44 protein-coding genes and 1 pseudogene (1 of these 45 running past the window's edge) are annotated in these 57,671 nt (G+C 63.2%); 21 read left to right on the forward strand and 24 right to left on the reverse strand.

All coding sequences use genetic code 11. The features are described 5' to 3' along the window. Positions 1-23: 23 nt before the first annotated feature. The 4 genes from NKH41_RS17375 to NKH41_RS17390 form a co-directional block, all read right to left on the reverse strand. A complete protein-coding gene (locus NKH41_RS17375) occupies positions 24-482 on the reverse strand; it encodes a carboxymuconolactone decarboxylase family protein (protein ID WP_352933165.1) in 459 nt (152 codons plus the stop codon). A 13-nt stretch (positions 483-495) separates the two neighbouring features. Then, positions 496-1,014: an RrF2 family transcriptional regulator gene (locus NKH41_RS17380; protein ID WP_352684717.1), complete on the reverse strand. Its 519-nt coding sequence runs from the start codon at positions 1,012-1,014 to the stop codon at positions 496-498. Positions 1,015-1,114: 100 nt separating this feature from the next. Next, a complete protein-coding gene (gene preA, locus NKH41_RS17385; RefSeq protein WP_352771309.1) occupies positions 1,115-2,428 on the reverse strand; it encodes an NAD-dependent dihydropyrimidine dehydrogenase subunit PreA in 1,314 nt (437 codons plus the stop codon). A gap of 2 nt (positions 2,429-2,430) precedes the next feature. Next, on the reverse strand, positions 2,431-3,795 hold the full coding sequence (locus NKH41_RS17390) for an NAD(P)-dependent oxidoreductase (protein ID WP_352771311.1): 1,365 nt from the start codon (positions 3,793-3,795) through the stop codon (positions 2,431-2,433). A 220-nt stretch (positions 3,796-4,015) separates the two neighbouring features. On the opposite strand from NKH41_RS17390, the gene NKH41_RS17395 reads away from it, so the two are divergent. The 3 genes from NKH41_RS17395 to NKH41_RS17405 all read left to right on the forward strand — a co-directional run bounded on the left by NKH41_RS17395 (position 4,016) and on the right by NKH41_RS17405 (position 6,070). Continuing rightward, on the forward strand, positions 4,016-4,465 hold the full coding sequence (locus NKH41_RS17395) for a cupredoxin domain-containing protein (RefSeq protein ID WP_352771312.1): 450 nt from the start codon (positions 4,016-4,018) through the stop codon (positions 4,463-4,465). Between the two features lie 278 nt (positions 4,466-4,743). After that, positions 4,744-5,520, forward strand: coding sequence for a VOC family protein (locus NKH41_RS17400; RefSeq protein WP_352473534.1), 777 nt, complete (start codon positions 4,744-4,746; stop codon positions 5,518-5,520). 157 nt (positions 5,521-5,677) lie between these two features. Continuing rightward, positions 5,678-6,070 (forward strand): DoxX family protein, encoded by a 393-nt coding sequence (locus tag NKH41_RS17405; protein WP_352771314.1) that lies wholly within the window; start codon positions 5,678-5,680, stop codon positions 6,068-6,070. A gap of 20 nt (positions 6,071-6,090) precedes the next feature. Here the strand turns inward: NKH41_RS17405 and NKH41_RS17410 are convergent, their stop codons facing one another. From NKH41_RS17410 to NKH41_RS17420, 3 genes are all read right to left on the reverse strand, one after another. Continuing rightward, positions 6,091-6,897, reverse strand: a complete 807-nt coding sequence (locus NKH41_RS17410; RefSeq protein WP_352542432.1) for a class I SAM-dependent methyltransferase — start codon at positions 6,895-6,897, stop codon at positions 6,091-6,093. Positions 6,898-7,048: 151 nt separating this feature from the next. After that, positions 7,049-9,490 carry a GcvT family protein gene (locus NKH41_RS17415; RefSeq protein ID WP_352771316.1) on the reverse strand — a complete coding sequence of 814 codons (2,442 nt, stop codon included), beginning with the start codon at positions 9,488-9,490 and terminating at the stop codon, positions 7,049-7,051. Positions 9,491-9,573: 83 nt separating this feature from the next. Next, positions 9,574-11,112, reverse strand: coding sequence for a trimethylamine methyltransferase family protein (locus NKH41_RS17420; RefSeq protein WP_352771318.1), 1,539 nt, complete (start codon positions 11,110-11,112; stop codon positions 9,574-9,576). Positions 11,113-11,330: 218 nt separating this feature from the next. On the opposite strand from NKH41_RS17420, the gene NKH41_RS17425 reads away from it, so the two are divergent. Next, positions 11,331-11,921 (forward strand): transglycosylase SLT domain-containing protein, encoded by a 591-nt coding sequence (locus NKH41_RS17425; RefSeq protein ID WP_352779134.1) that lies wholly within the window; start codon positions 11,331-11,333, stop codon positions 11,919-11,921. 14 nt (positions 11,922-11,935) lie between these two features. Here the strand turns inward: NKH41_RS17425 and NKH41_RS17430 are convergent, their stop codons facing one another. From NKH41_RS17430 to NKH41_RS17455, 6 genes are all read right to left on the reverse strand, one after another. Continuing rightward, on the reverse strand, positions 11,936-14,344 hold the full coding sequence (locus tag NKH41_RS17430; protein WP_352771321.1) for a dipeptide ABC transporter ATP-binding protein: 2,409 nt from the start codon (positions 14,342-14,344) through the stop codon (positions 11,936-11,938). 63 nt (positions 14,345-14,407) lie between these two features. Beyond that, positions 14,408-15,565 (reverse strand): ABC transporter permease, encoded by a 1,158-nt coding sequence (locus NKH41_RS17435; protein ID WP_352503177.1) that lies wholly within the window; start codon positions 15,563-15,565, stop codon positions 14,408-14,410. A 12-nt stretch (positions 15,566-15,577) separates the two neighbouring features. Continuing rightward, positions 15,578-16,612 carry an ABC transporter permease gene (locus tag NKH41_RS17440; RefSeq protein ID WP_352453204.1) on the reverse strand — a complete coding sequence of 345 codons (1,035 nt, stop codon included), beginning with the start codon at positions 16,610-16,612 and terminating at the stop codon, positions 15,578-15,580. A 221-nt stretch (positions 16,613-16,833) separates the two neighbouring features. Then, the gene (locus NKH41_RS17445) at positions 16,834-18,486 is read right to left on the reverse strand and encodes an ABC transporter substrate-binding protein (protein ID WP_352771322.1); all 1,653 of its coding nucleotides are present in this window, start codon (positions 18,484-18,486) and stop codon (positions 16,834-16,836) included. A 260-nt stretch (positions 18,487-18,746) separates the two neighbouring features. Then, on the reverse strand, positions 18,747-24,797 hold the full coding sequence (locus tag NKH41_RS17450) for a translocation/assembly module TamB domain-containing protein (protein WP_352771324.1): 6,051 nt from the start codon (positions 24,795-24,797) through the stop codon (positions 18,747-18,749). Further along, on the reverse strand, positions 24,797-26,722 hold the full coding sequence (locus tag NKH41_RS17455; RefSeq protein ID WP_352771326.1) for an autotransporter assembly complex protein TamA: 1,926 nt from the start codon (positions 26,720-26,722) through the stop codon (positions 24,797-24,799). The genes NKH41_RS17450 and NKH41_RS17455 overlap by 1 nt, the downstream gene beginning before the upstream one ends. Before the next feature lie 273 nt (positions 26,723-26,995). Between NKH41_RS17455 and NKH41_RS17460 the strand changes: the two genes are divergently transcribed. The 8 genes from NKH41_RS17460 to NKH41_RS17495 all read left to right on the forward strand — a co-directional run bounded on the left by NKH41_RS17460 (position 26,996) and on the right by NKH41_RS17495 (position 39,669). Next, a complete protein-coding gene (locus tag NKH41_RS17460) occupies positions 26,996-32,470 on the forward strand; it encodes an alpha-2-macroglobulin family protein (protein ID WP_352933173.1) in 5,475 nt (1,824 codons plus the stop codon). A gap of 10 nt (positions 32,471-32,480) precedes the next feature. Then, on the forward strand, positions 32,481-32,660 hold the full coding sequence (locus tag NKH41_RS17465; protein ID WP_352769180.1) for a hypothetical protein: 180 nt from the start codon (positions 32,481-32,483) through the stop codon (positions 32,658-32,660). Between the two features lie 11 nt (positions 32,661-32,671). Beyond that, positions 32,672-34,762: a penicillin-binding protein 1C gene (pbpC, locus tag NKH41_RS17470; protein WP_352771328.1), complete on the forward strand. Its 2,091-nt coding sequence runs from the start codon at positions 32,672-32,674 to the stop codon at positions 34,760-34,762. 9 nt (positions 34,763-34,771) lie between these two features. Beyond that, positions 34,772-35,503 carry a M15 family metallopeptidase gene (locus tag NKH41_RS17475; RefSeq protein WP_352771330.1) on the forward strand — a complete coding sequence of 244 codons (732 nt, stop codon included), beginning with the start codon at positions 34,772-34,774 and terminating at the stop codon, positions 35,501-35,503. A 218-nt stretch (positions 35,504-35,721) separates the two neighbouring features. Beyond that, positions 35,722-36,750 carry a sulfate ABC transporter substrate-binding protein gene (locus NKH41_RS17480; protein ID WP_352473515.1) on the forward strand — a complete coding sequence of 343 codons (1,029 nt, stop codon included), beginning with the start codon at positions 35,722-35,724 and terminating at the stop codon, positions 36,748-36,750. An 18-nt stretch (positions 36,751-36,768) separates the two neighbouring features. After that, the gene (gene cysT, locus NKH41_RS17485) at positions 36,769-37,620 is read left to right on the forward strand and encodes a sulfate ABC transporter permease subunit CysT (RefSeq protein ID WP_352771332.1); all 852 of its coding nucleotides are present in this window, start codon (positions 36,769-36,771) and stop codon (positions 37,618-37,620) included. Then, on the forward strand, positions 37,613-38,497 hold the full coding sequence (gene cysW, locus NKH41_RS17490; RefSeq protein WP_352473513.1) for a sulfate ABC transporter permease subunit CysW: 885 nt from the start codon (positions 37,613-37,615) through the stop codon (positions 38,495-38,497). Before cysT ends, cysW begins: the two co-directional genes overlap by 8 nt. A 131-nt stretch (positions 38,498-38,628) precedes the next feature. Continuing rightward, entirely contained in the window at positions 38,629-39,669 is a 1,041-nt protein-coding gene (locus NKH41_RS17495) for a sulfate/molybdate ABC transporter ATP-binding protein (protein WP_352465240.1), read from the forward strand. Between the two features lie 14 nt (positions 39,670-39,683). Here the strand turns inward: NKH41_RS17495 and NKH41_RS17500 are convergent, their stop codons facing one another. Together NKH41_RS17500 and NKH41_RS17505 are read right to left on the reverse strand one after the other, a co-directional pair. Continuing rightward, on the reverse strand, positions 39,684-40,082 hold the full coding sequence (locus NKH41_RS17500) for a type II toxin-antitoxin system VapC family toxin (RefSeq protein ID WP_352771334.1): 399 nt from the start codon (positions 40,080-40,082) through the stop codon (positions 39,684-39,686). Then, positions 40,082-40,354, reverse strand: coding sequence for an antitoxin (locus NKH41_RS17505; protein WP_352473543.1), 273 nt, complete (start codon positions 40,352-40,354; stop codon positions 40,082-40,084). The genes NKH41_RS17500 and NKH41_RS17505 overlap by 1 nt, the downstream gene beginning before the upstream one ends. 284 nt (positions 40,355-40,638) lie before the next feature. On the opposite strand from NKH41_RS17505, the gene NKH41_RS17510 reads away from it, so the two are divergent. After that, positions 40,639-41,625: a sulfate ABC transporter substrate-binding protein gene (locus NKH41_RS17510; protein ID WP_352473511.1), complete on the forward strand. Its 987-nt coding sequence runs from the start codon at positions 40,639-40,641 to the stop codon at positions 41,623-41,625. Positions 41,626-41,872: 247 nt separating this feature from the next. After that, positions 41,873-42,322, forward strand: a complete 450-nt coding sequence (locus tag NKH41_RS17515) for an RrF2 family transcriptional regulator (protein WP_006202816.1) — start codon at positions 41,873-41,875, stop codon at positions 42,320-42,322. Here NKH41_RS17515 and NKH41_RS17520 read toward each other — a convergent pair. The 7 genes from NKH41_RS17520 to NKH41_RS17550 all read right to left on the reverse strand — a co-directional run bounded on the left by NKH41_RS17520 (position 42,319) and on the right by NKH41_RS17550 (position 50,307). Then, positions 42,319-42,864 (reverse strand): gluconokinase, encoded by a 546-nt coding sequence (locus tag NKH41_RS17520; protein WP_352771335.1) that lies wholly within the window; start codon positions 42,862-42,864, stop codon positions 42,319-42,321. The two genes, NKH41_RS17515 and NKH41_RS17520, sit on opposite strands and share 4 nt — an antisense overlap. Before the next feature lie 5 nt (positions 42,865-42,869). Further along, the gene (locus NKH41_RS17525) at positions 42,870-43,856 is read right to left on the reverse strand and encodes an ABC transporter permease (RefSeq protein WP_352465244.1); all 987 of its coding nucleotides are present in this window, start codon (positions 43,854-43,856) and stop codon (positions 42,870-42,872) included. Continuing rightward, positions 43,853-44,833, reverse strand: a complete 981-nt coding sequence (locus NKH41_RS17530; protein ID WP_352465245.1) for an ABC transporter permease — start codon at positions 44,831-44,833, stop codon at positions 43,853-43,855. Before NKH41_RS17530 ends, NKH41_RS17525 begins: the two co-directional genes overlap by 4 nt. Further along, positions 44,830-46,371, reverse strand: coding sequence for a sugar ABC transporter ATP-binding protein (locus NKH41_RS17535; protein WP_352456244.1), 1,542 nt, complete (start codon positions 46,369-46,371; stop codon positions 44,830-44,832). The genes NKH41_RS17530 and NKH41_RS17535 overlap by 4 nt, the downstream gene beginning before the upstream one ends. A gap of 80 nt (positions 46,372-46,451) precedes the next feature. Next, positions 46,452-47,576: a sugar ABC transporter substrate-binding protein gene (locus tag NKH41_RS17540; protein WP_352453282.1), complete on the reverse strand. Its 1,125-nt coding sequence runs from the start codon at positions 47,574-47,576 to the stop codon at positions 46,452-46,454. Between the two features lie 296 nt (positions 47,577-47,872). Next, the gene (gene gntR / locus NKH41_RS17545) at positions 47,873-48,901 is read right to left on the reverse strand and encodes an HTH-type transcriptional regulator GntR (RefSeq protein WP_352771337.1); all 1,029 of its coding nucleotides are present in this window, start codon (positions 48,899-48,901) and stop codon (positions 47,873-47,875) included. Positions 48,902-49,074: 173 nt separating this feature from the next. Then, complete coding sequence (locus NKH41_RS17550; protein ID WP_352771339.1) at positions 49,075-50,307, reverse strand: MFS transporter; 1,233 nt, start codon at positions 50,305-50,307, stop codon at positions 49,075-49,077. Between the two features lie 174 nt (positions 50,308-50,481). Between NKH41_RS17550 and NKH41_RS17555 the strand changes: the two genes are divergently transcribed. The 5 genes and pseudogenes from NKH41_RS17555 to NKH41_RS17575 all read left to right on the forward strand — a co-directional run bounded on the left by NKH41_RS17555 (position 50,482) and on the right by NKH41_RS17575 (position 54,236). After that, positions 50,482-50,769, forward strand: coding sequence for a DUF3175 domain-containing protein (locus tag NKH41_RS17555; RefSeq protein WP_352473504.1), 288 nt, complete (start codon positions 50,482-50,484; stop codon positions 50,767-50,769). 119 nt (positions 50,770-50,888) lie between these two features. Next, a complete protein-coding gene (iolE, locus tag NKH41_RS17560) occupies positions 50,889-51,800 on the forward strand; it encodes a myo-inosose-2 dehydratase (RefSeq protein ID WP_352771341.1) in 912 nt (303 codons plus the stop codon). Positions 51,801-52,000: 200 nt separating this feature from the next. Next, entirely contained in the window at positions 52,001-52,207 is a 207-nt protein-coding gene (locus NKH41_RS17565; RefSeq protein WP_352453276.1) for a LacI family DNA-binding transcriptional regulator, read from the forward strand. Positions 52,208-52,211: 4 nt separating this feature from the next. After that, positions 52,212-53,678: a rhizopine catabolism transcriptional regulator MocR gene (mocR, locus tag NKH41_RS17570; RefSeq protein WP_352771343.1), complete on the forward strand. Its 1,467-nt coding sequence runs from the start codon at positions 52,212-52,214 to the stop codon at positions 53,676-53,678. Between the two features lie 192 nt (positions 53,679-53,870). After that, positions 53,871-54,236, forward strand: a pseudogene (locus NKH41_RS17575) (GFA family protein). 31 nt (positions 54,237-54,267) lie between these two features. Here NKH41_RS17575 and NKH41_RS17580 read toward each other — a convergent pair. Together NKH41_RS17580 and NKH41_RS17585 are read right to left on the reverse strand one after the other, a co-directional pair. Beyond that, a complete protein-coding gene (locus NKH41_RS17580; protein ID WP_352542451.1) occupies positions 54,268-54,711 on the reverse strand; it encodes an SRPBCC family protein in 444 nt (147 codons plus the stop codon). Between the two features lie 169 nt (positions 54,712-54,880). Continuing rightward, positions 54,881-56,125, reverse strand: a complete 1,245-nt coding sequence (locus NKH41_RS17585) for a DegT/DnrJ/EryC1/StrS family aminotransferase (protein ID WP_352771344.1) — start codon at positions 56,123-56,125, stop codon at positions 54,881-54,883. Positions 56,126-56,487: 362 nt separating this feature from the next. Between NKH41_RS17585 and NKH41_RS17590 the strand changes: the two genes are divergently transcribed. Next, positions 56,488-57,462 carry a polysaccharide deacetylase family protein gene (locus tag NKH41_RS17590; protein WP_352771346.1) on the forward strand — a complete coding sequence of 325 codons (975 nt, stop codon included), beginning with the start codon at positions 56,488-56,490 and terminating at the stop codon, positions 57,460-57,462. Between the two features lie 67 nt (positions 57,463-57,529). Continuing rightward, positions 57,530-57,671, forward strand: partial view of a rhizopine catabolism ABC transporter substrate-binding protein gene (locus tag NKH41_RS17595; RefSeq protein ID WP_352771348.1) — the 5' end (the start) only. It continues 827 nt past the right edge of the window; only the first 142 of its 969 coding nucleotides appear in the window; the start codon lies at positions 57,530-57,532; the stop codon falls past the right edge of the window.

Here is a 57,671-nt window from a genome sequence, read left to right on the forward strand (position 1 = left end):
GCCCAAGGCCGCGCGCCTGGTCCTCAAGCGGCCATGACCGCTGGCATCGGATGGATTGCATGGAACGGAACGCAAAGCCGGTTCCAGATGTTGATCATGCCGAGCGCAACCGACAGCTTGACCAGTTCCTCTTCCGAGAAATGCTCGAGCGTCTGCACATAGAGTTCGTCCGAAACACCGCTTTCGGCGATCTTCGTCACCGCATCCGTCCAGGCAAAGGCGGCGCGTTCGCGTGCCGAAAATAGCGGCGATTCCTTCCAGGCCGAGACGAGATAAAGCCTCTGCTCAGTCTCGCCATCGCGCCTAGCCTCACGGCTGTGCATCTCGACGCAATACGAGCAACCATTGATCTGCGATGCCCTGAGCTTGATCAGATGCAACAGGCTTTTTTCGAGCCCGCATTCGTCGACTGCCTTGTTGAGCGCTGACACCGCCTTCATGATCTCCGGCGCCGCGCCGAAAAATTGCAGCCTCTGTTTCATCGTCTGTAGCCTTTCATGCTTGCTTGGTTGAACTTGATTTCTGCGGCCGCCGATGGCGCTCGACGAAGGCGCAGTTCGCGGCGACCGAACGGGGATCGGCATCGGCCGTGTATTCTGCAACGATGTCGGACAGCCAGGCGTCGGCGAGCGCGGCGCGATAGGCGCGCTCGGCCTTCAGCATGGCTACGTTGATGCCGCAGGGTTTGACATAGACCGAGGCATCGAGCTTCGCTGGGCCGCGCTGGCGGATTTCGGCGCAGCGGAACGCCGGTTCACGCCCCTCGACGGCCAGCACGATGTCGAGCAGCGTTATGCGTTCCGCCGGCCGCGCCAGCCGGTAGCCGCCGGACGGCCCCGGCACTGATTCCAGAATGCCGGACGCAGTCAGCGCGTTGAGATGCTTAAGCAGATAGCTCGGCGACAGCCCGAACGCTTCGGCCATGGCAGCACCTGGCAAGGTCGCGGCGCCATCAACGCCGGCGAGCATCGCGGCGCAGTGGATGGCTGCTTCGACGCCTTCGCCCAGCTTCATTTCGCTCTCCTGTTCATGGATATAGATTATCTTGGATATCTTTTATCCGCAATAGGAAAGTCAAAAAGCGGCGCCCATGGACGCCGCTTTTTTCGAAATGCTATTCCGCCGCCACCTTGGCCATCGGATTGTTGGGATGCGTCGTCCAGTTGGCATAGATCGGCGACACTGGCCTACCAGTGCGCTCATCGATCGCGCCAACCGCCAGTGGCTCCATGGTGATGCAGTTCTCGACCGGGCAGACATTGACGCACAGATTGCAGCCGACGCATTCGGCCTCGATCACCTCGAAATGCCTGACGCCGTCGACCATGCTGGTGATGGCCTGGTGCGAGGTGTCCTCGCAGGCGATGTGGCAGCGGCCGCATTTGATGCAGGCCTCCTGGTCGATATGCGCCTTTGCGACGTAGTTGAGGTTGAGATACTGCCAGTCGGTGACGTTGGGAGTGGCGCGGCCGACGATGTCGTCGAGCGTGGCATGGCCCTTTTCGTCCATCCAGTTTTCCAGGCCGGCGATCATCTCCTGCACGATCTTGAAGCCATAGGTCATCGCCGCCGTGCACACCTGCACATTGCCGGCGCCGAGCGCCATGAATTCGGCGGCGTCGCGCCAGGTGGTGATGCCGCCGATACCGGAGATCGGCAGGCCCTTCGTTTCCGGATCGCGCGCGATCTCGGCCACCATGTTCATGGCGATCGGCTTCACCGCCGGACCGCAATAGCCGCCATGCGAACCTTTGCCGTCGATCGTCGGCTCCGGTGCGAAATTGTCGAGATTGACGCCGGTGATCGAATTGATGGTGTTGATCAGCGACACCGCGTCGGTGCCGCCGGCAAGGGCAGCGCGTGCCGGCTTGCGTATGTCGGTGATGTTGGGCGTCAGCTTGGTGATGACAGGCATGCGGGTGTTGGCCTTGCACCAGCGCACCACCATTTCGATGTATTCCGGCACCTGGCCGACCGCCGCACCCATGCCGCGTTCCGACATGCCATGCGGGCAGCCGAAATTGAGTTCGATGCCGTCAGCGCCGGTCTCCTCGACTACCGGCAGGATCGCCTTCCAGGCATGCTCCTCGCAAGGCACCATCAGCGAGACGACGATCGCCCGGTCGGGCCAGTCCATCTTGACCTGCTTGATCTCGCGCAGATTGACCTGCAGGTCGCGGTCGGTGATCAGCTCGATGTTGTTGAGGCCGAGCAGACGACGGTCGGCGCCCCAGATCGCGCCATAGCGCGGACCGTTGACGTTGACCACCGGCGGGCCCTCTTCGCCGAGCGTCTTCCATACCACGCCGCCCCAGCCCGCCTTGAAGGCGCGAATGACATTATAGGCCTTGTCGGTCGGCGGCGCCGAAGCCAGCCAGAACGGGTTCGGCGACTTGATGCCGACGAAATTGTTGCGGATGTCTGCCATGCTCATGCCCTCCCGTTCGAGGTCAGTGCCCGATGAATGCTCTCCGCCGCATCGCGGCCTTGCGCGACGGCCGAGACTGTCAGGTCGTCGCCGCCGAAAATGCAGTCGCCGCCAGCCCAGACATTGGCCAGCGAGGTGCGCCCTTCCGCGTCGACCTTGATGCGGCCGGCTTCCAGCGCGACCTCCGCACCGCTGCCGTTGAGCGCAGCCGGGACAAAGCTCTGGCCGATCGCCTTGAACACCTGATCGGCGACGAGCGTCAGCCGCTCGCCGGTGCCGACGAGCCTGTCGCCGTCCATCGCGGTGTATTCGAGCTCGATCGCCGACACCTTGCCGGCGTCGGCAATGACCCGCTTCGGCTGCAACCAGTGCCGGATGATGACGCCGTTGGCGGCAGCCAGATCCTGCTCGAATTCGGAGGCATTCATGTGCTCCGGGCCGCGCCGATAGCAGATCGTCACCTCTTCGGCTCCGAGCAGCTTCGATTGCACCGCCGCGTCGATCGCCGTCATGCCGCCGCCGATGACGACAACACGCCGGCCGACCGGCAGGCTGGCCAGATCACTGGCCTGACGAAGCTCGGCAATGAACTCGACGGCATTGGTGACGCCTTGCGCCTCCTCGCCATCCGCTCGCAAGGCATTGACGCCGGCAAGCCCCATGCCGAGGAACACCGCATCGTAATTCCTGGTCAGGTCCGACAGCTGGTAATCTCGGCCGAGCGCCTTGCCGTTCTGGATGTCGATGCCGCCGATCGACGTGACATAGTCGACTTCGGCCTGGGCAAAATTGTCGACGCTTTTATAGGCGGCGATACCGTACTCATTGAGGCCGCCGGGCTTCGGCCGGGCTTCCAGGATGGTCACGTCGTGGCCGTGGCGGGCAAGCCGATGCGCGGCCGCAAGCCCGGCCGGTCCGGCGCCGACCACGGCGACCGTCTTGCCGGTCGGTTCGGAGCGCTTGTAGAACTGCTTGTTTTCGGCCATAGCGACATCGGTGGCGTAGCGCTGGAGGCGACCAATCTGCACTGGCTTGCCTTCGGCCACCTCCCGCACGCAGACTTCTTCGCATAGCGTCTCGGTCGGGCAGACGCGGGCGCACATGCCGCCCAAAATGTTCTGGTCAAAAATAGTCTTGGCTGAGCCGATCGGATTGCCCGTCGAAATCTGGCGGATGAACAGCGGGATGTCGATCGAGGTCGGACACGCATTCATGCAAGGCGCGTCATAGCAGAAATAGCAGCGGTCGGACTCGACCAGCGCCTCGTGATGATCGAGTGGCGGGTGCAGGTCGGCGAAATTGTCGGCATATTGGTCCGGCGAGAGCCGCCCGCCGGCAATGCCTTGCTTGAACTGGCCTTCTGGCATCGTCAGTTCCCCATGTTCTTGTTTTGGGGAAGGCTAGCACGTTTTGTTTTTTTATCAATTGGTCAATTTTCGGCGCAAACCGCTGAAACCTCTCGATAAAAATATGATAAATGCACTCATGTTTTTGAGCACCGTCCGTTGCGCCTCAATGGATGCGGCGCCCAGAATTGGTTACCAGTGGCGACAAGCTGTTCGAAAGCGCTTACGGGGCGGTAGGCGCTTGAGCATCGTGCGCGATTTTCAAACATTGGAGAAGGTGATGGACATTGTTCAGGAGGCGGTTCAGCGGTGGGAGCCTGTGGAAGAATTACCGCTGGCTGCCTGTCAGGTGTGGCGTCTGAAATCCGACAACTACTTTGAATTGGCCGTCGAAGGCGACTTCTTCATCGGGGCATCCGAACGAACCCTGAAGATCAACTTCCACGGAGTGCTAGCACTTTCGGCTCATGACGACATGTTGGGAGTGACCCATGTCAGCGCTAGCAGCTCAATCCCGTTGATTGGCTCTGGCGGGCAAGCCTCCTACAGATGGCCCCTCCTCCGAGTCGAGAACTCGCACTGGTTGCGATCAATACCCGGGCCGACAGACGACTGTTCGCATTTCCTATTGCTCAGTCTCGAATGCACGGTAGAGGTGATTGCTCGTGAAGCCATAGCTGCTTGGATCTGACCCCTCGCTTCGCACCACGCCTTCCGCAACCATTCCGGGCAGCGGGATAGGCTTTAGACTGGGATGGTCCGCTCTGGTCAGGGAAGTGAGCGACATCCGGCGCATGGATCAACAACCCCTCGTTGACTGCGAGCAAAGTCGAAAACCGCAGGGCGCGCAACCCGGTAACATTTCCAATTTGCCGTCATCTTTTTTGGTTGGCTGTCGGATTTTCGTCGTGAAGATCGTCCTAGAATGGATCGCGCATGATCGATGTACAAACCGCAAGGAGTACGACAATGCCACAGTCCCCCATGCCCTTCTTCTGGTACGAGCTGATGACCACCGATCTCGATGCCGCCGAGGCGTTTTACACCTCCGTGGTGGGCTGGAGGGGGCAGCCTTTCGAAGGGGCCCAGGGCATGCCGCGCTATATCGTCATGAATGTCGGCGAGCGCGGCGTCGGCGGGTTGATGACGCTGCCCGATGACGCGCGCAAGATGGGCATGCCGCCGGCCTGGGTCGGTTATATCCTCACCAGGGACATCGATGCCGCAACGGCCTCCCTCAAGAAGGCTGGTGGCGCGGTTCACCGCGAGCCCGACGACATTCCTGGCGTCGGCCGCTTCGCCGTCGTTGCAGACCCGCAAGGCGCGATGTTCAACTTCCTGCAGCCCAGCGGCCCCGACCAGCCGCCGCTACCGTTGGCGACCCCCGGCAACATCGGCTGGCATGAGCTCTACACGTCAGACTGGAAGGCGGCGTTCGATTTCTATTCCAGCCAGTTCGGCTGGGAGAAGGGCGACGCCATGGATATGGGTCCGATGGGCGTCTACCAGCTTTTCGCCTTCGGCGGCGAGCTCGTTGGCGGCATGATGAACAAGCCCGAGCAGATCCCGGCGCCGGTCTGGCAGTTCTATTTCAACGTGCCCGGCATCGACGCGGCAGCCAAGCGCGTCACCGACAATGGCGGCAAGATCCTGATGGGTCCGATGGAGGTCCCCGGCGGCAGCTGGATCGTACAGTGCACGGATCCGCAAGGCGCCCATTTCGCGCTAATGGCACCGACGCGGTAACAGGCCGCGCCAATTGCGGGGCCGCCATCGTGCGGCCCCAAGGCTGCAGCACGCCTCACGACTCACTCACCGACAGTTGAATGCAGGCCGGACTATGTGAATGGTCCGGCCTTTGGCGATGACCTATGGCCGGGCTAGGTGAAAAATGGAGTCGTAGATGAAGCTTTTCGAAGGCCTCGCCGAATATCAACCGTTCGCCCTTGCCGCCTTGCGCATCATGACGGCGCTGCAGTTCATTGAGCACGGCACCCAGAAACTGTTCAATTTCCCCGTCGGCGACCATGCCGGCACCATGAGCGGGCTATCGCTGACCGCGGCCATCCTGGAATTCGGAGGCGGCATCCTGCTGGTATTGGGGCTTTTCACCAGGCCGGTGGCATTCCTTCTCAGCGGCGAGATGGCGATCGCCTATTTCATGGCGCACATGCCGCAGAGCTTCTTCCCGGTCAACAATGGCGGCGATGCCGCGATCTCCTTCTGCTTCATCTTCTTCTATCTGGTATTCGCCGGCCCCGGCGCCCTGGCACTGGACAACCGCAAAACATCGTAGCCGGGCGGATCAGCGCGCGCTCAGCCCGACTTGCGCGCAATCAGGCCCGCGAAGGCGATGAACCCGAAGAACTCTCCGGCTTCGACACGCCGGCGCGCCTCGTGCTTCAGCCCGTCGCCAAGCGCCTTGTCGAGTCGCTTCCAGCCGGCCAGAATATCGGCGCCGCGATCGACCAGAGTCAGCATGTAGTCGGGCGCGGCAATTTGGGCGTAGCCGTAGCTGTCGAATTTTTCGACGACAAAGCCCGCCGATTTCGCCAGCAGCGGCAGCCGGCGCGTCAGCCAGCGGTCATTCACCAGCGCCGCCATTGCGGCATCCACGCAATCCTGCAGCGGATCATGATCGCCGATGGCGACCGTCGTCGTCGCGTAATCGCCGTCGAAGATCGCCAGGCAGCCGCCTGGGCGAAGCACGCGCAACGATTCCGTCAGGGCCTTTTCGGGACCGGGCACATGGGTCAGGCAGGTATGGAAGATGACCACATCGAACGAGTTGTCCTCGTGCGGCAGCGACCTGGCATCCCCTTCGACGAAGTTCAGGTTGGGGATATCCGCGGCAAGCTCGCGCGCCTTCGCCAGAAATATCGGCGACGGATCGAGCCCAACAACCTCGTTCACCCCCGGCCAGCGCGCAAGCTCGCGACTGATCGGTCCCGAGCCGCAGCCGCCTTCGAGGACGCGTGCCCTTTCCGGAAAATCGATCGACGAGAAAAACGAGTGGCGAATTGCCTTCTGGCGCGGGTCTGCGGCCCGCAACTCCATCGCGTTGATAAGAACCGCGACAACAGCCGGATCAGCGGTTGTGATCTGCGCATACACGTCGGGCATGGTGGACCTCCGAAGCAATTGCCCAGCCTTCCGCCGCAGCTCGACAATAAAACCAAAGGTCACCGCGCGAAAGAATTTTCACTATCGCGAAATCGTCCTCCCCCTTTCATCGTGCCACCGGCACGGCGACTTCGCTATGCCACTCGGTTCCTCAACCGCGCATCCGCTCGAAATTGGCGTCGAACAGCGGTGTCTGCTGCATGCGTGCGGCGTAACGCTTGCCCAATAGCTCGATCTCGAAACCGTTGGCCTCATCGGCGATCTCTTTCGGCACATAACCCATGGCGACGGATTTTTTTGAATGATGTGCGTAGCCGCCTGACGTGACCCAGCCGCGCACGGCACCGCCATACCAGATTGGCTCGTCGCCGATGACGTCGGCATCGGCAGCATCGACGACAAAGGCCCGCAACCGCAGTCTGCCGCCTTGCTTGCGCTCCGCCAGCGCTGCCTGCTTGCCGATGAAATCGGCCTCTTTGCCATAGGCGACGAAGCGGTCGAGGCCGGCCTCCAGCGGCCCATAGATCGGCCGGTATTCGCGCGCCCATGAGCCGTAATTCTTCTCGAGCCGCAGCGCATTGAGCGCGCGCGAGCCGAACAGGCCGATGCCGAATTCCTCGCCCGCCGCCATCAGCGCCTGATAGGCGGCACGCTGATATTCCGGCGCCACCCAGATTTCGTAGCCGAGGTCGCCGGTGTAGCTGACGCGCCCGACCAGGCACGGCGCCATGCCGATATCCATCCTGCTGATGGCCATGAACGGAAAGGCCGTATTCGACACATCAGATCGTGTGACCTTTTCAAGAAGGTTCCGCGCGCTCGGCCCGGCGATCGACAGGCCGGTGAGTTTTGCTCCCAGCGCCTCGATGCTAACAGAGCCGTCCTTCGGCAGATGCGCTTCGAACCAGCGCATGTGGTACTGCTCGGCGACACCGCTGCCGGCCAGGAACCAATCCTTGCTTGCAGAATTTGGACCGCCGAGATTGGCCAGCGTGAAATCGCCGATCAACCTGCCGTCTTCCTTCAGCATCGGCGCCAGCGTCATGCGGCCGGGCCTTGGCAATTTGCACGCGAGCATACTGTCGAGCCAGGTTGCTGCGCCCTCACCGGTGACTCTGTATTTGGCGAATGACGAGATTTCCGACAGACCAACGCGTTGCCGAACCGTCTCCACTTCTTTCGCGACATGCTCGAAGTCGCTCGAGCGGCGCCAGGAGAATTCGTCCTTGACCCCTTCGGGCGCATACCACAGCGGCACTTCCAGCCCATAGGCGACGCCCCATTGCGCGCCCTCGGCCGACAACAGATCATAGACCGGCGTCGTCTTGAGCGGTCGCCCAGCCGGCAGTTCCTCGTTCGGGAAGCGGATCGAAAACCGCCGCGAATAATTCTCGCGCACCTTGGCGTTGGTATAGGCCATCGTGGCCCAGTCACCGTAGCGCGACACATCCATCGCCCAGATGTCGGCGCCGGGATCGCCCTCGATCATCCAGTTCGACAGCGCCAGGCCGACGCCGCCGCCCTGCGAGAACCCGGCCATGACACCACAGGCCACCCAGAACCCCGGCAGGCCGCGCACCGGCCCGACCAGCGGATTGCCGTCCGGCGCGAAGGTGAAGGGTCCGTTGATGATCTGCTTGATGCCGGTGTTCTGGAACGCCGGGAAATGCCGGAAGCCAACCTCCAGCGACGGTGCGATGCGGTCGATATCGGGCTCCAGCAGTTCGTGGCCGAAATTCCATGGCGTCTGGAATTCGGACCATGGCTTGTTGGCCTTTTCATAAGTGCCCATCAGCATGCCGCCGCGTTCCTGGCGCAGATAGAGCTCGCCGTCGAAGTCGACCGCATGAATGATCTCCGTGCCGGTCTTCTGGTTCCAGGCGGCGACCTCCGGCATGTCCTCGGTGATCAGGTACATGTGCTCCATCGCCAGCACCGGCAGCTCCAGCCCGACCATGCGGCCGACCTCACGCGCCCACAGGCCGCCGGCATTGACGACATGTTCGGCCACAACCTCGCCCTTGTTGGTGATGACGCGCCACAACCCGTCGGCGCGCCGCACAATGTCCTCGACCTTGGTGAAACGCTCGACCTCGGCACCAAGCTTCCTCGCCGCCTTGGCGTAGGCGTGGGTAACGCCGGACGGGTCGAGATGACCGTCCTCCTTGTTGCGCACGGCACCGACGAACTGCTTGGGATCGAGCAACGGCATCAGCTCGGCCGCCTCATCAGGCGATATCTCCTCGAGCTCGATGCCGAGATAGCGGCCCTTGGCGACGACGCCGCGCAGCCAGTCGAGCCGCGCCTCCGTCGCTGCCAGCAAGACGCCGCCAGTCAAATGCACGCCGGTCGCCTGGCCGGACAGTTCCTCGATCTCCTTGTAGAGCGAGATTGTGTATTTCTGCAGCTTGGCGACATTGGGATCGCCATTGATCGTGTGCATGCCGCCGGCGGCATGCCAGGTCGAGCCGGAGGTCAATTCATCGCGCTCCAGAAGCACGATGTCTGTCCAGCCGTGCCGGGCCAGATGGAACAGCACGGAGCACCCGACAACGCCACCGCCGATAACAACGACCTTTGCATGCGATTTCATGGGATTCTCGTCGTTTCAAAGAGTTGGATGGGTTTCATGATTCTGGAGGAGAAGAGAATGAAGCCGAACAAGACGAGCGGCGCTTAAGGCTCGCCCGCCCCGATCGCTTCCTTGCGCTTGGCCACGTACGCCTCAAGCGCCTCGCGTCTGGAGATTTCCATCACCGGCTCGACATAGTCCTCCAGCGCCTTCTTCCACAGCCTCGTCGCTCGCGCCGTGGCGTCTAGCCCACCAGCTTCCTGCCAAGCCTCGAAATTCTGCCAGTTGGACAGCATCGGCTGGTAGAAGGCCGTGGCGTAGCGCTCCAGCGTGTGCGGCTCGCCGAAGAAGTGGCCGCCGGTCGGAACCGCACCCAGAGCCTCGACGGCAAGCTCGGCCTCGTTGACCTCGATCGGACGCAAAAACTCCATCATGTGCTGGATCATCTCGACGTCGATGATGAACTTTTCGAACGACGCTGTCAGTCCGCCCTCTTGCCAGCCGGCGGCATGGTAGACGAGGTTGCCATGGCCGAGCACCGCGCCCCACAGCGCCATCAGCGTCTCATAGGCGCCTTGCGCGTCGGCGGCATTGGAAGCCGAGCCCGGCGTTGTGCGATAAGGCAGGTTGTAACGCCGCGCCAACTGTCCGGACGCGATATTCGCCTTGGTATTTTCAGGCGTGCCGAACGCCGGCGCTCCCGATTTCATATCGACATTGGAGGTGAAGGCGCCATACATCACCGGCGCGCCGGGGCGGACGAGCTGCGTCAGCACCACGCCGAACAGCGCCTCGGCATTCTGCTGGGCGAGCGCGCCGGCAAGCGTCACCGGGCTCATCGCTCCCATCAGCGTGAATGGCGTTACCGCCACCGACTGGCCGAACTCGGCCATCGTCATCAGCCCCTCGGCCATCATCTCGTCGAAGCGGCGCGGCGAATTGACCGAAATGATCGTGGTGACGCCGGGATCGTGGCGCATCTCATCAAGCGTCAGTCCGCGCGCGATTGCCATCATTTCGATGCCGTCGAGCGCCCTGCCGCGGCCGATGGCCGAGACGTGAAAGCTTTTGTCGGTCAGTGTCAGATTGGCGAAATAGGTGTCGAGATGACGGGAATTCGCCGGCAATTCTACCGGCGCGCAGACCTGGTTGCCTAGCATGTGGATGCAGTTGAAATGCTGCGCCAGCCGGACGAGCTCGGAATAATCGCGCAAATTGCCGGCACGGCGGCCGCGCTCCATGTCGTGCACATTCGGCGGCCCGGCGACGAGCGTGAAGTTGATGGTATTGCCGCCGAGGTGGACGGCATGGGTGGGATTGCGCGGCGTCAGCGTATAACTGGACTGCGTCGTCTTCAGCGCTTCCTCGATCATGCCGCGATCGATGCGGACGTTCATCGTGGCATGATCGACCTTGGCCCCGGCCTTCTCGAACAGCGACAGCGCCCGCGGGCTCATCACCTCGATGCCGAAATTCTCCAGGATATGCATCGACGCCTGGTGGATCGCCTCGATCTGGTCGGCCGAGAGCATCGCCATTGGCGGATAGGGATTGGTGACGCGGCGCAACGGCAGTTGCGGGATGGCGGTCGGTCCCCTGTTGCTGGTTCGCTCGGCGCCGCGCTTGCGTCTTGGTTCGCTCATGCCGCGCATCAAAGCGCCGGCACGAGGATCGAGCTGTCAAGAATCCGCCACCTGCGGGCGTGATTTTAGCCAAGGCGGCATTCCGGGAATTTCACATCGGTAAAAGCGACAACAAACGTCGGAATGTTTATACCTGCTCAGTGTCGGCCAAAGCGGCCGATGAGCCGTTAAGGAAGACAGCAAGATTCCTTTTATGTTTTCGGCCTAATGCTCTTCCGATGCGTAGGTCGAGTTTTAGTAAAATTATAGCGATTGCCGCGCCGCTGGCGCTTTCGGCCTGCGCGACGCCACCGAACCATATCAACGATGTGTGCGCCGTTTTCGACCAGAATGACGGCTGGTTCGACAATTGGCAGGCGGCGGCACAACGAACCGAGCAGAAATACGGTGTGCCGGTTCCCGTGCTGATGGCGACGGTGCGCAAGGAATCCGGCTTCAAGAGCAACGCAAGGCCGCCGCGCACCAAGCTGCTGGGCTTCATTCCCTGGAAACATATCTCCAGCGCCACCGGCTTCTCGCAGGCGCTCGATGGCACCTGGGCGCAATACCAGAACGAGACCGGAAGCTGGGCGGCGCGCCGCACCAGGTTTGCCGATGCCGTCGATTTCGTCGGCTGGTATCATTCCAAGACCGCCGAGACCCTCGGCGTCGCCCGCAACGACACCTACAATCTGTATCTCGCCTACTATCTCGGCTGGAATGCCTATAAGCGCGGCAATCGCGGCGACGCCGACGTGCAGCGCTATGCGCATGCCACCGAACAGATGGCGCAGGACTACGCCGCGCAGCTACGGCAATGCGCGCCCTAGCCTATTAACGGCTCTCAGCCGCCCTTGGGTTTGCGCGGCTTGCGCGTGGCGTCCTCGGCCTGTCGGCCGTCGCCGACAGTCGGCGGCATGATTGGTGCCACCTGGCTGCCGGCAGAGCTTGAGGTGCCGGTCTCTGAAACCTCGTCGCGAACCTCGTGACGGCGGGCTTTGGCGACCGCTTCGGCATTCTCCACTGCCTGGCCCTCGGCATCGGCTTCAACGCTGCCAGTCTTTCCATGCGGGCGCTTGGGCGGATCTCCGGCAAAGCCCGGGCCAACACCGTGGTTTGCATCATCCGGCACGCCCTCATTTGCGGCGTGCTCCTTGTCGAATTTGATCACCGGCTCCATTTTCGCCAGCACGTCGTCGGACAGCCAGCACAGGCTCATATGGCCGTCGCCGAGATTTTTGACTGGCGGCACCTTGGTTTCGCAAAGGTTGTCCGGCACCAGTTTCTTGTAGCCGCAGCGCGTCTGGAACGGACAGCCGGACGGCGGGTTCATCGCCGAAGGGATGTCGCCCTCCAGCACGATGTGCTTCTTGACCACGCTTGTGTCGGCGATCGGGATCGCCGACAGCAATGCCTCGGTATAGGGGTGATAGGGCGGCGCGAATATCTGGTCGGTCGTGCCTTGCTCAACGATATAGCCGAGATACATGACGACGACGCGGTCGGCGATGTAGCGCACCACCGACAGATCGTGGCTGATGAACAGCATCGTCGTCTTGTTCTTGCGCTGGATGTCCATCAAGAGCTCGGTTACCGCGGCCTGGACCGACACATCCAGTGCCGAGACCGGCTCGTCGGCCACCACCACCTTGGCGTCGCCGGCAAAGGCACGCGCAACGCCGATGCGCTGTTTCTGGCCGCCTGAAAGCTGGCGCGGCTTGCGCGACTCGAACGCCCTCGGCAGCTTCACCAGGTCGAGCAATTCCAGCATTCGCTTGCGGCGGTCGGCCACTGTGTCGCCGACGTTGAACTTTTCCAGCGTACGGATGATCTGCGAACCGACCGAATGGCTGGGATTGAGCGTGTCGAACGGATTTTGGAACACCATCTGGATCGATGACACCGTGTCGACGCTGCGCTTCTCGATCCCGGTCGACTGAATCTCCTTGTTGCCGAGCTTGACGCGGCCGGAGCTTGCCGTTTCGAGGCCGAGCAGCACCTTGGCCAGGGTCGATTTTCCGCAGCCGGATTCGCCGACGATCGCGACGGTTTCGGATTCGCGCGCCATGAACGAGATCGTCTCGTTGGCCTTGACGACACGGCCCTCGCTCGAGCCGAACACTTCGCTGCCGCCGACCTTGTAGTACTTCCGGAGGTCTTCGATCTGGAGCACCGGCGCACCGGGCACCACCCGCTCGTTGACCTTCTTGGCGCCGGGTGGCAGCGCCGCCCAGTCGATCTCGTTGAAGCGCACACAGCGCGAGAAATGCCCGTCATGGCCTTCGACCGCGATCATCGGAATTTCGGCGGCGTTGCAGACGCCCTCGACGAAATGGTGGCAGCGCGGGCCGAAATTGCAGCCCTTTGGCCGCTCGTGCGGTAGCGGCAACTGCCCCGGGATGGATATCAGCGGCCGCGAATTCTTGTCGGCGCCCGGCAACGGGATCGAGCGGAACAGGCCTTGCGTGTAAGGATGGCGCATCCGGTCGAAGACGTCCTTGATCTTGCCGGTCTCCACCGCTTCGCCCGAATACATCACCGTGATGCGGTCGCAGGTCTCCAGGATCAGGCCGAGGTTGTGCGACACGAAGATCATCGAGGTGCCGAACTTCTCGCCCAGCCCCTTGACCAGGTCGACGATGCCGGCCTCCACCGTCACGTCGAGCGCTGTCGTCGGCTCGTCGAGCAGAAGCAGCGCCGGCTTCGACAGCAGCGCCATGGCAATGACGATGCGCTGCTGCTGACCGCCGGAAAGCTGGTGCGGGTAGGAACGCATCATGCGCTCGGGATCCGGCAGCTTCACCGCGCGCACCATTTCCAAGGCGCGTTTGTAAGCTTCGTCCTTCGACACCTTGTCGTGGATCAGTGGCACTTCCATCAGCTGCTGGCCGACCTTCATCGCCGGGTTAAGACTGGCCATCGGCTCCTGGTAGATCATCGCGATCTTGTTGCCGCGGATAGCTCGCAGTTCCTCGTCGGACAGTTCTCCCATGTCCTTGCCCTGGAATTTGATCTTTCCGCCGACGATCTTTCCGATGTTGGAGAGGTCGCGCATGATGCCCAGCGACACGGTCGACTTGCCGCAGCCGGATTCGCCGACAATACCCATCGCCTCGCCAGGCATGACCGTGCAGGAAAAATCCATGACCGCCGGGATTTCGCCCTTGCGGGTGAAGAAGGAGATCGACAGGTTCTCGATCTCGATGATCGGCCCATTGGTCGGCTTGGCGGGATTTCGAACTGCCTCGTTCATGGGTCGCTCCAATCCTTGTTCTTCAGGCATGTCGGGCCGAACCCGGCATCGATCTTCCCGGCATCAATCTTTCATAGACTGTTCGCGCAACGAATCCGCCAGGAGGTTGAGGCCGAGCACGAACGACATCAATGCGATCGTCGGCGGCAGCGCCGGGTGGATGAAGGAGCGCAGCAGCCGGCTGGCATCCTTGATCGCCGTGCCCCAGTCCGGGCTTTCCGGCGCCAGTCCCAGCCCGAAATAGCCGAGCGTACCGAGCAGGATCGTGGTGTAGCCGATGCGCAGGCAGGCGTCGACGATAAGCGGCCCGCGCGCATTGGGCAATATCTCCCACAGCATGATGTACCAGGGCGATTCACCGCGCGTTTGTGCCGCCGCAACATAGTCGCGCGTTTTGATGTCCATGACCAGGCCGCGCACGATGCGGAACACGCCGGGGCTGGAGGCGAACACCACCGCCACGAAGATGTTGAGCTGGTTGGGATCGATGTGGATGATCTTGAACGGATCGGCATCGAAGACAAGGCCCGCATAGATCCAGCCGCCAAGTACCAACGTCAGGCCAAGCAGGATATAGAGGCGGTCGGGGCGGTTCTTGTAGCGCGTCCAGAACAGCACACTGAAGAAGATGATCGGAAACAGGAAGAACAGCCCTGCCATCGCGTAGGGGATCGGCGTGTCCATGATGCCCGGCGTCACCAGCAGGTAGAACAGGAGGATCACCGGGAAGGCCAGCACAAGGTTGGCGAGGAAGGACAGCACCGTATCGATCTTGCCGCCATAATAGCCGGCCGGCAGGCCGAGCGTAATGCCGACCATCAGCGCAAAACCGGTCGCCGCCGGCGCGATGATCAGCACGATCTGGCTGCCATAGACCATGCGGGAGAACACGTCGCGGGCGAGCTTGTCGCCGCCGAAATAGTATACAAGTTTCGACCCCGGCTCGATTGCGCCCGGCAGCGCGTCCTTCATGATCGGCACTTGGGCGAGCGGATCGAAGGGCGAGATGGTCGACGCGAAGATCGCCGTAAACAGCCAGAACAGGCAGATGCCGACGCCGACGATGCCGACGCCGCTGTCGAAAAGCTGGCCGTAAAGGCCTAGCTTCTTCTTGTAGCCGAAGCTCGCCCCCATCACAAGGGCGAGAGCGATCCAGACCGGCCAGAAGCGGGCAAGCACGCCGAGTACGACGTTGAAGGCGCTGAGATATTCGACCTGCATCCGCCCGGTCTCCTATTGAACTCTGATGCGCGGATTGAGGAACGCGTAGCCGACATCGGAGATGAGCTGTGTGATCAGGACGATAAACACCGAGACCAGCGAGCAGCCGAGCAGAAGATCGATGTCGTTGTTGCCGGCGGCCTCGACCAGGGTGTAGCCGAACCCCTGGTAGCGGAACATCACCTCGACGATGACGACGCCGGTGAGCAGCCAGGGGAACTGCAGCATGATGACCGTGAATGGCGCGATCAGGGCGTTGCGCAGAGCGTGCTTTATCACCACGCTGCCGAAGGAGAGGCCCTTCAGCCGGGCGGTTCGGATATATTGCTGGGTCATCACCTCGACCATCGAGGCGCGGGTCATGCGAGCGATGTAGCCGATGCCGTAGATCGCCAGCGTCATCACCGGCAAGGTGAAATTATAGAAGGTGATGCCCTGGCTGGCCGAGGCCGCCGAACCGTTCAGCACGCCGAGCCAGGAGGCAAAGATCACGGTGAAGATGACGCCCGAAACATATTCGGGCGTCGCCGTCGAGGCGATCGAAGCCACCGACAATGTGCGGTCGGTGCGTGAACCCTCGCGCATACCGGCGAGAATACCGATCAAAAGCGAGATCGGCACCATTACGGCCAGCACGCAGAGCATCAGGATGCCGGTGGCGCTGAGCGCCGGAAAGAGTTTCGAAGCGACCGTCGTCTTGAACTTGGTCGAGCAACCGAAATCGCCTTGCAGGATGCCGGAGAATGTCGGCACGACCGGATCGTTGCAGAAGGAGAAACGCTGTGCGGGCTTGCCGGTCGCCGGGTCGGTCACCGGCTGCTTGGGCATGATGCCCAGCCATTGACCGTAGCGGATAAAGAAATTCTGCCGATAGCCATGGTTGACCAGCCAAGCCTCAAGCTGCTCGGCGGATGTGTGCATTTCGGTCTGGCTGATCGCGAGCTTCTTCAGATTAGGCCCGAGATTGACCAGGAAGAAGACGATCATCGTCAGGCACAGCATCGTCACTGCCATGGTGCCGAGACGCCTGATAACGAAAGAAAGCATGGCGGTCCCCTGCCGGTCGGGTTGGGGGGTGGAACCGGTTTGCAAGCCGTGCGCTGCCGCCAGCGGCAGAACAAGCCTTCAGACCAGTCCCAGATGCAATACCCTTTTTATTGCAGACCCAGGCCGAAGAGTCCGCAACTTTTTGCTGCGCCGACTTCCGGTCCAAGGACCATGCAAAGAGCGAGGGAAAGGGGCGAGACGCCCCTTTCCGGATCGTCCGGTCAGGCCTGGTCGAGCCAGACCTTGCCGTAGTCGCGCTCGAAGGTCGGGTGCATCTTGTAGTTCTGCACCGCCTTGACCGAATGGCTGTAGAGCTTGCGCCAATAAGGCTGGATGATAATGCCGGAATCCTGCAGGATCTGCTCGATATCCTTCATCATTTCCTTGCGCTTGGCGGCGTCGGCAACTGCCAGCGCAGCGTTGAGCTTGGCATCCCACTCCGGATTCGACCAGGCCGTCTCGTTCCAGGCCTCACCTGTGCGATAGCCGATCGCCAGAACCTGGACGCCGAGCGGCCGCATGTTCCAGTTGGTCATCGACAGCGGATACTTCGTCCAGTCGTTCCAGAAGGTCGAACCCGGCAGCACCGTACGCTTGACCTTGATGCCGGCGTCGCGCATCTGCGCGGCGATCGCATCGCCTGTGTTCTTGTGCCAGTCTTCGTCGACCGTGATCAGTTCGTGCTCGAAATCGGCCTGGCCGGCTTCGGCCATCAGCGCCTTTGCCTTGGCCGGGTCGCGAGCAATCTTCGGCAATTCATAGTATTCCGGATGGATCGGGGCGACATGGTGGTTTTCGGCAACCGTGCCGGCATTGCCGTAGCCGAGCTGGAGGACGACATTGTTGTCGACCGCGAGCTGCAGGGCGTTGCGAACCTTCTGGTCGCCGTAAGGCTTGTTGGTCACATTGGTACGGCAGACGATCGTCGAGGCGGTGACGATCTCCGACTTCACCAAATCCATGCCGTCGAGGATCGACACATAGTCGGCCGACGTCTCGAAGTTGGTGTGCACCTCGCCTGCCTCGAAAGCGCTGACCATCGCCGCCGGATCGGTGCCGTAGTCGATGAACTCGATGCCGTCGAGGAAGACGTCACCATCCCACCATTTGTTGTCTTCGCGGCGCTTGTAGACCACTTTCTGGCCGACATCGTAGGAGACCAACTCGAACGGGCCGGTTCCGATCGGGCAGGACTTGAAGTCGCCGCCCTTCTCGTCGAAGGTCTTGTGGACGATAAGGCCGGGATAGTCGCACACGTTGGGAATGAGGGCGATATCCGGCTTGCTGAGCGTCAGCTTGACCGTGTGATCGTCGACCTTGGTCACCGCGCTCTCATCCAGCTTGTCGTCCTTGACCAGCGAACCGAGGCGACCTGGCATGGAATTGCCTTCGGCCTTCTTGTCGGCCCAACGCTTGAGGTTGAAGATGACGTCGTCTGCGGTGAACGGATCGCCGTTGTTCCAGGTGACGCCTTTGCGCACATGCAGCGTGTATTCGGTGGCGTCGTCATTCACGTCCCAGCTCTCCAGCAGATAGGGGCGGAACGTGTATTCGGTGGTGTATTTGACCAGCGGCTCGAGCGCCTGGCGCTCGGCATTGGCGATTTCCGACCAGTCGGACTTGCGCGGATCCTTCGGATCCTTGATCCATTGCGCGACCTTCAGTATGCCGCCTTTCTTGCCCTTCACCTCTTCCGCCTTGGCCGGCGTCGGGTCTGCAAGGCCAAGCATGCCATAGGCCATCGCCGTCGACGCGCCGAAGACGCTGGCGAGAGCCAGAAATTCGCGACGATCCATCTTGCCTGCCTTGGCGTCTTCGGCCATGGCCAGGATGTGATCGGGAACGCGGTCGCCGTTACTCTTGTAGATCGTCATGACTTACTCCCATTGTTGGCTTTCTGCCTTTTAACATTCCGCATCCTCGCCATGATGTCAAAGACGGCAGGGATTGGGAACATGCCAAGGAATGTGCAACTTTGAAAGCAGGGCGGTTCGCGCGATAACGACAGTCTTGGCGCAAATTTGCTACTGCGCCAGGGATTTCGTCCGAAATCCCCACAGGCAATTAAACTGGGACATTCGCCGCTGCGCCACTCGTTCTCAGGCAACCAGTTGTTCTGCGCGAACGGCCGGTTTCAATATTCCCGTTCGTAGAAAACACCGCCTTTGGCTTCGCCGGCGTCGGTTGCCTCGCCACGCAGCTTGACGCCGCGCCCAACGTCGAGATCGACGGTTGCCTTGCCCGAGCCCGGCCTGTCGCCCTTCTGGATCGTCACATAGGTACGGTCGTTGAGATACTTGCCCGCCGAGACGGCGGTGCCACCCTGTTCATCGGTGATTACGTCGAGATCGTCGACGCCGATTGCGCTGCGCAGGTTCTGCAGCAGGGAGGTCGAGCCGCCGACGCCGGCCAATTGTCCGGCAGCTTCGGCAAGCTGCGCGATCTGCAGCGGCGACAGGTTCGACATCGAACGGCCGAAGATCAGCTGCGCCAGCACCTCATCCTCCGGCAACGCGGGTACCGAGGAGAAGGTGAATTTCGGGTTGTTCGCCTCGCCCGACACCACGATGGTCACGGTGGCGCTGGTCGTCTTCGATTGCGCCGTGAGATTGAGGTAGGGCACCAGAGAGCCGGAAAAGCCGACGGTGCCTTCCGTGAAGGTCAGCCGCTTGGCAAGGATCGTCAACCGTCCGCGCCGCAAGGTGAAGGTGCCGACCGCCTGGGGTGACGATGCCGGGCCGGTCAGCCGCAGCGAACCGCCGAGCTCGGCGTCGACACCCCTGCCCTGGATGAAGATCTGGCTCGGCGCATTGACCGTGACGTCGAGATTGAGGCCGTTGCCGCCGCCGCCACTGCTTGCAGCGGCCGGGCGCAACGCCTTGTCCTGCGCACGCACGGCGGCCGGCGCATTCTTGTGCTTGACGTTGAGCTCGGCCAGCGAGCCGGGCAGCTTTTCGGGTACGGTGATGACGGTCTTGGCCAGGTTGACCGTACCGGAAATCACCGGCGCGGAGGTGAGCGGTCCCTTGACGGTCAGGTCGCCGCCAAGATTGGCGGTGACCACCTTGCCGTCGGTATAGCGGCCATCGACGAGCTTGACCGACAGGTCGGCCGGAAAACCTTTTGCCGGATCGATGCCGACGGTGCCGCTGGCCGAAAGGCTGCCGCGTGTCGACAGCGTGCCGGTCAGGCGGTTGATCCTGGCCACGCCATTGCCGATAGCGACATCGGCGGTGATGTCGTTGATCGCAAGCCCCGATCGCGCATCGACCAGACGGGCGCCCGACGTGCGGACCGTGCCTGAGATCACCGGCGACGTCGCCGGGCCGCGCACCTGCACATCGACGTCGGCCGTGCCGCTGAGGGACAGGCCTTGCGCGGCGAGTGTCCTGGTGAGGAAGGCGAACGGCACCTTGCCGGAAAAGTTGAGATCAAGGGTGGGCGCGCCTGATGTCGTCATCGTGCCGCCGCCCTTGAGGCCGAGGCCGGCGGCATCGCTCATGTTGGCGTCGAAGGTCAGTCTGTTGCCCGAATACGTACCTGAGGATGAAACGCCAATGCCGCCGAAACCTGCACCACGGGTCTGCGACGTCTGAACGCCTGCGGCGTCGATCTTGAAGGCAACGGCCGGATTGGCCGGCGCGCCCGTCACCTTCACCGTGCCCGAGATGGAACCGGCGGCATCGAGGCCCGGCGAAAAACTGTTGGCTATCGAGATCGGGACGCGGGCCAGCGTCGCGTTGAGGTCGAACGCCTGCCCAGCCTTGCCCGTGACCGTCGCCGTGCCGCCGCCGAGGTTGAGCACCAGCCTGTCGAGGCTGGTCACTCCATTGGCGATGTTGATGGTCGAGGCCTGGGCGATGGCCGCCTTGATGCCGCGGATGGTCGCCTCGCCGGAGGCAAGTTCGACCGTCGTCGTGCCCTTGACCGCCTTGACCCGGCCGGCCGCCCTCAGCGGAATATCCTTGACGGTGGCGCCACCGGAAAAGCCGGTCCATTCGCCGTCGCGCTTGAGATCGACGTTGACGCCCCGAATAGCCGTTCCGCCGGAAGTTACGCTGTCGGCACGGATTTTGCCCGAGATCACCGGTGCCGCCAGATAGTTGGCGATCAGCGCATCGATGCTCACGGCCTTGGCCGAGACATCGCCGCGCGAGATCGAGGCCGTCGTCGCCTTGACGGCGACTTGCGGCACGGTACCCGCCTTGGAGAAGGCGATCGTGCCGCGCACATCGCCATCGGCCTTTTCCAGTGCCAGGGCCGCAAGCGGACCGATATCGGGCAGGTCGAGCGCCACGGTGCCGGCCGGAACGAAGGCATCGTCGAGCGCCAGGTCGCCGGAGATACGGTTCTTGCCGAGCGACAGCAAAAGCCCGTTGATGGCGCGTTTGCCGTCCGATGTCGCCAGCACGGCGCTGCCCTGCAGCGGTTGGCCGCCGACATTTCCGGTGAGTCGCACATTCGCAGCCGGGTTGGCGGCATCAGCCTTGCCGGTGGCAGTAAGCTTCAGACCGGTGATCTCGCGCGCCGCGACCGAAAGCCTGTCGCTGTTGACAGTCAGCGACAGATCCGGCGCGATGCTGGCGCCTTGCGCATTCAGCGCGAAAGAGATGGCGCCTTTGGCGTCCTTGGATAGCAGCGAGACGTCGCCTAGCGCGCCTTTGACGTCGGCGCTGAGCTTGTTGTCGGCAAGGCTCGCCTGGCCGTCTGCCGTCAGCGAACCGGACGACAGCCTGACGGTATTGGCGGTGACACTGCCATTGGCGTCCCGCTTCAGCGCGGCACTGAATTGCGTTCGCTCGGCGAGCACGCCACGTACCGCCCCCGGCAGTGCCGCCGAGGCGGCGTCCGCCTTGACATTGAGGTCGATGGCGCCGTCGGCCAGCGAGACCCGCCCGTTGAAGCCGCTGTTCAACGCGTCGCTGGTCACCGTGCCGCTATCGATGACGATGGCATCGGCGGCAAGGCTGCCGGCGAGTTTGGCGGTGACCTTGCCGGCGATCAGCGGCGCGATAGTCGGATTGTCGATGCCGATTTTTTCGGCAGTCACGGTGCCGGAGATCGGCCCGCTCCGGGCTTTCACGTCAAAGCGATCGGAGTGCAGCGCAAGCGTGATGCCCTCGATCATAGCTAGATTGGTGGCGGCCGATGGCAGCGTCGCGGAAATGTCGAGCTTCGGCTGGGCGCCCTGCCCGGCCGCCGTTAGCGATATCGCCTGTAGCTCGAGCTTGATCGGGCTCTCCTTGCTGCCAAGCGACAACGGCAGGCTCGGACCGGTAGAGGCCAGGTGGAGCGAAAAATCGCTGGCACCGTTCGGATTGATGGTGCCGGCTGCCTTGCCGGAGATCTTCTCGCCGGCAAGCGTCGCCTGCTCGATGGCCAGGCCGCTGGCCGACGAGAAACGGCCTGCCGCGTCGAGATCCAGCGGCCCGAGCCCAGCCTGCCGGGTCTGGCTGGTTTCGGCGCCGTTGAGCCGGGCGGTGAAGCGAATATCTGGGGCAGCCGACGATCCGGTGACCTGCGCGGTGCCGCTGAGCACGCCCACGGCATCGAGACCCGGTGAAAAATCATTGGCAAGCGCTGCCGGCACCGCCGACAAGGTGGCAGCGAGATCAAGCGTCTGGCCGGCCGTACCCGACACGGCAACCGAACCACCGCCGACACCGAGCGCCAATTTCTCTATGCTCACCCTGCCATTGGCGATTGTCAGCGCTGATGGCTGCGCGACAGCTGCCTTGATGCCGCGGATGGTCGCCTCGCCCGAGGCAAGCTCGATGCTGGTGGTGCCGTTCGCAACCCTGACCCGCCCGGACGCGCTGGCCGGAATGCCGGCGACCGTGGCGCCGCCGCTAAAGCCGGTCCAGTCGCCATCGCGCTTCAGGTCGACATCGATGCCGCTGATCACCGTGGGTCCGGAGGTGATCGTGTCGGCCTTGATCTTGCCGGCGATTGCCGGTGCTTTGAGATAATTGGCGACCAGCGCGTTGACGGCGATTGTCTTCGCCGCCAGTTCGCCGCGCGAAATCACGGTGCTCGTCGCATCGATCGCGACCGTCGGCGCTCCGTTGTCGTTCGCAAAGCGGATGGTGCCGCGCACGTCGCCGGCTACCGACTGGCCTGTGAGTGCGGCCAGCGGAGCAATATCGGCGGCATCGAGGGTCAACGTGCCGAGCGGCAGCAGGTTGTCGTCGAGCCCGAGGTCGCCGGAGACCTTGTTGTCGGCTAACGAGACGGCAAGTCCATTGATGGAGCGCTTGCCGTCGGTTGTGACCAGCGATGCCTTGAGGTCGAGCGGCTGGTCGTCGACCGAGCCGGTCAGCGAGACATCGGCGGCGGGACTGGCGATATCGGCCTTGCCGCTCGCGCTCAGCCTGATCTGCTTCACCGTATGGCCGGACGCCGTCAGGCTGTCGCTGTTGGCCGAAACCGAGAAATCCGGTGCGCTGCGCGCGCCGCTTGCGGTAAGCCCGAAACCGACGGCGCCGCCGACGTTGGCGCCGACCAGCGGCGACAGCACCGACACGTCGCCCAGCGTACCCTTGATATCGGCTCGGATATCGGTGCCTTGCACACTGGCGGTGCCGCTGGCGCTAAGCGTACCGGAGGTGAGTTGCAATGCGTTGGCGGCGAACGCACCGTCCGGGTCGCGTGTCGCGGTTGCGGAAAACTGCACGCGCTCACCGAGAACCGAGCTGATTTGCGGCGGCAGCGCCGTCGAAGCCGCGTCGGCATTCATCTTGAGCGTCATCGACAGATCGGCAAGCGCCACTGTGGCTGTTACGGACGCATTGAGCGCGTCGCTGCGTAGCGTGCCTTTATCGACGACAATCTGTTCCCTGCTGACGGAGCCGGCGAGACCGGCGCTGACCCTGCCCGTTATCAGCGGCGCCAAAGTCGCGACGTCGGTGTTCAGGCCGGCCGCCGTCAGCTTGATGGTGACCGGCCCGCTACGGTTCTGGATGTCGAAACCATCGGAATGCACTTGCCCGATCAGGTCGTCCACCCGCGTGCCGCCCGCCACCACCGAGACCAGCGACGCGCCGATATCCATCATCGGCGCCTTGCCATCGCCGAAAGCGCGGGCCGTGGCATCCTTGATTGCCACGGTTATCGGTTGCGCCTCGCTGCCGAGGCTGAGCACGATCGGCGGCCCCTTTGCGGCGAGCTTCACCGAAAGGTCGCTGGCGCCGTTCGGATCGACAATGCCGGCAGCGGTCGCGTGCAAGGCGCCGCTGTCGATATTGGCGCGCTCGACATCGACGCCGCCGGCCGCGGTCGCCGTGCCGGCGAGGTCGAAGGTGGTCTTGCCGGCAAACAGCGGTTTCAGGGTTTCGGGCAGGAAGCGCTCGAATTCGCCATCGCCGTTGGCCTCGACATAATGACCCTTGTCGGTGAGCTGATGGCGACCGGTAAGCTGGGTGACGATCCGGCCGTCGACAACGAAGGTCCCGATGCCATTCCAGTTGGCGAGCGGTCCGGTGCCGGAAACGACAATGTTGACCGGCGGCGCGCCCGGCAGGTTGAGCAGGTTGGCGATGATGCCGCCGGCCGGCTCGGATGCCTTAAGGTCGAGGTCGAGCTTGTTGTCGGCCGGCGCGAAATGGGCTTTGGCGTCGACCGTGCCTTGCTTGCCGTCGTGGCGAACGATGTTGAGGTTGGTCTCGATCGCCAATGGAGAGGCGTCCGCCTTGAGCGCTCCCTTGGCTGCAAGTTCGGCCACACCGCTGCCGGCCAGAGCCTGCCCGAGCGCGATTTCGGGAAGGTCGAGTTGCCTGACGTCGATGGAAACCGGCAGCGTCGTCGCTCCGCTTTGGCTCGGCTGTGTATTGGCCACCGGCAGCCTTGCCAACTCGATACGCTCGGCCCCAATGCGATCGGCGCTGAAGCTCTTCGACAGGAGTGCCAGCGGCGACCAGTCGACGGCCACGTTGCGCGCCACCATCCAGGCGCCTTCGCGATCCTCCAGAACGACATGATCGACCCTCAGCGCGCCCGACCAGATGCCGTCGATGCCGACGACAGTCACCTTGCGGTCGCCGGTCGAGGCCATGGTCGAGATGATGCCGGCAAGGTTTTCGCGGCCGCGCTCGGTTTTGGTCAGCACGACGAGCGCCCCCACCGCCGCTGCCACGACGATGAGCAGCGTGTAGAAAAGAATACGGAGGATGCGCCTGAATATTGCCATCAGAATGCCTGGCCGATGCCGGCATAAATGCCGAAATGAGGATCGTCAGGACCGCGGTTGAGAGGCACCGCCGCGTCGACGCGCAGCGGCCCGAACGCCGTCAGATAGCGCAAGCCTACACCCGCGCCGACCTTCATGTCCGAAAAATCGGGGACCTGCCTGGTCGACACCGTGCCGGCATCGACGAACGGCACGACGCCGATCTTGTCGGTGACGGCGATGCGCATCTCGACCGAGGTCTCGAAGAAGGAAAGCCCGCCGATCGGCTCTCCATTGCTGTCCTTCGGGCCGATGCCTTGATAGGCATAGCCGCGCACCGAACCGCCGCCGCCTGAGTAGAAGCGTCGATCTGCCGGAACATCTTGAAGACTGGCGCCGATGATAGAGCCGATGGCGACACGTTCGGCGAAAACGAATTTCGAGGCCGAATCGAGTGACTGGTAGGCCGACCCCTCGCCCTTCAGCTTGACAAACGCAGCCCCGCTCAAAATGTCGTAGCTCGGCTCGCCATAGGCCAGCACCCTGAAGCCCCGGGTCGGATTGAGTTTGCTGTCGCGATTGTCGTAGACATATTGCAGTGGAATGCTGGCGATCAGATAGGTGTGCTTGCCGAAAGCGTCGTGGATCCTCGAATAATCCAGCGCGACCTGCGCGGAAACCGTCTGCTTCTTGTCGAGTTCGTAGGACAGGCCGGTGCTGCCCTTGACCGAGAAATGGTCGTAGGCGTCGGGGTGTTCCAGCACGGTATTGACACTGGCAATGAATTTCGACGCCGGCCCGACCACGCCCGGCTTTTCGAACATGACGCCGGCATTGTAATTGAGTTGGGTCAAGTCGTTGCTGCCGATGCCGCTGATCTTGCCGTCGATGCGCAGCTTTTCGGCGCGGCCAAACAGATTGCGATGCCCCCAATAGCCTTCGAGGCCCAGCCCTTCGGTGTTTGAGAAGCTGCCGCCAATGCCGAAATAGCGCGGCTTGCGTTCGCTTACCTGGACACCGATCGGGATGTTGCCCTCGGCGTCCAGTGCGTCGGCTTCCTTCACCGTCACGCTGTTGAAGACCTCGAGCCCGAGCAGCCGGTCGCGCGCATCGTCGATCTCATCGGGCGAATATTGGCGCCCGCGCTTAAGGCCGGTCATATATTCGGTGAAGTCGCGGTCGACCTTTTCCGTGCCCTCGACAGTGGTGTCGCCATAGCTGGCGACCGGGCCGGCCGCGACGGCAAGCGTCACGTCGAGCGTCGAACCGGCGTGCTCGGCGACGATCTCGCGGCCCGTCACCTTGGCCAGCGGCCTGCCTTCTTGCTTGAGTGCCCGCACGATCGCCGCCTCGGCCTTGAGCACGGCGCCCGAACTGGCGTCACCGCCGGCGATCAGACCGAAATCGGCACTTGCCAGCCCCGCGGCATCGCCTTCCAGTCTGATGTTGCCAAGCGTGAATTTCGGCCCGGCTGCTATGCGTATCACCACCGGTATCGGCTGCGGACCCGAAAACTCGGCATCGGGCGGCAGATCGTCGAGCGGCTTGCCCTGAATAGTGATGGTGACGACACCCTCGTAACGGGCGTCAGTGTAGAGTGCGGCAACAAGTTGCTCACGGTCACTGCGCGCCTTGGCCAGTAGGCCGAGAGAACCGGATACCGGATGTTCCTCGTCGGCCTTCAGCGCCGAGGCGTTTTCGAGCTTCTCGGCGAGATCCTTGTCGGCGTCCGGCGCCTCGATCGTCACCGCATAGCGCAGCGGGTCGACGATATCGGCATCTTCGTCTTTGGATCCCCACAGCTTGATGCCGAAAATCTCGAAGGCTGCCGCACTTCCGGTTTCGGCAACAAGTGCCGTAGAGCACAACAATGCGAAAAGCAGGGCGCGCGAAAGCGCGCGCCGTGGCGCGGTTCCTCCCGACATCTGCCTTTCATACGCCGGCATTACGCTCCTAGCCTAGCTCGCAAACCTAAAATTGGAATGAAGTTCTGAAGCACTCGTAAAGGGGCCACAATCCAATTGCTGAAATAGACAGGGCTTGGAACTCACACCTTCTGCGTCGCCGCAAGAAAGCGTGATCCCCTGTCCTATGGAGCTACTACCGGTCACCGGCCGGAAAGCAAACCGTTGGCAGGCGGATCCTGCCGCGTCCCGATGTTGACAAGCGCGACTGAAGCTTGAAGATTTCTGGACGTAAGCACTTGTCTGGAGGGGTTTATGGCAATGCGCGCGGCTCGTGGTCTATCGATTCTTTTCCTTCTCTTTTTTGCCTGGAGCGGTGTCGCGCAAGCGGCCGAAGCCCGGCGGGTGGTGACATCGCACAATTCCGACTATTTCGGTTTCGATCTCAGATCCGACCAGAATGTCAGCCTCGACCAGTGCAAGACCACCTGCCTCGGCGACCCGGCCTGCCGCGCCTTCACCTACAACCTCAAGGCCAAATGGTGCTTCCTTAAATCCGATTACAATTCGTTGAAACCCTTCGGTGGCGCCGTCGCCGGCAAGGTTGTCAACATCGATGGCGATCCCGACATCGGCGCGCCACCCGAACTCGCCTTCTTCCCCAACTGGATGGCCGACCAGGCCCAGCAATACCGCAACAACCTCACTGGCCCGACCTACACCAAGCCGACCGAGGGGCTGACGGCGCTGAGGGCCGCCGCCGAACGGTCGGCGCTGACGGGCGACCATCGCTCGGCCATGCACAAATACGAAGCGGCGGTTTCGGTGCTGCCGGATGATGGCCAGCTCTGGCTCGAGCTGGCGCGCGAAACGCTTGCCGTCCATCCGACCGCCAACAGCTCGGAGCCGTCGACCCTGCCGGCGAACGCCACTTCCGCCGCCTTCAACGCCTACAAATTGCTGCGCACCACCAAGACGCGCGCCGACGTGCTGGCGCTGCTCGGGGACGGCCTTGATCGCCGCGATCTCTACAGGCCGGCTCTGCAGGCCTACGAGGCGAGCCTCGCTCTCGTCAATTCGCCGGCAGTCAGGGCCGCCTATCAGGATCTCAAGGCCCGCAAGGGCTTCCGCGTCATCGATCATACCGTCGATGCCGACACCAGCGCGCCACGCATCTGCGCGCAGTTCTCCGAGGAACTGGTCAAGACCGGCGTCGACTACTCGCAGTTCGTTACTGTCGACAACGCCGCTCCCAAGGGCGTCGAAGCCAAGGACAAGCAGATCTGCGTCGAAGGACTCGAGCACGGCCAACATTATGACGTGACCTTCCGCGCCGGCTTGCCGGCCGCCATTGGCGAGGTCACCGCGGCACCGGTGGTTCTGTCGATCTACGTGCAGGACCGCGCGCCTTCGGCCCGCTTCACCGGCGATAGCTTCGTGCTGCCCGCCGGCGCACGCCGAGGTATACCGGTCGTCACCGTCAACATGAATGCCGCCCAAATGAAGCTCTTCCGCATCGGCGACCGCTCGCTGGCCCAGCTTCTGTCGGGATATCAGTTCCTGCGCCAGCTTGACGGCTACGACATTTCGAACATCTCCGAACAGATGGGCGAGCCGGTCTGGCAAGGCCAGCTCGACATCGCCAACGACCTCAACAAGGAAGTCACCACCTCCTTCCCAATCGACGAGGCTTTGCCGAAGCGCAAGCCCGGCGTCTATGTGCTGACCGCACAAGCCGTCAACGATCGCAGCGACGACTATGATTCGCACGCCACGCAATGGTTCGTCGTCTCCGATATCGGCCTGTCGACCTATACCGGACAGGATGGGCTGAACGTCTTTGCCCGTTCGCTCGCAACCGCCAAGCCGATCGCCGGCGCCGAGCTGACGCTGCTGGCCAGGAACAATGAAATCCTCGGCACCGCGACCACCGACGCGGAAGGGCGGGCGGTGTTCAATCCCGGCCTGACGCGCGGCGACAGCGGCATGGCCCCGGCCGTGCTGATGGCCAAACAGGGCGACGACGATTTCGTCTTCCTCGATATGGGCCGCGCCGGCTTCGACCTGTCCGACCGTGGCGTCGCCGGACGGCCGGCACCTGGCGCGCTCGACGTCTATGCCTGGACCGAGCGCGGCATCTACCGCGCCGGCGAAGATGTCCATGTCGCGGCCCTTGCCCGCGACAGTGCCGCCAAGGCGGTCGAGAACCTGCCGCTGACCTTCATCTTCTCGCGGCCCGACGGCGTCGAGGACCGCCGCATCGTCAGCGACGGCGCATCGGCCGGCGGTCACGCTGTCGACCTGCCGCTGGAACCCAACGCCATGCGCGGCACCTGGACGGTGGCGATCCATACCGATCCCAAGCAGGCGGCGGTCGCCAGCCAGATGTTCCTGGTCGAGGACTTCGTGCCGGACCGCATCGAGTTCGACCTGTCCTCCGACAAGCAGGAGATCGCCCAGGGCGAGACCGCCAACATTACCGTCGACGGCCGCTTTCTCTACGGCGCGCCGGCCGCGGGCCTCGCGCTCGAAGGCGAATTGACGCTGTCGACCGCCCGCGATTGGGACCGCTTCAAAGGCTATTCCTTCGGTCTGGCCGACGGACAGTCGGCTGAACCGACGGTGACGCCCTTCACCGGCCTGCCGGTGGTCGGCGAGGACGGCAAGGCGACTTTCCCGGTCTCCGTCGATCAATTGCCATCCACCACCAAGCTGGTCGATGCAAAGGTCACTGTCAGGATGCGTGAAACCGGCGGCCGTGCCGTCGAGCGCTCGCTGAATATCGGCATCCGCCCGCAGGGCCACATGATCGGCATCCGCCCGGATTTCGACGACGACGAGGTGCCGCAAGGCGGCACGGCCAAGTTCAGCCTGATCGCTGTCGACCCAGACGGCAAGCGTGAGGCGCTGAAGGGCGCGCAGTGGTCGCTGGTCAAGGTCGAGCGCAGCTACCAGTGGTACCGCTCGAGCAACTCCTGGAACTATGAGCCGGTCACCTTCACCAAGGCGGTGGCCAACGGCCAGGTCGACCTGAGCGCCGATGGCGAGGCGACGGTGTCGCTGCCGGTCGACTGGGGCCGCTACCGGCTCGAGATCGAGACAGCGGATCCGGAAGGCCCGGCCACCAGCTACGAGTTCGACGCCGGCTGGTATGTCAGTTCCACCACCACCGAAACGCCCGACGGCCTAGAGATCGCCCTCGACAAGGATACCTATGCGGCGGGTGAAGTGGCCAAGCTCAAAGTGTCGCCGCACTTTGCCGGCGAGCTGCTCGTCACCATCGGCGCCGACAAGCTCCTGAAGACCGTCACCGCCAGCGTGCCGGCCGGCGGCAGCACCGTCGACATCCCGGTCGGCGACGACTGGGGTGCCGGCGCCTACGTCACGGCAACGCTGTTCAGGCCGGGCGATGCGCAAGAGACGCGTATGCCGGCGCGCGCCATCGGCGTCAAATGGCTGAAGCTCGATCCCGGCTCGCGGAAGCTTGCCGTCAGCTTGGCGCCGCCGGACAAGACCATGCCGCGCCAGCAGCTGTCGATCCCGGTGGCCGTAGCCGGCGTGCAGCCCGGCACCAACGCCTATGTCATGGTCGCGGCCGTCGACGTCGGCATCCTCAACCTGACCAACTACAAGGTACCGGATCCGGAGAACTGGTTCTTTGGCCAGCGCATGCTCGGTCTCGAGGTTCGCGACATCTATGGCCGGCTGATCGACGGCTCGCTGGGCACAACCGGTAAGCTGCGCACCGGCGGCGACGGCGCCAACATGCAATCGCAAGGCAGTCCGCCGACCGAAAAGCTGGTCGCCTTCTTCTCCGGCCCGGTCCAGCTCGACTCCGACGGCAAGGCGCGGATCGACTTCGACATACCGCAGTTCAACGGCACCGTGCGCGTCATGGCCGTCGCCTGGACAAAGGAAGCAGTCGGCCATGCCCAGTCCGACGTCATCGTTCGCGATCCGGTGGTGATCACCGCCGGCCTGCCGCGATTCCTGGCGCCCGGCGATTCCGCCGTCATGCGGCTCGATGTCGCCGACACCGACGGCCCTGCTGGCGACTACAAGCTGACCATCGACACGACGGGCGACCTGTCTACCGGCAGTGCCGCCTTGCCTGAAAAGCTGACGCTGGCCAAAGGCAAGCGGCAGACGCTGACCGTGCCGTTGATTGCGCGGACCGCGGGCAACGCCTCGATCACCATCAAGCTTGCGCATGCCGACGGCACCGCTGTCGAGCAGACGCTCTATGTGCCGGTGCGCCCAGCGCAACTGCCGGTGACCACCCGCATGGTCGTCGACCTCAAGGGCAATGGCGGCGCGCTTCGCGTCGACAAGGAACTGCTGGCGGCAAGCCTGCTCGATGGCGCTTCGGTCAGCGTCGGCGTTTCGCAGGCGGCTGCCTTCGATGTACCGTCGCTGCTGATGACGCTCGACCGCTATCCCTATGGTTGCGCCGAACAGACCACCAGCCGCGCCATGCCGCTTCTCTACGTCAACGAGATGGCTTCCGGCATCGGCATGGCCAGCGACCCCGATCTGCATGGCCGCGTCCAGGACGCTATCTACAAGGTGCTGAGCTACCAGGCATCGGCCGGCAGCTTCGGCCTGTGGGGTCCGGGTTCCGGCGATCTGTGGCTCGACGCCTATGTCACCGATTTCCTGACCCGGGCGCGCGAGCAGAAATACGACGTGCCGGCTTTGGCGATGAACCAGGCGCTGAGCAATCTGCAGAACGCGATCGGCTACGATCAGGACGTCCAGGATCGCGGCAGCGAGATCGCCTATGCGCTCTATGTGCTTGCCCGCAACAAGAAGGCCTCGGTCGGCGATCTGCGTTATTATGCCGACACCCAGCTCGAAGCCTTTACCAGCCCGATGGCCGTCGCCCAGTTGGCGGCGTCTCTCGCGCTCTACGGTGACACCCAGCGCTCGGAGGCAACCTTCCAGGCCGCGCTGCAACTGGCCAAGTCGACGCCCGAATATGACTATTACCGGTCCGACTATGGCTCGCCGCTGCGCGACGGCGCGGCGATCCTGGCGCTTGCCGCGGAAAGCAAGCCGGTGCCGACCATCGTGCCGGCGCTGATCCAACTAGTGACCAGGGAACGCGCCGACGCCAGGTGGACCAGCACACAGGACGAGTCCTGGATGCTGCTGGCGGCCCGCGCGCTGAAGGCCGGCAATGATTCGATCGCGCTGACCGTCAACGGCGCACCGCATGCCGGCGGCTATTCGGACCAGATCGCTGGTGGCGACCTGGCCGACAGTCCGCTGACCATCGTCAACACCGGCAGAAATCCGCTGCAGGCGGTCGTCACCACCGTGGCCTCGCCGATCCAGCCTCTGCCGGCCGGCGGCAACGGCTTTACCATCAGCCGTACCTACTACAAGCTAGACGGCACAGAGGCCAACGTGACGGAGGTCAAGCAGAACGAACGCTATGTCGTCGTGCTCAAGGTTTACGAGCAGAACACCTGGCCTTCGCGACTGCTGATCACCGACCTGTTGCCGGCCGGCTTCGAGATCGACAATCCGGGCCTGGTCTCCAGCGCCCAATTGACGAACTTCTCCTGGCTGGCGCAGACCGATGCCGCTCATCTCGAATTCCGCGACGACCGTTTCGTCGCGGCTTTCAATCCCAACGACGGCGACCGCAACATCACGCTCGCCTACGTCGTGCGCGCGGTGACGCCGGGCACCTATGCCCACCCGGCGGCAACGATCGAGGACATGTACCGGCCGCAATATTCGGCCCGCACCGCCACCGGCATGATGGAGGTCAAGGCGCCGTAAGGATAGGAATATGGCGGTGGCGCTGCCCCTCATTGCCCTGCCGGGCATTTCTCCCCGTATAGAGACGGGGAGAAAGAGCCATGCGCCGAAGTTTTCGCCGAACTTTAACGTCGCAGAAAAGGCGCCAAGGGTCGCGACAGCCCGCTTCTCCCCGTCACTAAACGGGGAGAAGGTGCCGGCAGGCGGATGAGGGGCGGCGCCATGCTCTCCAGAAAATTCCTGCGCCGAGCGGCCATCACGGGCATTTCCTTGGCCGGTCTCGCGGCAATCACCGCCGTCGCCCTCTGGCAGCTCGACCGCGCATTTCCGCCGCCGCTGCCGGCTGCTTTGACGGTCTCGACCGAGGTGCAGGACCGAGACGGCCAGCTGCTGCGCGCCTTCGCTACGCCGGATGGCTACTGGCGGCTCGCTACCAGCCTGGACCAGGTCGACAAGCAGTTCGTCGACATGCTGGTCACCTATGAGGACAAGCGTTTCTGGGATCATCAAGGCGTCGACGTGCTGGCACTTGCGCGTGCCGCCGGCCAGTTCGCGACCAGCGGCCATATCGTCTCCGGTGGTTCGACGCTGCCGATGCAACTCGCCCGGCTGATCGAACCGCGCGACAGCCGCAGCCTCGGCTCGAAGATCAAGCAGGTGCTGCGCGCCCTCCAGATCGAACGGCGGCTTTCCAAGCGCGAGATCCTCGAACGCTATCTGACGCTGGCGCCCTATGGCGGCAATCTCGAAGGTGTGCGCGCCGCTTCGCTTGCCTATTTCGGCAAGGAGCCGAAACGGCTGACGGTCTCGGAGGCGGCCCTGCTCGTCGCTTTGCCGCAATTGCCGGAAAAGCGGCGCCCTGACCGCAACCTCGACGTCGCCCATGCCGCCCGCGACCGCGTGCTGACCCGCATGGTCTCGGCAGGCCTGCTCGGCGAACGTGAGGCCGCGCGTGCCGCGCTCGACGATGTGTCGGGGCTGCGGCGGACCTTGCCGGCGCTCGCTGCCCATGCGGCCTATACGATGCTGTCCAAGGCCATTCCCGGCCAGAAGCTGCAACTGACGATCCGCAAGAGTGTCCAGGAAGGGCTGGAGCAGGTGGCCAAGGATGCGGCCGCCAGGCTCGGCCCTCGCCTCTCGGTGGCCATGGTACTGGCCGATGCCCGTACCGGCGATATTCTTGGTGAGGTCGGCTCTGCCGATTTCTTCGATGCCAGCCGTTCGGGCTGGATCGACATGACCAAGGTCGTTCGCTCGCCTGGCTCGACGCTGAAGCCGTTCATCTACGGCCTCGCCTTCGAACAAGGCCTGGTGGCGCAGGAGATGCTGATCGAGGACAGCCCAGCCGATTTCTCAGGGTATCGGCCGAAGAACTTCGACATGGGCTATCTAGGCGATGTCAGCATCAGGCAGGCGCTGCAATTGTCGCTCAACGTGCCGGCGATCCGCGTGCTCGACGCGGTCGGCCCGGCCCGGCTGATGGCACGCTTTCGCCAGGCCGATGTGACCCCTATCCTGCCCGTCAACGAAGCGCCCGGCCTGGCGATCGGCCTCGGCGGCGTCGGGGTGACCCTGCGCGACCTGGTCCAACTCTATGCCGGCCTTGCCAATGGCGGCAAGGCACACACGCTGCATGACGGCACCGAGCCGGCGAATGCCGAACGCTCGACCGCCACAATCCTCGACGGGCAGGCGACCTGGCAGATCACCGACATCCTGTCAGGCGTCAAGCCTCCCCAGGGTGCCGCTCAACGCGGCATCGCCTACAAGACCGGCACCTCCTACGGCTATCGCGACGCCTGGTCGGTCGGCTTCGACGGCCGCTACGTGCTCGGCGTCTGGGTCGGCCGCCCCGACGCCGGTGCGGTGCCCGGCCTGTCCGGCTATGTCTCGGCTGCGCCCATCCTGTTCGAAGGCTTTGTCCGTTCCGGCCTGGCCGCCGTACCACTGCCGAGCCAGCCGTCCGGCGTCCGGCGTCCGAAACGCGAGGAACTGCCGGTGACGCTGACGCGCTTCGGCGCCGGCACCGATGGGCTGGTGCAGGCGACGCCGACCGAACCTGCGCCAACCATCATCTTTCCGCCCGACGGCGCTCGCGTCGATCTCGGCACTTCCTCGGCCGACGCCTCGCCGCTGGTGCTCAAGCTGCAAGGCGGCCGCGCACCATTCCGCTGGCTGGCCAACGGCAAGCCGCTGGTCGGCATCGACCGGCGGCGCACCGCGACCTGGCAGCCGGACGGCGCCGGCTATTCGACCCTGACCGTGATCGACGCGGCGGGACGCGCGGCCAGTGTGAAGGTTTTCGTCGAGTGAAAGTTTCCCTTGAATAATTTCCGGCAGGTGATTCAGGGGATTGGGTTTTACGTCTTGCTTTCGGGCGCCGGTATTTCCTCGGCCTTTGCTGACACCCTCCCCGCCGGCTTTGTTCGGCTAGCCGACATCGATCCCAATATCCGGCAGGATATCCGCTATGCCGGCCTCGAGAATTTCCTTCATCGCAAGGTAAGCGGCTACGATGCGCCGGTATGCATCCTCACCAGGCAAGCGGCGCAAGCGCTTTCGGCAGTGCAGAAAGCGATTGCCGCCGAAGGACTGACGCTGGTCGTGTTCGACTGCTATCGCCCTGCGCGGGCTGTCTCCGACATGGGTGACTGGACAAAAACGAGTGGGCCACCGGACGCGCAATGGTACCCAAAGGTCAAGCGCAAGGATCTCATCGCCAAGGGCTATATCGGCGAACTGTCCACCCATTCGCGCGGATCGACGGTCGATGTCGCGATCGCGCGAGCCGACCGCAAGAGCGCTCCGAAACCGGCCTGCGGCGCGACCGATGCCGACACGCTCGATTTCGGCACGGGTTTCGACTGTTTCGATCCAGCGAGCGAAACGGCTCACCGACCGATAGCCAGTGAAGCGGCGGCTAACCGCAAAAGACTTGTCGAGGCGATGCGTGCCCGCGGCTTCAAGAATTACGCCCGCGAATGGTGGCACTTCACGCTGGAGAACGAGCCGTTTCCAAAAGAGCGCTTCAAATTTCCCGTTACCGCCGAATAGCCGGCCGCAACCTTCGGGCGCGACGCAGCCATTGCCGAAGAGCTAGCCGTCTCTAGATAATCGCGTCGGGATCGCAATCATGGTCCATGCGGGGAAAATAGTTTCTCGCATCGCCGAAACTGGGCGAAAAATTGCTTCAATAGGCCAAAAAAGGCAACATTGAATGCATCTAAATTCTATCAATTCGGTAGATTGGCGCGAGTTCAACGGAGGCGGAAATGACCAAACCTCATTTCAGGAAACTGCTCGGCGCACTGGTCGCCACATCTGTCCAGTTCGGCACGCTCGGTTTCGCGTTTGCCGACACCACCATTCTCAACGTGTCCTATGATCCGACGCGTGAGCTCTACAAGCAATTCGATGAGGCCTTTGTCGCCCACTGGAAGGCCGAGACAGGCGAGACCGTCACCGTCCAGCAGTCGCATGGCGGATCCGGCGCCCAGGCGCGCGCCGTGATCGACGGGCTCGACGCCGACGTGGTGACGCTGGCGCTCGAAGGCGACATCAACGCCATTGTCTCGAAAACGAAGAAGATCAATCCCGACTGGCGGACGAAATTCGAAAACAATTCGGCGCCCTACACCTCGACGATCATCTTCCTCGTCCGCAAGGGAAACCCCAAGGGCATTCATGATTGGGGCGATCTGGTCAAGGACGATGTCCAGGTGATCACGCCCAATCCGAAAACCTCCGGCGGCGCGCGCTGGAACTATCTTGCCGCCTGGGCCTATGCCAGCGCCAAGGATGGCGGCGACGAGGCCAAGACCAAGGAATTCGTCGGCAATCTCTATGCGCATGTCCCGGTTCTCGACACCGGTGCGCGCGGCGCCACCGTGACCTTCGCGCAAAAAGGACTGGGCGACGTGCTGCTCGCCTGGGAAAACGAGGCCTATCTCGCGCTCGACGAGTTCGGCGCCGACAATTTCGATATCGTCTACCCGCCGACCTCGATCCTGGCCGAGCCGCCGGTCGCCGTGGTCGACGCCAATGTCGACGCCAAAGGCACGCGCAAAGTTGCCGAAGCCTATCTGAGCTACCTCTATTCCAAGGAAGGCCAGACGCTCATCGCCAAAAACCATTATCGCCCTTCGAAGCCCGAACTGGTGCCGGCGGAGGACTTGGCCAAGCTGCCTGAGATCAAGCTGGTCACCATCGACGACCCGCTTTTTGGCGGCTGGAAGAAAGCACAGCCTTATCATTTCGGCGATGGTGGTATATTCGACCAGATCTACAAGCCGGCCCAGTAGCATTTAGATCAGGACGACATGACCACAGCACCCGCCAAGGCGGGGTGGCGATTCAGGCAGCCGAGCGTCATTCCGGGTTTCGGATTGACGCTCGGCTTCTCGCTTGCCTACCTCACCCTCATCATCCTCATTCCCCTGTCCGGGCTGATCTGGCGCTCGGCGGCGCTCGGCTGGACCGACTTCTGGGCGATCGTCACCGACCGCCGCACCATCAACGCGCTTGAAATCAGCTTCGGCACCGCCTTCATTGCCGCCGCCGTCAACGTCGTCTTCGGCACGATCGTCGCGTGGGTGCTAGTGCGCTACAGCTTTCCAGGCCGCCGCATCGCCGATGCCATGGTCGACCTGCCCTTCGCGCTGCCGACGGCGGTTGCCGGCATCGCTTTGACCACGCTTTACGCACCGAATGGCTGGATCGGAAGCCTGCTGACGCCGCTCGGCATCAAGGTCGCGTATACGCCGCTCGGCATCGTCATCGCGCTGATCTTCATCGGGCTGCCCTTCGTCGTGCGCACTGTGCAGCCGATCATGGAGGAAATCGACAAAGAGGTAGAGGAAGTGGCCGCCACGCTCGGCGCCAATCGCTTCCAGATCATCAGCCGTGTTCTGCTTCCCGGACTGGCACCGGCCATCGTCACCGGTTTCGCGCTGGCCTTCGCGCGCGGCGTCGGCGAGTACGGCTCGGTTATCTTCATCGCCGGCAACCTGCCCTACAAATCCGAGATCGCACCGCTTCTGATCGTCATCCGGCTCGAGGAATATAATTATGCCGCGGCGACCGCGATCGCGGCGATCATGCTGGCGCTGTCCTTCGTGATGCTGCTGGTCATCAACCTGGTGCAGACCTGGAGCCGCAAGCGCTATGGCTGACCCGGAGATCAAATCCTACGCGCCGCACCACGAAAGCCGCTCGGCGGCGGTAACCGAAAGCCGCCCTGCGCAAGCCGTGCTGATGGCGGTAACGTTTGCGTTCCTTGCCATCTTCCTGCTCTTGCCGCTGATCATCGTCTTCAAGGAAGCTTTCGCCAAGGGCATCGAGGCCTACACACAGGCGCTAGGCGAACCGGATACGCGCTCAGCGATCCGCCTGACGCTTCTGGTCGCGGCGATCTCGGTGCCGCTCAACATCGTCTTCGGCATTTCCGCCGCCTGGGCGATCGCCAAGTTCGAGTTCAAGGGCAAGGCGTTCCTGACCACACTCATCGACCTGCCCTTTTCCGTCTCGCCGGTCATTTCGGGGCTTGTCTACGTGCTCTTGTTCGGCGCGCAAGGCCTGCTCGGCGCCTGGCTGAAAGCACATGGCATCGTCATCCTGTTTGCCGTGCCGGGCATCGTGCTGGCCACCGTCTTCGTCACCTTCCCCTTCGTCGCCCGCGAATTGATCCCGCTGATGCAGGAACAGGGCAATGGCGACGAGGAGGCTGCCCTGTCGCTTGGAGCCAATGGCTGGCAGGCGTTCTGGTACGTGACGTTGCCCAACGTCAAATGGGGATTGCTCTACGGCGTGCTGTTGTGCAATGCCCGCGCGATGGGTGAGTTCGGCGCCGTCTCGGTCGTGTCGGGCCACATACGCGGGCTGACCAACACCATGCCGCTGCATGTCGAAATCCTTTACAACGAGTACAATGCCGCCGCCGCCTTTGCCGTCGCTTCGCTGCTTGCCGGCCTGGCGCTCGTCACGCTGGTCTTGAAAACACTTCTCGAGATGCGCTACGGCGCCGAGATCGCCGCGACGCGCGGACACTGACAAATGCATGTCGCCCAAAAGTGTGTAGCAGTTTTTGGACAACGACATGCATAAAACAAAGATTTGATGTCGCCCAAAAGTGGGAACCGGTTTTGGGATAACGGCATGCATCAACTACAAAAGGGATTTGCATGGAAGTTCGCGTTGCCAACGTGCGCAAGGAGTTTGAGCGGTTTCCGGCCCTCCACGACGTTTCGCTCGACATCAAGTCGGGAGAACTGATCGCCCTGCTGGGACCGTCCGGTTCCGGCAAGACGACGCTGCTCAGGCTGATTGCCGGATTGGAGCGGCCGACCCGCGGAAAGATCTTCTTCGGCGAAGAGGATGCCTCCCAAAAGTCGATTCAGGAGCGCAATGTCGGCTTCGTCTTCCAGCACTACGCGCTGTTTCGCCATATGACGGTCGCCGACAATATCGGCTTCGGACTCAAGGTCCGGCACGGGCCGTCACGCCCGTCGGCGAAGGAAATCCGACGCCGCGCCTCGGAACTCCTCAACCTCGTTCAGCTTTCCGGTCTGGAAAAACGCTATCCGGCACAGCTTTCGGGCGGCCAGCGCCAGCGCGTGGCGCTGGCCCGCGCCATGGCGATCGAACCGGCCGTGCTTCTGCTCGACGAGCCGTTCGGCGCGCTCGATGCGCAGGTGCGCCGCGAACTGCGCCGCTGGCTGCGCGACATCCACGACGCCACCGGTCACACCACGGTCTTCGTCACCCATGACCAGGAAGAGGCACTGGAGCTTGCCGACCGTGTCGTGGTGATGAGCCAGGGCCGCATCGAGCAGGTCGGCACCGCCGACGAGATCTACGACACGCCGAACTCTCCCTTCGTCTACGGCTTCATCGGCGAATCGAGTTCGCTTCCGGTCAAGGTCGAGGACGGTCAGGTCTGGATCGCCGACCGGCCGATCGGGCTTTCCGCGCCGCACGCACCGCAAGGCGAAGCGACGCTGTTCTTTCGCCCGCACGACGTCGATCTGGTGGAAGAATGCAACGGCTGCATCGCCGGCACGGTCGCCGCCAGCCGCCGCGTCGCCGGCACCAGGCGGGTCGAGCTCGAAATCGGCGGCGAACGTCAGCGGGTCGAGATCGAATTGCCCGTCGATCATCCGGCGGCGCAGAAAAGTCGCGTGGCTTTCAGGCCGCGGCGCTGGAAGCTTTTTCCGGCTGCTTGATCCTCTATCAGGCGCTACACCAGCCAGTTCTCGACCTTCAGGCCTTTGATCCGGTTGAACTCCCCGGTGTTGGCGGTCACCAGGGTAGTTCCAAGCGCACGGGCGTGGGCAGCAATAAAAAGGTCATTTTGGCCGATGGTCTGGCCCCTGCCTTCCAGTTCTGCGCGAATCGCGCCGTACTCGGCATCCACGGGCACATCGAGCGGCAAGACGGGAATCTCAGCCAGCAATTCCTCGACCTTCTTGTGCAACTTGGCTGATCTTTTCTTGACGCAGCCATATCGCAGTTCCGACGCGACGACGATGCTGGTACACACGGCGGCGTCTCCCACGCGCAGGACAGCGCTTGCGGCTTTCCCGGCCGGATTTCGGATCATGTCGCTGACAATGTTCGTGTCCAGCATGAACCGCATCAAAAAAATTCCTCGGATTTGACAGGCATATCCTCGACTTCGGGAAAGTCTTCTTCGGCACCGGGCGGCGGCTCTTTCGCCCATTGCGCGAGCAGTGCGGTGAGGCCAGGTTTGCGGACCGGCTCGATGATCAGGCGGTCGCCTTCACGGCTGATCAAGACCTTTTCGCCGGGAAGTTCGAACTCGACGGGAATGCGCACCGCCTGGCTGCGATTGTTACGAAACAGCTTCGCCTCCTTCGGCGGGGTTGTTGAATGGCGGTGTTGAGACATGACAACAGCTCCCTTGTATATACTATTTGTATATGCCAGACAGGGCGGCGATGCAATCGCCTTGCACCGCGTTGGCCGGCCGGGAACCATCGTGCACGCCGACGGCATCGGCGCCGCTGCCAAGCTGTCCTGAGACTCTGCTTGAAAGAAAAAACCAGAAATCGCCCACAGCGGGAATATTTCTTCTATCGACAACGTGGAGCGGCCGCTCTGCGTGCCTCGTCGCGCACGATGCCTTGCCGCTATGGTCCGGCATTAAGCTCATGGCATTGGAGCCTGTTTTCATGAAGCGATTTTTGCTTGGCATCGCCACGTTGGCCGGCCTCTTCCTCGCATCCTCCCAAGCCTGGTCGGCCGACAAATTGCTCAATGCTTCCTATGATGTCGGGCGCGAACTGTTTGCGCAGGTCAACAAGGCGTTCGTCGCCGGCCACCCCGGCGTCACCATCGATCAGTCGCATGCCGGAACCTCGGCACAAGCACGCGCCATCGCCGAAGGCCTCGGCGCCGACGTGGTCACGTTCAACCAGGTCATCGACATCGACTTCCTGGTCAAGAAGGGCCTCATCTCCGCCGACTGGCAGAAGGACTTTCCGGACAACGCCTCGCCTTTCTATTCGCTGCCCTCCTTCCTGGTGCGCGCCGGCAATCCGAAGCACATCAAGGATTGGAACGATCTCGTGCGCGACGACGTCCAGGTGATCTTCCCTAATCCGAAAACATCGGGCAATGCGCGCTACACCTATCTCGCGGCCACCGCCTACGCCAAGGAAGCCTTCAAGGGCGACGATGCCAAGGTGAAGGAGTTCGTGACAAAGCTGTTCAACAACGTGCCGGTGTTCGACAGCGGCGGGCGCGCCGCGACCACCACTTTCGTGCAGCGCGAAATCGGCGACGTACTCATCACCTTCGAGTCGGAAACGCGCGGCGTCCGCAAGGAGTATGGCGAGGACAAGTTCGAGCAGGTAACGCCTTCGGTCAGCCTGTTGGCGGAATTTCCGGTGGCGATCGTCGACACGGTTGCAGACGAGCATGGCACGCGCGATCTCGCCAAGACCTATCTCGACTTCCTCTATACACCCGAGGGCCAGGACATCGCCGCCCGCAACGGCCTGCGGGCCCGGGACGCGGCGGTCGCTGCCAAATATAAGGCTGAGTTTCCCGATGTCCGCCTGCTGACGGTGGAGGAGGTCTTCGGCGGCTGGGCCAAGGTCCAGGCCGAGCACTTTGCAGCGGGCGGCCTGCTCGACCAGACTTATGGCAGCCGCTGAGGCGAAATTCCAACTTTGACAGAAGCCGGCTTTGCCGGCTTCTTTGCTTTCGCGCTGCGAAAGGTGATTTCTGGCACTTTCCAGGCGCATTCCGTCCAAAACGTTACAAAGAATCAACGCGTTTGTGCCTACCGTGAGAACGGACGGCTTGTTTTCGCGAACGGCTTCGCGTGATCAAACCGTCATGATTTGCACACAAACAGCCGCCAGACGCAGGTGGTTGGGGCTTCATGGGTTGACTCGGGGCATGCTTACCAAAAAAGGCAAATACGGCCTCAAGGCCCTCGTGCATCTGTCGGGCCTGCCGGTCGGCCAGCTCGCATTCGTCAACGACATTGCGGTCGCCAATAACATCCCCAAGAAATTCCTGGATGCCATCCTGGGCGAGTTGCGTAACGCCGGCTTCGTCCAGAGCCGCAAGGGCAAGGAAGGCGGTTACCGCCTTGCCCGGCCGGCTTCCGAGATCAAGATCGGCCATGTCGTGCGTGTCCTCGACGGGCCGCTGGCGCCGATCCCTTGCGCCAGCCGCACCCAATACCAGCGCTGCGAGGATTGCGACGAGGCGACCTGCCAGGTTCGGCACATGATGCTGGAGGTCCGGCAGGCGATCGCCGAGGTGCTGGACAACCGCAGCCTCGCGGCCATGCGCGACGCCGACAATGACGATTTCCCAGTCGAACTGACGTCGCAAATCTAGCGCGCGAGCAGGCTCAAGGCAGTCGCGACGGTGTCGGCGACCGGACGCGTGCCATCCAGGGCCATTGCCGCCTCGTCCGCCGCTGGCGCCTCGAGCGTGGCGAACTGGCTGTCGACCAGGCTTGCCGGCATGAAATGACCCTTGCGATTGCCGACGCGCTGTTTTGCTGTTGCCGGGTCGATCTCCAGGTAAACGAAAACGATATCCGGGCAAAAGCCGCGCAGGCGATCGCGGTAGCTGCGCTTCAGCGCCGAGCAGGCGGCGACTACACCTTGCCGGCTTGCGACCGACGCGGCCATCCGCTGGCCGATCGCGTCGAGCCAGCCTTCGCGCAGCGCGTCGGTGAGCGGCTGGCCGCTCGCCATGCGCGCGACGTTTTCGGGCGGATGCAGCCTGTCGCCTTCGATAAAGACGGCGCCCAATGCCGCTGCAAGCGCTTCGCTGACAACCGACTTGCCGCAGCCGGCAACGCCCATCACCACGATGGCGGGTACCGTTCGAACAGTGCTCGCCGGCTTATATGCCACGTCTTTACCGGTCATGCAGGTCAGCGGCTTGCCGGCGCGCGGCCATAGAGCAGCAGCATGGCGACGATGACGACGCCGTAGATGATCTGCCGTCCCGCCTCCGGCATCTGCATGACAGAGAGAATGGACTGCAGAAGCGTGATCAGGATTACCCCGGCGACTGTGCCGAGATAGGAGCCGCGCCCACCGAGGATCGACGTGCCGCCGAGCACCACCGCGGCGATCGACGGCAGCAGATAGGCGTCGCCCATCGACTGTGCCGCCTTGGAGGCATAGCCGGCCAACAGCACGCCGCCGAAGGCGGAGAGCCCGCCCGAAACCGCAAAGGCGATCATCACCACGCGCCTTGTATCGATGCCGGAAAGATAGGCTGCGCGCTCGCGATTGCCGATGCCATAGACGGTGCGGCCGAAGCCGGTGCGGGTCAGCACGAACACCATTGCGGCGCCGATCAGCGCCCAGATGAGGACGGCGTTGGGCACGGCAGGAACGGCAAAGCCGGTCGCCAGATAGCGCATCGCACCGGTCGCCGAATCCTGCGGCGAGAAACCGCCCGTGTAGACCACCATCAGCCCCTGCGCGACGGCGTTGGTGGCAAGCGTGATGATCATCGAGGGAATGCGCAGATAGGCGACGCCGATGCCGTTGACGATGCCGATCAGAACACCGCAGAAGATGCCGAACGGAATGGCAAGCGCCACGCCGACCGGGCCGTATGCGGCCGCGGCACAGGCCATCATCGCGCCGGCCGCCACCGACCAGGGCACCGACAGGTCGATCTGGCCGAGCAGGATGACCAGCATCATGCCGGTCGCGATGACGCCGAGAAACGACGCCACCTTGAGCTGCTGCAAAAGGTATTCAGGCGACAGGAAGCTGCGCGAATAGAGGCTGCCGAGGAACAGCAGCAGCACGATACAGGCGAACGCCGTCAGCACCGCCGGGTCGGCGCGGCGGAGGAATTTCGGCATGCGGCCGGCGAGACCACTCACAGTCGTTTCGCTCACAGGAACCACTCCAGCCGGTTGCGGACCCGAAACAGGGCGAAGGCGCCGAGGCTGACCGCGATCAGCAGAATGACGCCCTGGAACAGGGGCTGCCAGAGCGGATCGAAATCGAAGACGAACAGCAGGTCGCCGATGGTGCGGAAGGCAAGCGCGCCGAAGATCGCGCCGATGGCGCTGCCCTTGCCGCCGAACAGCGACACGCCGCCAAGCACGACCGCGGCAATCGAAAACAGCGTATAGGCGTTGCCGCTGGCATAGGCCGCATCACCGGTATAGGTGAAGAACGTCAGGAACAGCCCGCCGATCGCGGCAAGCAGACCGGCAAGCGCATAGGCGGCGAACTTTCCACGCCGGATCGGCACGCCGGACATGTAGGCCGCCATCTCCGAGGAGCCGGCCGCATAGGCGGCGCGGCCGAGCACCGACCGGCTGAACGGCACCCAGACGACAAGCACGACCGCCAGCAGCGCCACCAGGCTCGCCGGCACAATACCAAACAGGCGCCCGGTCAGCGCATCGGCGAGCCCCTCATTGACCGAGCCGCCCGGAAACGGCCGAAGCAGCAGCGCAATGCCGAAATAGACCGCACCGGTGGCGATAGTGGCGACGATCGGCTGCAGGCGTCCATAGATGACGATGGCGCCGTTGATTGCCCCGCACAGCAGCCCGGTGCCGAGCACGGCGATGACGCCGACGGCGGTCTCGATGCCGGTGCCGACGACCAGCCACGACGCCAGGCAGTTGGTCAGGGTGAAGATCATCCCGACCGAGAGATCGATGCCGGCGGTGATCACCACCAGCGTTTGCGCCATGGCGACGAAGGCGAGCAGCACGCCCTTGTTCGAGGCCGTCTGCACGACGTTGGCGGTGAAGCCCGCCGGATGGTTCGAGGTGTAGATGACGAACATGACGACGAAGATGCCGAACGCCAGTAGCGTTCCGCGCTGTTCGGCAAGCCAGTAGCGCCAATCCTTCACGCGTCCGCTCCTTGCTTTGGCATCTCTTCGTGAATGTTGAGCGCGCTGGCGATCAGCGCCCGCTCGGTGATTTCGGCGCCGACCAGTTCGCGCTTGACCGCGCCGTCATAGAGCACCAGCACGCGGTCGCAGCAGCCGATCAGCTCGTCATAGTCGGTCGAATAGAAGAGGATCGCCGCACCCTGGTCGGCAAGCTTGCGCATCAACTGGTAAAGCTCCTGCTTGGTGCCGACATCGATGCCGCGCGTCGGATCGTTGAGCAGGATGATGCGCGGCTGCCGCATCAGCCATTTGGCGATGACGACCTTCTGCTGGTTGCCACCGGATAGCGCGCCGACCGGAATGTCGAGGCCGGCGGTCTTGATCGCCAGGAGACCCACCATATCGTCGATCAGCCGCTGCTCGGCGGCGCGATCGATGATGCCGGCCCTGGACAGCCGGTCGAGGGCAGCGAATGAGAGGTTTTCGCGCACCGTCATCGGCAGCATCAGCCCCTCGGTCTTGCGGTCCTCCGGGATCAGCGCCATGCCGATCCGGTCATCGCGCGCCGCGGCCGGGCTGGCGATCGCCACCGGCCTGCCGTCGATCAGGATCTGGCCCGACAGGCCACGCAGCACACCGAAGAAGGCGAGCAGCAATTCGCGCTGGCCCTGGCCGTCGAGGCCGCCAAGCCCGACCACCTCGCCCGCCCCGACCGATAGCGAGACATCGTGCAGCCGATCCGTCCAGGACAGGCTGCGCGCCTCGAGAACCGGCGTGGCTGCGGCAGCCGCCCGCGCGGGCTTGGGCGGAAAGATGTGGCTGTATTCGCGCCCGATCATCAGCTCGACGACCTCGTTGTCGCTTTTTGTACCGGCCGCGTAGCTGGCGACATTGCGGCCATTGCGGAACACCGTGCACTGGTCGGCCAGCTCGGCGATCTCGTTCATGCGGTGCGATATATAGAGCAGCGCCAGCCCTTCCGAACGCAGCCGCTTCAACACGGCAAAAACCCTGGCGACGTCAGCCGCGGTCAGCGCCGAGGTCGCCTCGTCCAGGATCAGGATGCGTGGCTTGCGCGCCAGTGCCTTGGCGATCTCGACCATCTGCCTTCTTGAAAGAGGAAGATCCTTGACCAGCGCCAGCGGATGGATATCGGAAGCGCCGGCGCGAGCAAGGGCTTCTTCGGCGATGCGGCGCTGCGCCTTGCGGTCGATCATGCCGAAACGCTTCGGCGGATCGGAAATGACGATGTTGTCGGCAACGCTGAGTTCGGGGACGAGCGACAGCTCCTGGAAGATGCAGACGATGCCGGCCTGGTTGGCGGCGGCCGGCGAAGCGAAGGTAACTTCGCTTCCGTCCAGCATCATGCGGCCCTCGTCGGGCGCAACAACCCCCGCCATGACCTTGATCAGCGTCGATTTGCCGGCGCCGTTCTCGCCGAGAATGGCGTGGATGCTGCCTGGAGTGACCGACAGTTCGGCCTTCTCCAGCGCCCGCACGCCGCCATAGCGCTTGGATATGCCTTCCATGCGGAAGAGCGGAACCGCACCGTCCATCGGCCCTCCCCAGGCGCTTGGCAATCAGGATGTCGAGCGCCGACGCCGCGGGATCTCCCGCGGCGTCGGGCTGTCGGAGTTTACTGGTTTTCCTTGCTCTGGCCCATGATTTCCTGCGCCGTGAAATTGATGCCGCAGGTCGGGAAGGAATTGCCGACGAAGAAATTGTCGGATTGGTCGGGGAAGTAGTCCTGGCCTGCCTTGAAGTTCGGATCCTCGACGATCGCCAGCGGCAGCTTGACCGCTTGCGGCACGACCTGGCCTTCAAGTGCTGCAATCGCCGTCTTGATGGCAACCGCGACCTGCGCCGGGCCGGTACCGGCCGACGAGCATTTCAGGCCGTCAGCGGCGAACTTGGCGCAGAATTTGCGGAAGCCGTTCTCCGTCTCGCCGCCGAACGGCACGAACGGATGCTTGGCATCGATCATCGCCTGCACGATGCCGGTATCGCCGCCCTGTCCGGTAATGCCGTCGAAGGGGCCGTTGGTGGCAATGGCATCGGCCGTAGCCTTTTGCGCAACGCCGTCATCCCACTTGCCGACGACCTCGGTGACGTCCCATTTCTTGCCGGAAGCGTCGAGAACCTCGTGGATGCCGTTGTGGCGATCGGTGTCGACGGACGTGCCGGCGACGCCGCGCACTTCCAGCACCTTGCCGCCGTTCGGCACGTGCTTGACCAGCCAGTTGGCCCACAATTCGCCAAGGCCCTTCTGGTCGACATTGACGTTGATGGCATCCTTGGTGTCGAGGATGTTGTCGAAAGCGACCAGCACCACACCGGCTTCCTTGGCCCGCTTGATGACCGGGCCGAACGCGGTCGGGTTCTGGGCGTTGACGACAATCGCGTCATAGCCGGAATCGATGAAATTATTGATTGCCGAAATCTGCGCCGGCACGTCCTCGCCGGTCGAGACCACTTTGAATTCCTTGAGCTTGGCCGCGACCGCCGGCTGCGCTGCATAGGCCTTCGCCGTCTGCACCATCTGGATGCGCCATGTGTTGGCGATATAGCCGTTGGCCAGAGCGATGCGGTACGGGCCATCTTTCTTGGGGAACTTGAAGAACTGCGTATCGGCCGACCAGGGCGCGAAGCAGTCAGGCTCGGCCGATGGCCCCTTGACGATTTCAGGATCGGCGATCGCCGACGAGCTCAGCATGACGAAAGCAGTGGCGGCAACGATACCGCCAACGAGTGACTTGATCATCGATATTCCTCCCAGTTGCAGTTTTGTTTATTGTTACGCCGATGAATTTGCGCGTTTCCGGCCCGGCACCTCCCGCCGTGCCCGTCGCGCGTTCAGGTGGCCGAATGCCGACCCGATCCCCTCCTTTGCTGCCCGGCTAGTCCCGCAAAAACTATCATATTATGCATAATAAACAAGCATGAGCTGTCGCTTATGTATAATAAACAGCCCCCCATCTTCTGAGCGAAGTACCGCCCGGCGATAACTGGTAGCGCTACCATGACGTAGTGTAAAGCGCCATTGCGTTGAAGCGCGCTTCAGCGCGCCGTGCTTTCACGCCGCTTGAGTTCGAAGCCGAGGTCGACGACCCGCTGTTCCGGCCTGTTGCCCTCGATCGCCGCAAGCGCCATGGCGACCGCCCGCCGGCCGATCTCGTAACGATAGGTCCGAACGCTGGTGACCGACGGAAACGCCACCTCCATCATGTCGAGATCGTTGAAGCCGACGATGCCGATCGTCTTCGGCACGGCGATCGAAGCGCGATGGCATTCGAACAGCACCCCGAGGGCGATATCGTCATTGTTGCAGAACACCCCATCGAGGCTCGGCACCTTGGCCAGCGCGTCGCGGAACAATTCGCGACCGAGGGTGACGCTGGAGGGCACCGGCGTCGTGGTGGTGAGCCTCGGATCGAACAGGCCGGCCGCCTCCATCGCCGCGCGATAGCCGGCCAAGCGCCGCTGCGAACGCGGATCCATGCGCGCGCCGATGAAGCCTATCCGGCGATAGCCTGCCTCGATCAGATGTTCCGCAGCCGCCCTGCCGCCCTCGAAATGTGAGAAACCAACCATCATGTCGACCGGATCGGGCCCGGTCTCCATCACCTGCACCACCGGACAGCCCGCCGTTTCCAGCAGTTTTCGCGAGGCCGGCGTCTGGTCGATGCCGGCCACGATCAGCGCCGCCGGGCGTTGCGGGCCAAACACCTGCAGCAGCCGCTCTTCCTCGAGGCCGGAATAGTGGGTGTTGCCAAGCTGGATCCGGAAAGGGCCGTCCGACAGGCTGTCGTAGATGCCGCGCACCACTTCGGCAAAGACGTTGTTGGTAAGCGACGGCACCAGAACGCCAAAGACCTCGGCGCGCGCCGAAGCCAGCGCCCGCGCATTCGGGTCGGGCACATAGCCGAGCTCGTTCACGGCCGACTCGATCTGGCGGCGCAGATCTTCCGAGACACGCCCCGGCTCACGCAATGCGCGCGATACGGTAATGGCGCCGACGCCGGCCTTGCGGGCGACGTCGGCGATGGTCGGGCGGCCGCCGCCGCGGCGTGAGCGCGGCTTGATCACCGTACTCGTCCGGACGCCGGGCAACCGCCCACACGCGACCGTGAAACGATGTTCAGCGTTTTTGAAACTGCTGCCATGCCAAACTGGCCCGTTGCCACACCTTGTCTGGCGTCGCGCAGCCTTCGGCTGTTGTCAAGCGACGGCCGGAGAGACTGTATCCGTACCGCTGTGCTTCAGGCCGCCACAGCAGCGCTGCGCCGGGCCTTCCACAGCAGCAGCACCATGGCCAAAATATTCAGCAGGTTCCAGGCAATGCCGTTGAGGAACGCGGCGGCATAGGAGCCGGTCAGGTCGTAGATCCAGCCCGACATCCAGCCGCCGATCGCCATGCCGAAGATGGTCGCCATCATGACGATGCCGACGCGCTGGCCAGCTTCCTTGGCTGGCATATATTCGCGCACGATGATCGCATAACAGGGCACGATGCCGCCTTGGGACAGGCCGAAAACCAGCGAGACGACATAAAGCGAGGCAAGCCCGTCGAACGGGATATAGAACAACAGCGACAGGCATTGCAGCACCGAGCCGATCAGCAGGGTTTTCACACCGCCGATGCGATCGGCAAGGAAACCCGAGCCAAGCCGGCTGACGACGCCCGCCGCCAGCATGATCGACAGCATATCGGCGCCATGCGCCACGCCGTAGCCGAGATCCATGCAATAGGCGACGATATGGACTTGCGGCATCGACATCGCCACGCAGCAGCCGAGCCCGGCCACGATGAGCAGCGCCTGCAAGGCCGCCGGCGACAGGGAGATCGGCTGGACCACGCGGCTGCCCGGCGATCCCGGAGCCGCCTGGGGCGGTGCGCCGCGCCGGAGCAGCAGGATCAAGGGCACCATGGTGACCAGGCAGACGACGCCGATCGCGGCATAGGTGAAGCGCCAGCCTTGCGCCTGCATGACATAGGGCATCGCCGTCGGCCAGATCGCTCCGGCGAGATAGTTGCCGGATGCCGCAGCCGTCACCGCGACGCCGCGGCGCCGGTTGAACCAGTGCGAGATGTCGGCGATCAACGGCCCGAAGATCGCCGACGAGCCAACGCCGATCAACAGGCCCTGGACGAGGGTGAACTGCAGGATCGAACTGGTCAGCGACGCCAGCAGGAAGCCGGCGCCAAGTGTAATCGCAGCAATCAGCGCCGGGATCCAATACCCCATGCGGTCGATGGCGCGGCCGAACAGCACATTGCCGGCGGCAAAGCCGACCATGGTCGCGGTGTAGGGCATCGAGGCAGCGGCGCGATCGACGCCGAATTCTGCCTGCACGGCAGGCAGCACCACGACCACCGCCCACATGCCGACCCCGCCTATGGTTGCCAGCAGCATCGAGATGCCGAGCCGTATCCAGGCATAGGCACTGTCGATGCCTGAACTTCCTGCCTGGCTTGAGACGATTGGGGTCAAGAGCGTTTCCTGTCCGCAGTTCTTGAATCGGCGGTTCTGACCACTATCGGCGCATTCGCATCGCCGAGCAGCGCCACGACAGGCAAATCCGTGGCTCCAGGGATTCGGGCCGAAGTGGAACAGGGGTGCGCCATAAGGCGTTTTCCGGCAACGACCTAGTGGAAGGAGTTTGCCATGACCGCGCAACGGAAATGGTCCGCCGACGTCACCGGGCACAGCGACGCGCTGGACCTCGAGGAACACATCTTCGAATCCCACGATCCCAAGAAGATCGCCGCCTCTTTGAAGCGATCGGCCGAGCACAGCGACCGACGCAAGGCAGGGCCGTTTCAATCCGCCATGTCGATGCTGAATTTCTACATCAACCGCGCCGGCAAGAACCTGCCGGCGGCGCAGAAGAAAGTGCTGGAGGACGCCAAAGACGAGCTGCGCGCCCTTTTTGGCCGCCCAAAGGAAGATTAGGGTCGGTCTCCATTAATTGGTTCTGCCAAATTCGGCTGAACTGGACCTAGTGACAGGGCCTCTTTGTCGCCAGTCTGCAGGCTCGGCTTGTATTCCCAAGCCCGCAAAAGCCTGGCGTCATGACGGTCAAGATCGGCATCAATCCCATCACCTGGAGCAATGACGACGTTCCGGCGCTTGGCGGGGATACGTCCTTGGAGACCTGCCTGTCGGAAACGGCGCTGGCCGGCTACCGCGGCACCGAACTCGGCGGCAAATTTCCGCGCCAGGCTGAAGTGCTTGGGCCGCTCCTGTCTTCCTATGGCCTGGAACTCGTCTCCGGCTGGTATGATGGCCGCATTCTCGACCGCACGGTCGACGAGGAATTCGCGGCGATCACCCCACATCTTCAGCTGTTGCGCGACCTTGGCGCCAGGATCGTCGTCTACGCCGACACCTCGCGCGGTCGCCATGACGGCATTTTCGCACCGATCTCCGAGCGTCCGCGCCTCGCCGACAGGGACTGGCCGTCCTATGGCGAGAAACTGACCGCCCTCGCCGACCGCATGGCCGCATTCGGGGTCGGCATGGCCTTCCACCACCACATGGGCACCATCGTCGAGACGGACGATGAAGTCGACAGGCTGATGGCGGCGACGGGCCGAAGCGTCGGCCTTTTGTTCGATACCGGCCACTGCCTGTTTTCGGGCGGCGACCCGCAATCGCTGCTGCAACGGCATCTCGACCGTATCGTGCATTTCCATTGCAAGGATGTTCGCAGGGCGATGCTGGAACGGGCACGCCGCGAGGACATGAGCTTCATGGCGGCGGTAATGGACGGCATTTTTACCGTGCCCGGCGACGGCTCGGTCGATTTCCTGTCATTGCTGAAGCCCCTCGCCGCGCGCGGCTATGAAGGTTGGCTCGTTGTCGAGGCCGAGCAGGATCCGGCCAAGGCGCATCCGCTGACCTATGCCAGCAAGGGCTATTTCTCGCTGCTCGCCACCGCCCGCGAGGCCGGCTTCGAAGTGGCGACGCGGCAGGCAAACTGACCGGCCCGCATTTGCGAGCCGGGGGACACGATGGGCGCGCGCCGCGATGGGGTTAGCGACGCGAAAGCGCCCGGCGATCCGCGCCGCCTTGCTCCCTGCGCGGCGCGGATCGCAGAATCCCGGCTCTGGATTGCAAACCCCGACTTTCAAGCTTGAGGCCGACCGGAAGCCGTGCCTTGATGCAACCGAGGAGGAGCGATATGGCTTTCGAAGCTGCGCTTGGCATGGAACGGCTTTGCACCATCCGCGAGATTGCCGAGAAGGCGGAACTTGGCGCCGCCACCGTGCATCGCGCGCTGAAGAACAGCCGCGAGATCCGTCCCGAAACCAGGCGGCTGGTGCTCGACACCGTCTGCCGGCTCAACGAGGAAAAGATCGCCCGCGCCGCCCGGTTCGTCGGGGGATAGTGCCTTGCCCGACCACATGCGCCTCTCCCTCGACATCATGTCGGTCGACCGCGCCTCGGAAGAACCGATGCATCGGCAGATCTACGGCGCCTTGCGACGCTTCATCCTTGACGGCCAGATCCCGCAGAACACGCTGCTGCCGTCGACGCGCTCGCTGGCCGAAGATCTGAAAGTCGGGCGCAACACCGTCATCGCCGCCTACGACCAGCTCCTTGCCGAAGGTTTCATCGAGGCGCGTGCCGGATCGGGCACCTGGGTGGCGCCGATCCAGCAGAACCGCCCCTTAGCATCCCTGCGCGCCGGACTGGCAGCGCCGCAAAAGCTGTCGCGGCGTGGCCAGACCATCGTCAACGGCCCGCAACCGCCACGCAATGCCGGCGTCATCAATTTCCATCCCGGTGTGCCTGAAACGGCATCGTTTCCGTTCACCATCTGGTCAAGCCTTCTGGTGCGCAATGCACGCAGCCGCGACGATAGTCTGCTTGGTTATCTCTCCTTTGCCGGTCACCCCGGCCTGCGCCAGGCCATTGCCTCGACCATCGGCCTGTCGCGCGGCATCAGTTGCACCGCCGACCAGGTGATCATCGTCACCGGTGCGCAGGCAGCGCTCGATCTGGTCTCGCGCGTGCTGATGGACGAAGGCGACCATGTCTGGATGGAAGAGCCCGGCTATCTCGGCGCCAAAAGCGCCTTTCTCGCCAGCGGCGCCAAGCTGGCACCGTTGAAGGTCGACCGGCGCGGCTGGCATCTTGCCGATCCGGAGCTGCCGCCGCCGCGGCTGATCTATGTGACGCCATCCTGCCAATGGCCGTTCGGCACAATCATGCGTATCGAGGAGCGATTGCAGTTGCTCGACATCGCGGAACGCAATGGCGCCTGGATCGTCGAGGATGACTATGATGGCGAATACCGGTTCCGCGGCCGGCCGGTGCCGGCCCTGCGCGGGCTCGATCATGCCGACCGCGTCGTCTATATCGGCAGCTTCGGCAAGACGCTGATTCCGGCGCTGCGCATCGGTTATCTGATCGTGCCGCGCGAATTGTCGGTTCCGTTCGACCGGGCGGTGAGCATCACCGGCCAGTTCGCGCCGCTGATCCTGCAGGCAACGGTCAACGACTTCATCATGCAGGGCTATTTCGCCACGCACCTCAAGCGCATGCGCCGGCTCTACGCGCGCCGGCAGGCGAACTTCGTCAAGCTGTGCCAGGAGCATCTGACCGAATGGCTGACCGTGACGGAAAACGATTCCGGCATGCAGCTGCTGGCGAGCTTCGTCAGGCCCTATAAGGACAGCGACGTGGTCGCCGCCGCCCTCAAGGAGGGGCTCGACGTTCAGGGCATCTCCATCAACTACCACTCTACTGAACCCGAGCACGGCCTGCTGCTCGGCTACGCTGCAATGGACGAACGTCAGATCCTGCGCGCCGTGCTGGCGCTGCGCGCCGCGTTCCTAAGATTGGATAGAAGCTAGAGCCGGCTCTCCATCTCGTTCACCGCGGGGTTGAATCGGTCGTCCGCAGTGATTAGGAATATGGGACGTCGGTCCTTGTTTTTCGGCGTTCGCGCAAAGCGCGCTTCCCGAGGCCGAACCTCCCCGAAAACCAGAAGCATGCCCACCGCCGGTATGGGTGGCGGCGCATTCATCTGAACCATGAGGATTGCCATGAGAACCGCATCCTGTGCCTGCGGGCAACTGAGGATCTCCTGTAACGGAGAGCCACAGCTTGTCGCACAGTGCCACTGCCTCGACTGCCAGAAACGGACCGGCAGCACATAGGGCGTCGCCTCCTTCTTTGCGCGCGACAAGGTAGAAGCCAGAGGCGACGCCAGGACCTACAGGCGGTCAGCTCGGAGCGGCCACCACGTCACTTTCCATTTCTGCCCGGGCTGCGGCTCGAGCGTCTTCTGGGAGCCCGAGCGAAAGCCTGAATGGATCGCCGTCGCGGTCGGCTGCTTCGCCGATCCCGCCTTTCCGGCCCCGGCGCATGTTGGGTGGGAAGAACGGCGTCATCCCTGGGTTTCCGGTTAGCGACGCCAACCCGCCAGCGCAGCGCTTTACCTTACTGGTTGATCTCGGGTTCAACGAGCTTCGCCAGATTTCGCAGCGACTCCTGCCAGCCGAGATAGCAGGCCTCAACCGGGATGGCGTCTGGGATACCTGCCTGCGTGATATTCACTTCGGTGCCGACCGACACTTTCTTCAATGTCACGGTCACCTCGATCTCGCCGGCCAGGTTGGGGTCGTCGAACCGGTCGGTGTAACGCAGTCGCTCATTGGGCACGAGCTCGACATATTCGCCGCCGAACGAGTGGCTGTCGCCGGTGGTGAAGTTGCGGAAGGACATTTTGAACGCACCGCCGACTTTCGCCTCGAAGTGATGAACCGTGCAGGTGAAGCCGTTCGGCGGAAGCCATTTCGCAAGTGCATCCGCTTCAAGGAACGCGCGGTAGACTTTCTCCGGGCTGGTTGTCAGAACGCGGTGCAGCCGTACGGTGCCGGGCATATCGTTAATCCTCCGTGTTGGTGATCGATGCCCCCTAGGACGAGCGGAGCCCGGCCTATCCGACACGGGCCCGCGGATTTTTTGGCGGCCGGTTATGCCGGCCGGAATCCTCGGCCGGCCACCGGACAAGGATCTCGACCGCAGGGTAGCAAACCGCGCCGGATCTGGTCTAGTTCACACTGTCGAACTTCTGCAGATCAACCGGTGCCGCCTTGCGCAATTCGATATCATCGAGCGAAGCATTCTCCAGCGCCACCCGCGCCGCCGCATCGATGTTGTGGATCATGTCCTGAATGTCGGTATCGCTGTGCGCCGGGTTCATGGCGACCATCACGGTGCGGTTGAGGATGTCGAGCGAGCGCTTGCCGAGGTCGTCGGGATAATCCAGCCGCAGGCCCTGGTTCTCGGGCAGTGCGTAAGGATTGAGCGCCGGGTGATGCGCCCCTTCATGCATCAGCACCTGGTCCCACTGGGTGAAATTGTGACGGCCGGTCTTGCCGGCAACGACGCCCGGAATGGTCTTCGAAAAAGTCTGCGCCGCCTGCTCGCTCGGCAGCAGGTACATCACCTGTGCGGCACAATCGTCGTCCGCGCTGTTCATCGGCGACGGCGTCAGCCCAAGATTGCTAAGGTGGTGGGTACCGGCCAGCACCGTCTTCTTCTCGGCTCGCATCGCCTCGATGATGCCGTCCAGCCGGTCGAGTTGGACGTTGAGCATCGCCCCCATCAGTTCGGAAGCACGCGCGCCGATGCCGGCGAAGGGTTTGATGCTGTCGCTTCTGCCCTGCCAGTAGAAATGGCAAGGGTCGATTGCGCAGCGCGCCCGTTCCGCCACTTTCGGGTCGCTGGTGGCGATGCCGCCGCCCTCGCCCGAGGTCATATTCTTGAAATAGTTGAAGGAATAAGCGCCGGCATGGCCGATCGAGCCGAGCTTGCGGCCCTCATAGCCGCCGCCGATGCCTTGGCAGACATCCTCCAGCACCAGCAAGCCGCGCTTGGCAGCAATGTCCATGATCGCATTCATGTTGCAGGCCGCGCCCCACATATGCACCGGGATGACCGCCCTGGTGCGCGGCCCGATGGCATCGCGCAGGGCGATGGGATCGATGGTCAGGCTCTCGTCGATGTCGACGATGACGGGAATGGCGCCGACCGACAGCACCGCGGTCGCGGTCGCCATATAGGTGTGCGCCGGCACCAGCACTTCGTCCCCCGGGCCGATGCCGAGGCCGATCAGGCCGGCGGCGAGCCCATAGGTGCCGCTGGCGGCCAGCGCGAAATGCTCGACGCCAAGATGCTGCGCATAGCGGGCCTCGAAACGGTCGCATTCGCTGTCCCTGCCGTAACGAAACAGCGCGCCCGAGCGGATCACCCTGGCAATGGCTTCGATTTCCTCTTCGCCGGCGGTGTACATGACAGGCCTCCAGTCACTTGATAGTGTGGGTCACTTGATAATGTGGTCGCTTGATGGTGTGGACAGCTGTAGGCTTGTCGGCACGGTTTGAAAGAACCACTCCGCCGCTATTCGACCAAGCCATCTGCGCCCGGAAGACGGTTCCTATGACTGGTTTTGAACCGTGATTGGGGAAATCGGCAGCTAAGTGTCTCAGCCGGCAGGCAAATCGTACCCATCCGAATTCGCCAAAGTGGCCCTGTCGGAAAGGCAGGTTTCGGCGTTCCATTCCGGCCAGTTGGGCAAACGGTTGGTTCCATGAAATACGGGACACACTTTGGAAGACCCTGGAAACCGGCGTGCCGGCGGAAAGGCGGCCGTTCGTGAACGCCGCCGGCTCCGGAAAACGGATCGTACTCCACGAGGACGATGTCGGCATGTGCCACGGCGCCAACAGCGCCTTCCTCGAATTGAGCGGGCTGGGTGTCTGCAGTTCCGGCGCGGTGATGGTGCCGTGCCCGTGGTTCCTCGAAATGGCCGAAAGCGCCGCCGCCAACCCTGGCCTCGACCTCGGCGTCCACCTTACGCTGAACAGCGAGAAGCAGCACTACAAATGGCGGCCGTTGACCGCGCCGTCGCGGGCGGCCGGCTTGACCGACGAGTTCGGCTTCTTGTGGCCGGATGTGGCGACCACGCGCCGCAAGGCGGTGCCGCAGGCGGTCGAGGCCGAGCTTCGCGCCCAGATCGACACCGCCTATCGCGCCGGCATCGACGTCACCCATCTCGACGCGCATATGGGAGCGGCATTGTCGCCGGAATTCTGCAACATCTACATCAAGCTCGGGCTCGAATATCAACTGCCCGTGCTGCTGACCAAGACGCTGTCCGCCTATTCCCCCAACGACAATCTGGTCGGCGTCACCGAGGAGGCGTTCCAGCGCGGCGTGGCGCTGGCCCGTGCCGGCGGCTTTGCCATTTTCGACGCCGCCATCCAGACGACCTGGGGCCGGCCGCGTTCCAGGCCGATCGAGCCGGCTTACAAAGCGCTCATCGACGGTGTGCGCGACGGCCTGACCTTCTTTTGCCTGCATTGCAACGCGCCCGGTGAACTCGAGCTGATCGAGCCGCGCTCCGCCTACATCCGCACCGAAGAGTACGAACTGTTCCGCGACCAGGGCTTTCGCGACTGGCTCGCCGCACAGCCGATCGACGTCATCGGCATGAAGCCGTTGCGCGAGGAGCTTCGCGTAGCGCTCTCGGCCGGGCGATTATCAACAACAGCCCGCGGCAACACCACGGGCGAGCAGCGATTGGCGTCGGCAAAGGCCCGCAAAGCGGCCACCCGATCCGCGACGTGAGCCGATCGTCGCGGCCGGAAAACGGCGCCAGAGGGATTGGAACTGCAACGACAAATGGGAGAATAAGATGAAAACTCTTCTGAAAGTGGCATTGGGCGCCTTCGTTTCGGCGGGCCTGATGACAGGTATTGCGCATGCCGCGGGCCTCAAGGATCCGAAGGACGTCCGCATCACCTTCGTGGTGCATGGGTCGGCGTCCGATCCCTATT

The organism is Mesorhizobium sp. M1169, from assembly GCF_040318345.1.
GTDB lineage: Bacteria > Pseudomonadota > Alphaproteobacteria > Rhizobiales > Rhizobiaceae > Mesorhizobium.

Coding starts and splice junctions, on each gene's coding strand:
- NKH41_RS17375 (WP_352933165.1), bottom strand. CDS start 482: ATGAAACAGAGGCTGCAATTTTTCGGCGCGGCGCCGGAGATCATGAAG.
- NKH41_RS17380 (WP_352684717.1), bottom strand. CDS start 1,014: ATGAAGCTGGGCGAAGGCGTCGAAGCAGCCATCCACTGCGCCGCGATG.
- preA (WP_352771309.1), bottom strand. CDS start 2,428: ATGGCAGACATCCGCAACAATTTCGTCGGCATCAAGTCGCCGAACCCG.
- NKH41_RS17390 (WP_352771311.1), bottom strand. CDS start 3,795: ATGCCAGAAGGCCAGTTCAAGCAAGGCATTGCCGGCGGGCGGCTCTCG.
- NKH41_RS17400 (WP_352473534.1), top strand. CDS start 4,744: ATGCCACAGTCCCCCATGCCCTTCTTCTGGTACGAGCTGATGACCACC.
- NKH41_RS17405 (WP_352771314.1), top strand. CDS start 5,678: ATGAAGCTTTTCGAAGGCCTCGCCGAATATCAACCGTTCGCCCTTGCC.
- NKH41_RS17410 (WP_352542432.1), bottom strand. CDS start 6,897: ATGCCCGACGTGTATGCGCAGATCACAACCGCTGATCCGGCTGTTGTC.
- NKH41_RS17415 (WP_352771316.1), bottom strand. CDS start 9,490: ATGAAATCGCATGCAAAGGTCGTTGTTATCGGCGGTGGCGTTGTCGGG.
- NKH41_RS17420 (WP_352771318.1), bottom strand. CDS start 11,112: ATGAGCGAACCAAGACGCAAGCGCGGCGCCGAGCGAACCAGCAACAGG.
- NKH41_RS17425 (WP_352779134.1), top strand. CDS start 11,331: ATGCGTAGGTCGAGTTTTAGTAAAATTATAGCGATTGCCGCGCCGCTG.
- NKH41_RS17430 (WP_352771321.1), bottom strand. CDS start 14,344: ATGAACGAGGCAGTTCGAAATCCCGCCAAGCCGACCAATGGGCCGATC.
- NKH41_RS17435 (WP_352503177.1), bottom strand. CDS start 15,565: ATGCAGGTCGAATATCTCAGCGCCTTCAACGTCGTACTCGGCGTGCTT.
- NKH41_RS17440 (WP_352453204.1), bottom strand. CDS start 16,612: ATGCTTTCTTTCGTTATCAGGCGTCTCGGCACCATGGCAGTGACGATG.
- NKH41_RS17445 (WP_352771322.1), bottom strand. CDS start 18,486: ATGACGATCTACAAGAGTAACGGCGACCGCGTTCCCGATCACATCCTG.
- NKH41_RS17450 (WP_352771324.1), bottom strand. CDS start 24,797: ATGGCAATATTCAGGCGCATCCTCCGTATTCTTTTCTACACGCTGCTC.
- NKH41_RS17455 (WP_352771326.1), bottom strand. CDS start 26,722: ATGCCGGCGTATGAAAGGCAGATGTCGGGAGGAACCGCGCCACGGCGC.
- NKH41_RS17460 (WP_352933173.1), top strand. CDS start 26,996: ATGGCAATGCGCGCGGCTCGTGGTCTATCGATTCTTTTCCTTCTCTTT.
- NKH41_RS17465 (WP_352769180.1), top strand. CDS start 32,481: ATGGCGGTGGCGCTGCCCCTCATTGCCCTGCCGGGCATTTCTCCCCGT.
- pbpC (WP_352771328.1), top strand. CDS start 32,672: ATGCTCTCCAGAAAATTCCTGCGCCGAGCGGCCATCACGGGCATTTCC.
- NKH41_RS17480 (WP_352473515.1), top strand. CDS start 35,722: ATGACCAAACCTCATTTCAGGAAACTGCTCGGCGCACTGGTCGCCACA.
- cysT (WP_352771332.1), top strand. CDS start 36,769: ATGACCACAGCACCCGCCAAGGCGGGGTGGCGATTCAGGCAGCCGAGC.
- cysW (WP_352473513.1), top strand. CDS start 37,613: ATGGCTGACCCGGAGATCAAATCCTACGCGCCGCACCACGAAAGCCGC.
- NKH41_RS17495 (WP_352465240.1), top strand. CDS start 38,629: ATGGAAGTTCGCGTTGCCAACGTGCGCAAGGAGTTTGAGCGGTTTCCG.
- NKH41_RS17500 (WP_352771334.1), bottom strand. CDS start 40,082: ATGCGGTTCATGCTGGACACGAACATTGTCAGCGACATGATCCGAAAT.
- NKH41_RS17505 (WP_352473543.1), bottom strand. CDS start 40,354: ATGTCTCAACACCGCCATTCAACAACCCCGCCGAAGGAGGCGAAGCTG.
- NKH41_RS17510 (WP_352473511.1), top strand. CDS start 40,639: ATGAAGCGATTTTTGCTTGGCATCGCCACGTTGGCCGGCCTCTTCCTC.
- NKH41_RS17515 (WP_006202816.1), top strand. CDS start 41,873: ATGCTTACCAAAAAAGGCAAATACGGCCTCAAGGCCCTCGTGCATCTG.
- NKH41_RS17520 (WP_352771335.1), bottom strand. CDS start 42,864: ATGACCGGTAAAGACGTGGCATATAAGCCGGCGAGCACTGTTCGAACG.
- NKH41_RS17535 (WP_352456244.1), bottom strand. CDS start 46,371: ATGGACGGTGCGGTTCCGCTCTTCCGCATGGAAGGCATATCCAAGCGC.
- NKH41_RS17540 (WP_352453282.1), bottom strand. CDS start 47,576: ATGATCAAGTCACTCGTTGGCGGTATCGTTGCCGCCACTGCTTTCGTC.
- NKH41_RS17555 (WP_352473504.1), top strand. CDS start 50,482: ATGACCGCGCAACGGAAATGGTCCGCCGACGTCACCGGGCACAGCGAC.
- iolE (WP_352771341.1), top strand. CDS start 50,889: ATGACGGTCAAGATCGGCATCAATCCCATCACCTGGAGCAATGACGAC.
- NKH41_RS17565 (WP_352453276.1), top strand. CDS start 52,001: ATGGCTTTCGAAGCTGCGCTTGGCATGGAACGGCTTTGCACCATCCGC.
- NKH41_RS17580 (WP_352542451.1), bottom strand. CDS start 54,711: ATGCCCGGCACCGTACGGCTGCACCGCGTTCTGACAACCAGCCCGGAG.
- NKH41_RS17585 (WP_352771344.1), bottom strand. CDS start 56,125: ATGTACACCGCCGGCGAAGAGGAAATCGAAGCCATTGCCAGGGTGATC.